Source organism: Flavobacterium helocola, from assembly GCF_038289885.1.
Classification (GTDB): Bacteria; Bacteroidota; Bacteroidia; order Flavobacteriales; family Flavobacteriaceae; genus Flavobacterium; species Flavobacterium cheniae.
Window position 1 is genome coordinate 1 of sequence record NZ_JBBYHT010000003.1, and the last position, 57,671, is coordinate 57,671.

The window sequence follows — 57,671 nt, forward strand, 5'->3', positions numbered from 1 at the left end:
TCTTCCCATTCCGAACAGAGAAGTTAAGCCCGATTGCGCAGATGGTACTGCAGTTATGTGGGAGAGTATGTCGCCGCCTTTCTTTTGAAAAGCCCTATCAGTAATGATAGGGCTTTTTTGTTACCAATATAGCGTCTCTACGAGACTAAAAAACCACCTCATAAGGGTGGTTTTTTTATTGGTTTAATTTTACCTCTGTTGGATAAGTTAGTTAGTAGAAATGCTATTTTTAATGAATAGAATTGTTGTTTTTTAGAATTTCAATGAAATTATTTAAAAGTGAATGAATTTGGTTGAGTTGGTCTATAGTTTGTAATTTTTCTTGTTTAGCAAAATATAGCATGTATTTGCCTTTATCTGGAATTTCATCAAATAATCCATTTTTATTTGTAATTTCTAATCTATCAGGATTTAATGCAACAATTAAATTTAAGAGGTTTTTACTTTTTAATATTGATGTAGCTTTATATTCATAATTACTTTTTAAAAAATATTTTTTATCGAAATCTGTATTTTTAATGTTAATGTCTTTTCTGTTAAAGATTTTGCCAATTTTTGTTAGTATATCTTCTTTTGTTACACACAATTCAAGTTTAGTTGGATTATTAAATTGAACTATTCCTATCATATATTTTTTTTCGTATGTTCTTCCTCCAGAAGTTATATAATGAGTATGATTTGTAATTTTAAAACAGAAATCAGAATGAGAATATTCAACAAATAAATCCCCAGAAGTAGATTTTAGTGTACCATTTTTTTCTACTGTAAATTGTTCCCAAATGTATTTTAGGTCTTTCCCTTTAATTAATTCATTTATTTTCTTTAGAATAGACATTTAGCTTTGGTTTAAAGATTTGATAATTATGAATAAATATATTAAAAATGTTATTAGTAATTAAGATTGATGCCATAAAAAAATCCGACTCTTTTGAAGTCGGATTTCTATATTAATTTAGGTGTGATTATTTCACTAAACCTCTTGAAATAACAATTCTTTGAATTTCTGAAGTTCCTTCGTAAATTTGAGTGATTTTTGAATCACGCATCATTCTTTCTACGTGGTATTCGCTTACGTAACCATTTCCACCGTGAATTTGAACAGCTTCATTAGCTACTTCTAAAGCAATTTCAGAAGCATATAACTTAGCCATAGCACCAGAATGTGCAATATCTTCACCATTATCTTTTTCAGTTGCTGCTTTATGAATTAACAATCTAGCACACGTAATTTTTACATGCATATCAGCTAATTTGAAAGCAATTGCTTGGTGATTGAAAATTGGTTTTCCAAAAGCTACACGTTCTTGCGAATATTTTAATGCTAATTCGTAAGCTCCTTGTGCAATTCCTAACGCTTGAGATGCAATTCCGATACGTCCTCCGTTTAATGTTGACATCGCGAAAGCAAAACCAAATCCGTCTGCACCAATTCTGTTTTCTTTAGGGACTTTTACATCATTAAATAATAAGGTATGTGTATCAGAACCACGGATTCCCATTTTCTTTTCTTTTGGACCTACTTCAAAACCTGGCATTCCTTTTTCCACGATAAGAACGTTAATTCCTTTATGTCCTTTTGAAGCGTCAGTTTGAGCAATTACTAAATAAGTAGAAGCTGTTCCACCATTTGTAATCCAGTTTTTAGTTCCGTTTACTAAATAATGATCGCCCATATCAATAGCAGTTGTTCTTTGTGATGTAGCATCTGAACCTGCTTCTGGCTCTGATAAACAGAAAGCTCCAATTACTTCACCTTTGGCTAACGGCGTTAAGTATTTTACTTTTTGTTCTTCTGAACCATATTTTTCTAAACCAGCACAAACTAATGAGTTATTTACTGACATGATAACCGCTGCAGAAGCATCAACTTTAGCAATTTCTTCCATTGCTAAAACATATGATAAACTATCTAATCCAGCACCACCGTATTTTGGATCAACCATCATTCCTAAGAACCCAAGTTCCCCCATCATTTTTACTTGTTCTGTTGGGAATTTTGAATGTTCGTCTCTTTCAATAACTCCAGGTAATAATTCTGTTTGAGCAAAATCTCTAGCAGCTTGCTGAATCATTAAATGCTCTTCGGTTAATTTAAAATCCATATTATTTAGATGTAATGTTTGATTATTTTGTAATTTCAGGAACCAAATGTAAAGATTAATTACCAAATTTTCAATAACAATTTGTAATTTTAACCCATGTTTAAAGAAAACTATAACGTTATCGGAGTTATGTCGGGCACATCGTTAGATGGTGTCGATTTAGCTTACATAAAATTCAATCATTCAGAGAATTGGACGTTTGAAATTTTTCAATCCGAAACTGTTTCTTATTCTGAAGAATGGCTTAACAAATTGAAAAATGCGATTCATTTCAGTCATTCAGAATTAGAAGAATTGAATAGTGGTTATACAAAACTTTTAGCTTCGATAATTTCCGATTTTATTTCCAAACATAATCTTACCGAAATTGATGCCGTTTGTACTCACGGTCATACTATTTTACACCAACCCCAAAAAGGATTTACACTTCAAATTGGTAATCTTCCGATGATTCGAGATTTAGTTAATCAACCGATTGTTTGTGATTTTAGAGTACAAGATGTGCAATTAGGTGGTCAAGGTGCGCCATTAGTTCCGATTGGTGATGAATTGCTTTTTTCTCAATATGATTATTGTTTGAATTTAGGCGGATTTTCGAATGTGTCATTTAATAAAAATGGTAATCGTATTGCTTTTGATATTTCTCCCGTAAATACCGTTTTGAATTTTTATGCGAATGAATTAGGTTTTCCATATGATGATGCTGGGAATTTAGCAAAATCTGGAAATGTGAATCAGGATTTATTACAAAAATTGAATGATTTGGATTTTTACAAAGCATCTTATCCAAAATCACTCGGAATGGAATTCGTAAATGCTGAAATTTTCCCACTTATGCATTCTTTTTCAATTGACGTAAAAGATAAACTTCGAACTTTTGTAGAACATATCGCTATTCAAATTGCGAATATTTGTGATAAACCTCTTGCGAAATTATTCATTACGGGAGGTGGAGCTTATAATCGATTTTTAATTGAGAGATTACGTAATTATTTACCTACAACTGAAGTTGTAATTCCTGATGATAAAACCATTCAGTTTAAGGAAGCGTTGATTTTTGCATTTCTAGGTGTATTGCGATTACGAAATGAAATTAATGTATTGTCCACAGTAACAGGAGCTATTAAAAATCACTCTTCTGGAGTAGTTTTTATGTAAATGTTATAAAAAACTAAAAAGTGTAGTTTAGGCTTCGGGGCTTAAACAGAATATGTATATTTGTAAAACCAAAAAAATTAACCAACACAATGAAAGATTTATTAAAGAAATTTGAAAACAAAGAACCAGAAATAGTATTTAATTGGAAAGACCCTGAAACAGATGCAGAAGGATGGACGGTAATTAACTCGTTAAGAGGTGGTGCTGCTGGTGGAGGAACTCGTATGCGTAAGGGATTAGATATGAATGAAGTACTTTCGTTAGCCAAAACTATGGAAGTTAAGTTTTCAGTTTCAGGACCAGCAATTGGTGGTGCTAAATCAGGAATCAATTTTGACCCAAACGATCCAAGAAAAAAAGGTGTTTTAGAAAGATGGTATAAAGCAGTTTCTCCATTATTAAAAAATTACTACGGAACTGGTGGCGATTTAAATGTAGATGAAATTCACGAAGTAATCCCAATGACAGAAGATTGTGGTGTTTGGCATCCACAAGAAGGTGTTTTTAACGGTCACTTTAAGCCTACAGAAGCTGATAAAATCAATAGAATTGGTCAATTACGTCAAGGCGTTATTAAAGTAATTGAAAATTCAAATTTCTCTCCAGATGTAAATAGAAAATACACAGTTGCCGACATGATTACTGGTTATGGTGTTGCCGAAGCGGCACGTCATTATTATGATATTTATGGAGGAACAATTGTTGGTAAAAAAGCTATCGTTCAAGGTTTTGGAAATGTAGGTTCTGCAGCTGCTTTTTATTTAGCACAAATGGGCGCAAAAGTGGTTGGAATCATCGATAGAGATGGTGGTGTTATCAATGAAAACGGATTCTCTTTCGAAGAAATTACAACATTATTCTTAAACAAAGATGGAAATAAATTAGTTGCTGCTAACATGATTCCATTTGCTGAAATCAACGAGAAGATTTGGTCAATGGGTGCTCAAGTATTTGCTCCATGTGCGGCTTCAAGATTGGTTACTAAAGACCAGGTTGATAGTATGATTGCTTCTGGATTGGAAGTGATTTCAAGTGGTGCGAATGTGCCTTTTGCTGATAAAGAAATTTTCTTTGGTCCAATTATGGAAGAAACTGATAAAAAAGTGAGTTTAATTCCTGACTTCATCGCAAATTGTGGTATGGCAAGAGTTTTTGCTTATTTCATGGAGAAAAAAGTACAAATGACAGACGAAGCTATTTTCTCTGACACTTCTAACAGAATTAAAAACGCAATTCAAAATGCACATGCTATAAATTCTGATAAAAAGAACATTAGTGCAACTGCTTTTGAAATCGCTTTGAAACAACTTGTATAAAAAATAAATCATGGAAGCAATATTAATACTTCTATTTGTTATTGGATATTTGTCTATTACTTTAGAACATCCATTAAAGTTAGATAAAACTGTGCCAGCACTTATGATGGCTGCTTTGATGTGGGCTTTGCTTGCGATAGGTTTTCAAAACGGATGGTTTTCTGTCGTTGATGGACATGGAGCTATTTTTAATATTAATTCTGGAGATATTCATCAGCAAGAGCATGGGTTCGAAGGGTTGCTTTTGCATCACGTAGGAAAAGTAGCTGAAATTTTGATTTTCCTTATAGGAGCAATGACAATTGTAGAGCTAATTGATTTGCACAGAGGCTTTGATGTTCTAAAAGACATGGTTAAAACCAAAAGTAAAATTAGACTTTTGTGGATAACAGGGATTGTAGGATTTATATTGTCTGCCGTTATTGATAACCTTACAGCAACTATTGTATTGATTTCATTATTGAGAAAATTAATTCATAATAGAGAAGAACGTATTTGGTATGCTTCTTTAATTATTATTGCTACAAATGCAGGAGGTGCTTGGTCTCCAATTGGAGATGTTACAACTACAATGTTATGGATAGCTAAGAAAGTTACAGCCGGAGGATTGTCTGAATATATCATTATTCCTGCAATATTATGTTTTGTTGTTCCTTATGCTTTAGCTTCTAGAATGAAAATTTTTAGAGGTAATATTGAGGTTAATGAGAAAACTCATGAAGAGCGTGAAAGATTGTTGAGTAGTAAAACTATGCTTTGGTTAGGATTAGGAGCAATTGTTTTCGTTCCTATATTTAAAACATTAACACATTTGCCTCCTTATGTAGGTATGATGTTAAGCTTAGCTGTGGTTTGGATGGTTTCTGAATACATTCATCCTGAAGTAAATTTTGATAAAAGTAAAAAGCACTTATACTCGGCCAATAATGCGCTGTCTAAAATTGAGATTTCAAGTATTTTGTTTTTCTTAGGAATTTTAATGGCAGTAGCGTCATTAGAGAGTTTGGTTTTTGGTTCTATCAATGGGGTAGAAGTGGGTACTTTGCGTTATGCGGCTGAAAGTATTTCTAATGCCATTCCTAATATGGATTTTGTAATTATTCTGTTAGGGGTTTTATCAGCAGTTATTGACAACGTGCCTTTAGTTGCAGCCTCAATGGGAATGTACACTTATGAAATTGATCATCCAGCATGGCATTTTATTGCTTATTCTGCAGGTACTGGAGGTAGTATGCTTATTATCGGTTCTGCTGCAGGTGTAGCTGCCATGGGAATGGAAAAAATCGATTTTATTTGGTACTTAAAAAAAATCACTTGGTTAGCTTTTGCAGGTTTTATTGCAGGAGCAATGGCTTTCTTATTTATTGAACATTATATTAGATAACAATATTTAGAATTTATACACGTTTTAATTATAAATTAAGTATACATTATGAGTTTATTTCTTCAAGCCGATAGTTTAGCGGTTGCTAGTCAAGTAGTAACAGAAGCACAACCTACAGAACAAACCTTATCCATGTGGAGTTTATTAACTAGTGGTGGAATTGGAGGTCAATTAATTATGTTGGTTCTTTTTATTCAGTTGTTTTTTGCTCTATTTTTATATTTTGAGCGATTAATGGCCATTAACAAAGCTTCTAAAATTGATGCTAGTTTTATGAACAACATCAAAATGAATATTATGTCAGGCAAAATTGATGCTGCCAAAATGTTATGTGCGCAAACTAATTCACCTGTTGCAAGATTAATCGAAAAAGGAATTTCTCGTATAGGAAAACCATTAGAAGATATCAATACAGCAATTGAAAACGCAGGTAATTTAGAGTTATACAAGTTGGAGAAAAACACCAGTATGTTAGCTACTATTTCAGGAGCCGGACCAATGGTTGGTTTCCTTGGAACTGTTGTTGGTATGATTCTTGCCTTCCATAAAATGGCTAGTGGTGGTGGTCAAATCGAAGTGGGTGCTTTGGCTGAAGGTATTTATACAGCTATGACAACTACGGTAGTTGGACTAATTGTTGGAATTATTGCTTATGTTGGCTATAATCACTTAGTAGTGAAAACTAATAAAGTGGTAAACCAAATGGAAGCAAATGCAGTAGATTTCTTAGATTTATTAAACGAACCAGTATAATGAAGTTAGGTAAAACTAGAAATAAAGTTTCAACAGAATTCAACATGTCGTCAATGACCGACATTGTTTTCTTGTTGCTTATCTTTTTCATGATAACCTCTACCATGGTAACTACGAATGCATTAGATTTAGTGTTGCCAAAAGCAAAAGGGAAAACGGATAGTAATAAAAGTACTTCAGTAAGTATTGATAAAGATTTGAATTTCTTCATCGATAAAGATAAAATCAATGAAGCTGATTTAGAAACCCAATTGATGGCTCTAATGGCAAATTCAGAAAATAAAGCTATCGTTTTAAGAGCTGAGAAATCAGTTCCTCATGAAAAAGTAGTTAAGGTTATGGAAATAGCCTACAGAAATCAAATAAAAATGGTTATTGCGGTAAATCCAAAATAGAAAAAAATGAAATTTTTAGAAACATCAGAAGAAAAAAAATCATTCACAATAACGTCGGTTATTTTTGTGATACTTTTTCTGTTGTTTACTATTTTCGGATTGACGTATATGGATCCACCACCAGAAAACGGAATCGCTGTTAACTTTGGTACTAGCGATACAGGTAGTGGAGAAATTCAACCAACAGAACCAGTACAAATGTCGCCCGATCAAGCGCAGTCAGAACCTGTTCCAGCAGAAGAAGATGATGTCTTAACGCAAGACGAAGAGGCGCCAGTTACGTTGCCTAAAAAAGACATAAAAAAACCAGTTGTTAAGCCTGCGGAAACAAAACCTGTTGTTAAACCAACAGAAACCAAACCAATAAAACCTAGTAATAGCGCCTTAAATAGTATTATTAAAGGCCCAAAACAAGACGGAACATCACAATCTGGTCATGGAGATGATGCTGATGGTGGCGATAAAGGGAATCCAAACGGAAGTTTGTATGCCAATAGTTTTTACGGAAATGGTTCTGGTGATGGAATTGGAACAGGAAAAGGAACCGGTTGGGGATTAGCTGGAAGAAAATTATCAGGTAACAGTAAAAGAATTCAGGATTGTAATGAATCTGGAAAAGTGGTGGTTAAAATTTGGGTAAATCGTCAAGGAAATGTAATTAAAGCCGAACGTTCTCAAGGAACAACTAATACTAATCCTTGTTTAGTTAATCCCGCATTGGAAACTGCAAAAACCTTCAAATGGCAACCTGATGCTAACGCACCTGAAACCCAAATTGGTTTTGTGGTAGTGAATTTCCAAGTAGGAGAATAATAATTCTTTGTTATCCCATTTAAAATGACGTATCAAGAAACAACAACATGGTTATTTAACCAGTTACCTATGTTTCAAATGCAAGGCGCTTCAGCCTATAAAAAAGATTTGACCAATACTTTGTTGTTGGTAGAACATTTGCAACATCCAGAAACTAAATTCAAATCGATTCACGTAGCAGGAACTAATGGAAAAGGTTCTACTTCGTCGATGCTTGCTTCAATATTACAAGAAGCTGGTTATAAAGTGGGATTATATACTTCACCTCATTTAAAAGACTTTCGCGAACGCATCCGTATTAATAGCGAAATGATTTCAGAAGATTTTGTGGTTGATTTTGTAGCTCAAAACAAATCGTTTTTCGAAGCTAATCAATTAAGTTTCTTCGAAATGACCGTTGGTTTAGCCTTTGATTATTTTGCAAAAGAACAAGTTGATATAGCTGTTGTTGAAGTTGGAATGGGAGGTAGATTAGATTCTACGAATGTTATTACATCTTTAGTTTCTGTAATTACCAATATTGGTTTTGATCATACTCAGTTTTTAGGAGATACCTTGCCAAAAATAGCCAATGAAAAAGCTGGAATTATTAAATCAAATGTTCCTGTTGTAATTGGAGAATATTCAGAAGAAACAAAACCTGTTTTTATAGATAAAGCGAAATTAGAAAATACTCCAATTTATTTTGCTCAAGATAATCCAGAAGTTACTTACGAATGTGCCTTGTTAGGAGATTATCAAATGCATAATAAGAAAACGGTTCTTCAAACCATCGAATTATTGCAATCACAATTTAATATAGAGGAAAAGCATATTAAATTAGGATTAAAAAATGTAATTCAAAATGCTGGATTGCTTGGTAGATGGCAAATTTTAAAACAAAAACCCTTTACGGTTTGCGATACAGCTCATAACAGTCACGGATTAAAAATAGTATTAAACCAAATTCAAAAACACCAATTTGAAACCCTTCATGTAGTTTTAGGTGTAGTAAATGATAAAGATTTAGTTTCAATTTTACCCTTATTTCCAAAAAATGCCAATTATTATTTCTGTAAACCAAATGTCCCAAGAGGATTAGAACCACAAATTTTACAGAAAAAAGCAACTGAATTTGGATTGTCTGGAGAAGTATTTAATTCGGTATCAGAAGCTTATGCTGAAGCATTAAATTTGGCTCATGATTCCGATTTTATTTACATAGGTGGTAGTACTTTTGTAGTGGCAGAAATTGTGTAATTTTTTTTCAAAAACACTTGCACATACAAATATTCCTTGTATATTTGCACTCGCAATACGGTAATACTAATGCATCTTATTGGGGCGATTAGCTCAGCTGGTTCAGAGCACCTCGTTTACACCGAGGGGGTCGGGGGTTCGAACCCCTCATCGCCCACAAAAATTTAAATCCTACTTTAAAGTAGGATTTTTTGTTTTATATCAGTTCTAAAGTTTTTTCTAGTGCCATTCCTCTAGACCCTTTGATTAAAATTAAACTATCTTTTGGTTGGTTTGCTTTGAAAAATGTTGCGAAGTTTTCAAAATTCTCAAAGAAATTAATGTGTGAATTTTGAACCTGATTAGCATAAAAATATTTACCAATAAAGTAGGTAGTTATATTGCTTTCGGAAATTAATAATGCTATTATTTTTTTATGCTCAGAAAGACTTTCTTCGCCTAATTCAAACATGTCGCCTAAAACTGCAATTTTATGATTGTGCTCTAATTGAATAAAATTTGTTATAGCTGCCGACATACTACTCGGATTCGCATTATAAGCATCTAATATTATTTCGTTCCCGTTTTTTTGTATCAATTGTGAGCGATTATTTTCAGGAATATAATTTTCAATTGCCTCTTTAATTTGTTCGTCGGAAACTTTAAAATAATTTCCTATTGTGATAGCGGCATTGATATTATTAGCGTTGTAAATTCCAATAAGGTGCGAATTAATGGTTAAGTCATTGAAGGATATTTTTACCATTGGATTAGCTTCAACCTTATCGATTTTTATATCAACATTTGATTCGTTTAAGCCGAAACTAAATTGTTTAATTCCTATTGCTTTTTCCTTTTGAATGGCATCATCTAAATTAATAAAAACAATTTTTTCATTGTTTCTTAGATAATTATACATTTCACTTTTTCCTTTGATTACGCCTTCAACTCCGCCAAATCCTTCTAAATGAGCTTTCCCGAAATTAGTGATATAACCATAGTCAGGTTGTGCAATTTTACATAAGAAGTCAATTTCCTTTTGATGATTAGCACCCATTTCAACAATGCCAATTTCTGTTTCTTTTGTAAAACGCAATAGTGTAAGTGGAACTCCAATGTGATTATTCAAATTGCCAATAGTTGCCAGTGTATTGTATTTTTTTGAAAGTACAGCGTGTATTAATTCCTTGGTAGTAGTTTTTCCATTGCTTCCTGTTAAGGCTATTATTGGCAAACCCAAATAGTTTCTGTGGAACTTAGCTAACTCTTGTAACGCAATAAGTGAGTCTTCTACTAATAAAGTTCGTTCGTCAATTTTATAGCTAGGGTTGTCAATTATCACATATTTGGCTCCTTTTTCTAAAGCTTCTTTTGCAAAGGTATTAGCATCAAAGTTTTCGCCTTTAAGGGCAACAAATAAGCTGTCTTTTTCTATTTTTCTTGTATCGGTAGAAACGCTTGAGCAATTTAAAAATAAGGAATGTAAAGTAGCTATTGTGGTCATCTGAGTTGTTTTAAATCGAAACGAAGATAAAAAAAAGCCCTTTCAAACGAAAGGGCTTTTTTAAGTATTTTGTATGAAAATTATTTTTTTGGATTTCCTCTAGGAGTCTTTTTGTTTGATTTAGGACCTACTTTAGACATCGCACATCTGAATCCGATGTAATCAGTTGCCATATCTTGAGGGAAGAATCTTCTAGAAGCTGGGTCTAACCAGTATGCTCTATCTCTCCATGAACCACCTTTGTAAACTCTAACGTTGTCATCTACTAAAGTAGTTCTCTTGTCAGATTTATCAAATTTTTTGTCCATTTTACCTAAACTATCAGCAGTGATAGAGTGTTTAGGAGCTTCGTACATTCTGTGTTTTTCTTCACCTGCACCTTCTTCAGAGTCAGTAAATTTGTAGAAACGTGTAGATTGTCTATCACCATCTCTGTAATTTCTGTTATCAGAAGTTGAGAACTGAGTTCTTAAGTAAGTTTCGTTTTCATCAACAGGAACTTGAGCAATTTGACCAGGGAAATTTCTAGCCATAATTCTACCGTTACTTAAAGTATCATAAGTGATGTTGTCAGAAGTTACTAATTCAACAACTCCATCTTCACCAATTTTGTTTTTTGTATAAACGTTACCTCTAAAGTAGTTGAAGTCATTTGCTTCGTCATCTACCATAGGTCTGTAAACGTCTTGTACCCACTCAGCTACGTTTCCAGCCATATCATATAAACCAAAATCATTTGGAGCATACGCTTTAACTTTATTTGTAATGTCAGCTCCGTCATCAGACCAACCTGCAATTCCTCCGTAATCCCCTTTACCTTGTTTAAAGTTGGCTAATTGGTCACCTCTGTATTGTCTTTTAGACGAACGAGTATATTGACCACTCCAAGGGTATTTCTTTTGTCCTTTGTAAATGTTGTATTCTCTGTTTCCAACTAAAGCTACTGCAGCATATTCCCACTCAGCTTCTGTTGGTAATCTATATTCTGGTAAAATTAACCCAGAACTTCTTTGAGCGTATACGTTTTTAGCAGTATCTGCAGCTGGTCTTCTACCACCACCCATTTCTTTTTTCAATACTACTTCTTCGTTACCACCAAATGCTTTAGATGGTGTATTGATATAAGTTTCAGTACTGAAAGAGTTTTCAGCAGTTACGTCAGAACCTAGTTTGATTTTGTTATCTTTCTTAAGGTAACCTTCACGCTCTAAAATGTTTTCATTTACACGGTCAGTTCTCCACTTGCTAAATTCAGTTGCTTGAATCCAGTTAACACCAACTACTGGGTAGTCAGCATAAGCAGGGTGTCTTAAGTAGTTATTAGTCATCGTTTCGTTGTAACCTAAACGATTTCTCCACACTAAAGTATCTGGAATTGCTCCATTGTAAATGTGTTTGTAGTTTTCTTCAGTTGGAGGAAATACAGTTTTTACCCAAAACAAGTATTCAGAATACATTTTGTTGGTTACTTCTGTTTCATCCATAAAGAAAGATTGTACGTGTTGTTGATTTGGAGAGTTATTCCAATCATGCATAACATCGTCTTGTACTTTTCCCATTGTAAAAGTACCTCCTTCAATAGAAATCATCCCTGGAGGCGTTTCTTGTTGTTTAAACTTGTCGTTAAACTGGAATCCACCTTTTTTATCATTGATTTTCCATCCTGTAGCTGTAGAACCACCTTTTGTGCTTCCTTTTTTGCTACAACCTGTAAAGCCTAATGCCAGTGCTAATACTACTAACACTTTTAAAGCCATAATTTTCTTAATTTTCATACTTTAGTAGGTAATAAATTTCGTGTCGCAAGATAATAATAATGAATTAAAATGCAACATGTTTTTAAATTTTTGTAAAAAAAAATTAATGTTGTGTTAAAATCCTTTCTCTTACAACGATTTATATTAAGTTTTATTGTAAAAAATTAGATTAAAATAAATATTTTTTTTCTCTTTGTAATATATAGGTGTTTAACACGTTTTATAGCTAATGAAAAAGACTATCTTATTTATACTGTTATTTTCTGTTGTGTTTGTTTTTGGGCAACAAACAGATAATATTTCTATTAATTGGAATTCTAATGTGGATTACAGTTTGGGGGAAACTTCAATTAAAGTGCCTCAGTTTGATACAGAATTTTACAATATTGATATTCCGTCAAGAAAAATTCAATATAGGAAATTAGTGACAGTTACTGCATCAACTAATGTGTCAAGTTTGGTTATATCAAATGTAAAATATCAAACTATAAACGAATCGGAACTTTATGATTTGAATAAATCATTACTACCTAATAAGATTCAAGCTTCATTGGAAGTTGTTCGTGCTCGAGATGATTATAAAGGTATTTTAATTTTTAGTCCCATTATAAAAGAAGGTGGCGTTTTTAAAAAAGTTATTTCGTTAACGTATTCTTTTCAAAACAATCTGTCAAATAGAAGTCAAAATCAGAATGTTGTTCAAGCGGTTTCAAATTCGATTTTATCAACGGGTAATTGGCATCGTTTTTACATTGAAAAATCAGGTGTTTATAGAATTTCTAAAACTTTTCTTCAAAGTTTGGGTTTTAATGTTAATGTAGATCCTAGAAATATAAAGATTTATGGAAATGGTGGACGCATGTTGCCGTTAAACAATTCAATCCCTTATCCGGATGATTTAGAACAGAATGCGATTCAATTTATCGGTGAAGATGATGGCGTTTTTGATAATAGCGATTATATTTTATTTTATGCAGAAGGAGTTGATACTTGGAGTACCGAAAGTTTAACCAGTGTGAACTTGTTTGCAGATAAATCATATTATTACATAACTTCATTAGGTTCAGCTGGAAAAAGAATAGAACAAGCATTGCAGCCAATAAATCCTCCAACTTTAACTTTTAATCAGTTTGATGATGTTATTTACTACGAGAAAGATTTAATTAATGCTGGAAAAGTTGGTAGAAGATGGTTTGGTGAACAATTTAATATAGATGAATTTCAAACATTTGATTTTTCAATTCCTAATTTAGATACTTCAGTTCCTGTTCAAATAAAAGTAAATACAGCTTCTAGATCATTTGGTAACTCTTCTTTTAATGTAAAAGCCAATTCTGTTGATTTGGGAACTTTGAATTTTCCACAGTTAACTTCAGGTAGTGGAGTTGAAGGCTATGAATCTGCTTTAAATACAGTTTTTAATGCGACTTCTTCAAATATTTCAATTGCACTAACATATAACAATGGAGGTGTTCCGAGTTCAAATGGTTTTTTAGATTTTATACGATTAAAAGTAAAGCGGAATTTAACAGGTTTCTCTAAACAATTCCTATTTTTTAATGATCAAGAGCAAGCTAATATTGGTGTTGGAGAATACAGAATTGCAAATGCATCAGGAATTTCTCAAGTTTGGGATGTTACCGATTTATATAATGTTACGGCTTACGAAAATACCACTGGAGCCAATTTTAATTTTAAAGTAAATTTAGGTACAGCTAGAAAATACGTGGCAGTTGACATGTCTGACACCTTTACGCCATTGCGTGAATCAAATTCTGTTGTGGTGAATCAGAATTTAAAAGGCACAATTTTTAAAGATGCTCAAGGAAATTTTCAAGACATCGATTATTTGATTATAACACCAGAGCTTTTAACAACACAAGCAGAACGTTTAGCTGATTTTCATAGAAATAATTCTGGTTTAGTAGTGCGTGTGGTTACTTTAGAAAAAATTTATCAAGAATTTGCTTCTGGAAAACAAGATATTGCTGCAATTAGAAATTTAATTAAATATGTGTATTGGAATGCTTCCACTCCAGATAAAAGAGTTAAGTATGTAAATCTTTTTGGAGACGCATCTTATGATTACAAAGACCGATTATTTAGTAATACCAATATTGTTCCTGTTTTTCATGGATTCAATCCTTTTGCTTCGGAAACAAATAATATTTCTAATTTCTCATTATTCTCGTCATTTATGTCTGACGATTTCTATGGTTTGATGGATGATACCGAAGGTCAAATGTTAGGCGGTTTTGACGGAATTGATATTGCAGTTGGAAGAATGTTAGTTTCCTCTACTGGTCAAGCTAAAGAAATGGTTGATAAAGTAATTGAATATCATGACGAGAAATCCTACGGAAGATGGCGCAATAATTATGTCATCTATTCCGATGACGCCGATAATACAACAGATGCAACGCTTCAGTTTGGATTAGATAATTTAGCGAATACTTTAACTGCACAAAAGCCATTTGTAAATGTTAAAAAAATACATACCGATGCTTATTTGCAACAAGTAGCGGCGGGTGGTGAGCGTTATCCAGAAGCAAAAAAAGACTTTTTAGACGCTTTAGCGCTTGGGGCTTTAGTTTTTAATTACTTCGGACACGGAAATGAAGAATCGCTTGCAAGAGAAAGATTGTTTGAAAAATTAGATGCTCAAAATTTAACCAATCGTTACAGATATCCACTTTTTATAACAATAACTTGCGAGTTTACACGTTTTGATGATCCAGGGCGTTTTACAGGAGGCGAATACATGTATTGGAATAAAAGCGGTGGGGCAATTGGTTTGATTGCTACTACACGTCAAATTGGTGTTACGACAGGTTTTGTAATGAATAATTTATTGAATGAAGACTTGTATGCATTTGGTTCAAATGATTATCCTTCAATCGCAGAAGCGCTGAGGTTAACAAAATTAGATACAGGTTCAGATAACAGAAGAGTTGTTTTTTATATTGGTGATCCTGCATTAAAATTAGCAATTCCGAGACCTAAAGTAGTACTAACAAAAGTAAATGATATTCCGGTAAATCAACCATTGCCTGTCCTTCAAGCTTTGAGTTTAACAAAGATATCTGGTGAGGTAAGAGATGAAAATGATGTATTGTTATCGGGATATAACGGTGATTTAGCAGTTCAAATTTTTGATAAAGATATTAATAGAGCTACTCTCGGAAATAATGGTGTTACCAATGGTAGCGGACTTATAGTGATGAATTTTACTACTTTAGGAGAAACTGTTTTTAGAGGAAATGCATCGGTAGTAAACGGACAATTTGAATTTAGTTTCGTGGTGCCGCAAGATATTAGAATTCCAGTTGGAAATGGTAAAATAAGCTTTTATGCAAAACGTGATATGCCTAGTTTGGATAACCAAACAGGTTATGATAGAACAATCCAAATTGGAGGTGTTAACGTAAATGCTGTAAGTGATACGAATCCGCCAACGGTTAGATTGCATATGAATGATGAAGGTTTTGTTTCGGGCGGAATTACAAATTGTTCACCCATTTTGCTGGCTTTTTTAGAAGATGAAAACGGAATCAATACGGCAAGTGGAATCGGGCATGATATCGTAGCAATTTTGGATGGCGATGAATCTAATCCGTATGTTTTGAATGAATATTATGAAACAAATAACGACGATTATACCAGCGGTTTTGTGAGATTTCCTTTCAGGGATTTAACACCTGGATTGCATACTATTTTGTTTAAAGCTTGGGATGTGTATAATAATTTAGTAACGGCAGAAATTCAGTTTAATGCAATTTGTTCTGATGATGGACTACGAGTAGAAAGAGTATTGAATTATCCCAATCCGTTTGTGAGTTATACTGAGTTTTGGTTCAATCATAACATGCCATTTGAACCACTTGATGTTCAAGTTCAGATTCTGACTGTTGCAGGAAAGTTGGTTAAAACAATAAATCAGCAAGTTACGACTGAAGGTTTTCTTTGTAGAGAAATTATCTGGGATGGTCGTGATGATTTTGGAGATAAGATTGGAAAAGGGGTTTATGTTTATAAATTAAAAGTACGATCTACAACTACTGGAAAGTCAGTTGAAAAATATGAGAAACTTGTAATACTATAATAAAATACTATATTTGTCAAATTAATTTCTATGAATACAATGAAAAAAATTGCTGTAATATTTACCTTATTAGTTGTAGGTCAATATGTTAAAGCGCAAGAAGATAATAGCCGAGTAATAACCACAGGTGTTCCTTTCTTATTAATTGCTGCTGATGCGCGTTCTGCGGGTATGGCTGACATGGGAGTAGCAACTTCTGCAGATGCTTTCTCGCAACAATTCAATCCTGCTAAATATGCTTTTTCTCTTCAAAAACAAGGGTTTTCTGTGAGTTATACGCCTTATTTGTCTAGTATTGCAAACGATATTTCTTTGGGACAATTGACATACTACAATAGAATAAATGAGCGTAGTGCATTTGCAGGGTCTTTACGTTTTTTTGGTTTGGGTGATATCGAATTGAGAGAAACTCCAGATCCAAACGAGCCGGTAAGAACAGTTAATCCAAATGAACTAGCTCTAGATGGTTCTTATTCTCTTAAATTAAGTGACCGTTTTTCTATGGCTGTTGGTGGACGATTTATTCGTTCGGCTTTAAGAATTGGTGATGCAAATAATGATGCTACAGCAGCAACAACATTTGCAGTTGATATTGCAGGTTATTATCAATCAGAAGAAATGGCTTATGATGATTTTAATGGTAGATGGAGAGCTGGATTTAACTTTCAGAATTTAGGTCCTAAAATTAGTTATGATAATGATGATTTAAATGATAACTTTTTACCAGCCAATATGCGTTTAGGTGGAGGTTTTGATTTTATTTTTGATGAGTATAGTAAAATTGGTGTTACGGCTGAAGTTACAAAACTTTTAGTTCCAACACCACCAGCAAAAGTTGCTGCAGTAGATGCTGATGATAGTGGTTCAATTGAGCCTGCAGAGCAAGATTTGGCTGATGATGCATACACACAAGCATTGTCAGATTACAGAAAAACAAGTTGGACAAGCGGAATTTTCAATTCGTTTAATGATGCTCCTGATGGTATTTCAGAAGAATTAAAAGAGTTTACTTGGGCTTTAGGTGCAGAGTATTGGTATCAAGACTCATTCGCACTACGCTTAGGTTACTTTAATGAAAATGAATTAAAAGGGGCAAGAAAGTTTTTTACTTTAGGAGCCGGTTTTAAGTATAATGTAGTGAAAATTGATGTGTCGTATTTGTTCTCAGCATCTAAAGTGAGAAATCCATTAGAAAATACATTGAGATTCTCTCTGACATTTAACTTTGGCGATAATTACGATGAACTTTAAACAAAAAATAAATTAATAAACAATCCAAATTCTTATTTTAGAATTTGGATTTTTTTTCCTTACATATGAAGCAAATTTCAATAAACACGACCATTTCGGTACTTTCAAAAGAAGAATTATCTCAAGAGGAGACAACATTAATGATGCAAGCGGTAGAAGCTAGAAGTAAAGCTTACGCACCTTATTCAAAGTTTACGGTGGGTGCAGCTATTCTTTTGGATAACGGAATTGTAGTTCAAGGTTCAAATCAAGAAAATGCAGCTTACCCTTCAGGCTTGTGTGCTGAGCGTGTAGCAATTTTTTATGCAGGGGCAACCTATCCAGATGCAAAAATTGTAAAAATGTTTATTACGGCATCTCCGCAAGATAGAGATTTAGAAGAGCCAATTCCACCATGCGGAAGTTGTAGGCAAGCAATCGCAGAATACGAATTCAAACAAGATATTCCAATTGCTATTTTCTTTATGGGAGCAAAAGGCGATATTTATAAGTCAGATTCATTAAAAAATCTACTGCCTTTGGTTTTCGATAAAAATCATCTATAACGATTTCGTAACTTTTTTTATCGATTTTGTTATAAAAAATACAAAAATCGTAGAATTTAATTTTTTCAATCAGGTTCTATGTAGTATTTTTGCTGTTCGTAAAATTGTGATTGATAAATAATGCCTTTCACAATTCAATTGTATTAAAAAAACAAACTAAAATGAAACCAATTACAAGAGAAGTTTACCTAAAGTGGTATGAAGACATGCTATTTTGGAGAAAGTTTGAGGATAAACTTGCAGCTGTTTATATCCAACAAAAAGTTAGAGGATTTTTGCACCTATACAATGGTCAAGAAGCAGTTTTAGCTGGAGCTTTGCACGCAATGGACTTGTCTAAAGATAAAATGATTACCGCTTATCGTAACCACGTTCAGCCAATTGGAATGGGTGTAGACCCAAGAAAAGTTATGGCAGAATTATACGGAAAAGCTACAGGTACTTCAAAAGGTATGGGTGGATCTATGCATATTTTCTCTAAAGAACATGGTTTTTATGGAGGTCACGGAATTGTAGGGGCACAAATTCCAGTAGGAGCAGGTATTGCTTTTGCTGATAAATATTTTGAAACTGGCGGAGTTACCTTAACTTATTTTGGTGATGGCGCTGCTCGTCAAGGTTCTTTGCACGAAGCTTTCAATATGGCAATGTTATGGAAATTACCAGTAGTATTCATCGTTGAAAACAATGGATATGCAATGGGAACATCTGTAGAAAGAACTGCTAACCATACTGATATTTGGAAACTTGGTCTAGGTTACGAAATGCCTTGCGGACCAGTTGATGGAATGAATCCAGTAAAAGTAGCAGAAGCTATGCATGAAGCTATGGAAAGAGCACGTCGTGGAGATGGACCAACTTTCTTAGAAATGAAAACATACCGTTACAGAGGACACTCAATGTCTGATGCACAATTATATAGAACAAAAGAGGAAGTGGAAGAGTACAAAAAAATCGATCCAATTACTCAAGTTTTAGATATCATTAAAGAAAATAACTACGCTACAGAAGCTGAAATCGAAACTATCGATCAAAGAGTAGCTGATTTAGTGGCTGAATGTGAAAAATTCGCAGAGGATTCTCCATTCCCAGAAGTAAATCAGTTGTATGATGTAGTATACGAACAAGAAAATTATCCTTTCATCCCACATAAATTATAAGAACTATGGCACAAATTATAACAATGCCCCGTTTGAGTGATACGATGACTGAAGGAGTTGTAGCAACTTGGCTAAAAAAAGTGGGTGATACAATCAAAACAGGTGATATTTTAGCCGAAATTGAAACGGATAAAGCTACGATGGAATTCGAATCTTTCCATGATGGTGTTTTATTACACATCGGAATTCAAGAAGGACAATCGGCTCCAGTGGATTCTTTATTAGCTATCATTGGAAAAGAAGGCGAAGATATTTCAGCTTTATTAAGTGGAGGAAATGCTACTGAAACTAAAGAAGAAAAAGTAGAAGAAACTAAAATTGTCACATCGAGCGCAGTCGAGATGCCAGCTGGTGTAAAAGTAGTAACAATGCCTCGTTTGTCTGATACCATGACAACAGGAACAGTTGCGACTTGGTTAAAGAAGGTAGGAGATACTGTAAAAGAAGGTGACATTTTGGCTGAAATCGAAACGGATAAAGCTACTATGGAATTCGAATCTTTTAATGCAGGAACATTATTATATATCGGAGTGCAAGAAGGTGATTCTGCTCCAGTTGATACCATCTTAGCAATTTTAGGACCAGCAGGAACTGATGTTTCAGGAATTGCGGCTAATTATAAAGTTGGTGCTGTTGTTGAAGCTCCAAAAGCAGAAGAAGTAAAAGCAGTTGCTCAAGAAGTTGTAGTAACAGAACAAGCTACTTCAGGTAGAGTTTTTGCTTCTCCATTAGCTAAAAAAATTGCTCAAGATAAAGGAATCAACTTGTCTCAAGTAAAAGGTTCAGGTGAAAATGGAAGAATTGTAAAATCGGATGTAGAGAATTTCTCTCCATCTGCCGTTGCAACTCCAACTCAAGCCGTTGCAGAAGCTACAAGTGCAGTTGCAGCTGTGAAACCATTTGTTCCAGTAGGAGAAGTTTTCCAAGAAGAAATCAAAAATTCGCAAATGCGTAAAACCATTGCGAGAAGATTATCAGAATCTAAATTTACAGCACCGCATTATTATTTAACTATCGAGTTGGATATGGACAATGCTATTGCTTCAAGAAATATGATTAACGGATTGCCAGAAACGAAAGTTTCCTTCAATGATATGGTAATCAAAGCAAGTGCTATGGCATTGAAAAAACATCCACAAGTAAATTCACAGTGGAGAGAAGATGCAATGGTAATCAATCACCACGTGAATATTGGTGTTGCAGTAGCAGTTGAAGACGGATTAATGGTTCCAGTATTGAAATTTACAGATCAAATGAGTTTAACTCAAATTGGTGCTAACGTCAAAGATTTAGCTGGAAAAGCAAAATCTAAAAAAATTCAACCAGCTGAAATGGAAGGAAGTACGTTTACAATTTCTAACTTAGGAATGTTCGGAATTCAATCGTTTACTTCTATTATCAATCAACCAAATTCTGCTATTTTATCTGTTGGTGCTATTATTGAAAAACCAGTAGTTAAAAACGGACAAATCGTAGTTGGAAACACAATGACAGTTACTTTAGCTTGCGACCACAGAACAGTGGACGGAGCAACAGGAGCTCAATTCTTACAAACGTTCAAAGCGTTTATGGAAAATCCAGTAACGATGTTAGCATAATAAGTGTTAAATTTATCATACAAAATCCCGATTTATTCGGGATTTTTTTATTTTTACTTAAAACTACATGCTATGAAAAAATTCTTGTTACTAATTTCTTTTATTGGATTGTCATTGAATGCACAAACCAATGTTACTTCGAAGAATATTTCAAAGGTAAACTATCAAGTTGCTGAAGAAAATGTAATTAAAACCTTGTCTTATTTAACTTCTGATGAATTAGAAGGAAGAGATTCTGGTAGCGAAGGAATTGAGAAAGCTGCGGTTTATTTAGAAAATCTATTAAAAGAAAATGGAGTAAAGCCTTATTTTAAAACGTATCGCGATACCTTATCGAATTTTGACAAACCTGCTTTTAATATTGTAGGTTATATAGAAGGAACCGATAAAAAATTGAAAAATGAGTTTGTGGTAATCGGAGCGCATTATGATCATATCGGAATGTTGCAAAATGGTGTTAATGGCGATGTAATTGTAAATGGTGCAAACGACAACGCAACTGGAACCACAGCGGTAACAGAAGTTGCAAAGTATTTCGCCAAGTTTAAAAACAACAAACGAAGTATTCTTTTTGTGTTCTTTTCAGCAGAAGAGAAAGGCCTTTTAGGTTCGAAACATTTGGCAGCCAAATTAAAAGAACAAAAAATGGATTTGTATTTTATGTTCAATTTTGAAATGATTGGTGTTCCTATGAAAGACAAAGGAATGGATTTCTATCTTACAGGTTTTGGAAAATCAAACATGGCAACGACAATGAATGATTATGCTGGAGAAAAATTAGTTGGATATTTACCAATAGAAACAAAATATATGTTATTCAGAGCTTCAGATAATTATCCTTTTTTCACCGAATTTAATGTCCCGGCACAAACGGTTTCGACTTTCGATTTTGAAAATTTCCAATTCTATCACCAGCCTGATGATGAGTTTGAATTGATGGATACGAAACACATGACCAATGTAATTTCGAAAACAATTCCGGTTTTAGAACAAATGATTAATGCGCCTAAAAAAGAAATCAAATTAAATGAAAAGTAAAAATATTATCATAACAGGAACTTCTCGTGGAATAGGTTACGAATTAGCTATGCAATTTGCAAACGCTGGACATCAAGTATTAGCGATTTCCCGTAAAACACCAAAAGAGTTAATTGAAAATCCAAATATTACGTGTTTGTCAATTGATATTTCAAATCCAGAAGAATTGCTTCAAGTGGAAAATTTTATCAATAGAACTTGGAAAAAAGTAGATGTTTTAATTCACAACGCAGGAAGTTTGTTGCATAAACAATTCACACAAATTACTTCAGAGGAATTTCAAAACATTTACAAAGTCAATGTTTTTGCTGTTGCAGAATTGACAAAAATCTGTATTCCTTTCATGGAAAAAGGTAGTCATGTGGTAACAATTAGTTCTATGGGTGGCATACAAGGAAGCATGAAATTTGCAGGATTAGCGGCTTATTCTTCAAGTAAAGGCGCGGTAATTACCTTGTCAGAATTATTAGCAGAAGAATACAAAGAACAAGGGATTTCATTTAATGTTTTAGCGCTTGGAGCTGTAAATACCGAAATGCTACAAGAAGCGTTTCCGGGTTACGAAGCACCACTTTCAGCGAAAGAAATGGCAGATTACATCTTCAATTTCGCCTTAACAGGAAACAAATATTACAACGGAAAAGTATTACAAGTTTCATCGTCAACACCTTAAAATTGAGCGAAGTTTTACAAAAATACCTTCCTGAACACGCAGTTCATCATTGTTTTGAGTTAATCAAAGCGAATCATGTGCATCTTAAAATCGTCAACGAACGTCAAACGCGTCATGGTGATTATCGAAAAGATGCGCAAGGTTATCATTTGATTACAGTGAATGCAAGTTTGAATAAATACCGATTCTTAATCACCTTAATTCACGAAATAGCCCATTTGGTAGCCTTTGAAAAATATGGTCGAAACATAAAACCGCATGGTGACGAATGGAAACTCACTTTTCAACGCATGATGGTGCCGTTTATTCGTCCAGAAATATTTCCAAATCAATTGTTGCCCTTGCTTGCGAAACATTTTAGAAATCCAAAAGCAAGTAGCGATACTGATGCAAAATTAGCAATCGCATTAAAGCAATTTGACCAAAAAGAAACCGATAAAAATTATATCTTTGAAATTCCGATGGGAAGTCATTTTAGAATTCACAATGGAAAAATTTTTAAGAAAATAGCATTACGAGTTAAGCGATACGAATGTTTAGAAATAAGTTCTGGGCGATTATATCTTTTTCAACCCAATGCAGAAGTAGAATTGTTGCCGAATTAGAAAAGCAATAAAAAAATCTTTCAAAAAATGAACAAAAATTATTACGCGATATTGATGGCTGGAGGAGTTGGTTCTCGTTTTTGGCCCGTGAGTACAACCGAATTTCCTAAGCAATTTCACGATATGTTAGGAACTGGAGAAACGTTGATTCAAAAAACGTTTACTCGTTTGTCTCAAATTATTCCAAAAGAAAATATTTTAATTCTTACGAATGAAGATTACAATAACATAGTTTTAGAACAATTGCCAATGGTAAAACAAGAGCAAATTATTTTAGAACCTGTAATGCGAAACACAGCGCCTTGTATTTTGTATGCTTCTTTGAAGATTAAAAAACAAAATCCAGATGCAGTTATGGTAGTAGCGCCATCAGATCATTGGATTGAAGATGAAGTGCAGTTTTGTTCTAATTTGCAACACGCTTTTGATTTCTGTGAGCGCGATGAAAACTTAATGACTTTGGGAATTTTACCAACATTTGCCAACACGGGTTATGGTTATATCGAATTTGATAAGTTAGATTCGAGACCTGTTAAAAAAGTAAAACAATTTCGCGAAAAACCAGATTATGCTACGGCAAGAAAGTTTATTCAAAGCCGAAATTTCCTTTGGAATGCTGGGATTTTTGTGTGGAGTGCCAAAACCGTTTTAAAAGCTTATGAAGAGTTTCAACCGGTAATGTTTGCTCATTTTATGAATGGTTATGAAGCTTTAAACACACCAAAAGAAGCGGCTTTTATTAAAGATAATTATCCGTTAGCACAAAATATTTCGGTCGATTATGCAATCTTGGAAAAAGCGCAGAATGTTTACGTTTTACCTGCTACTTTCGATTGGAATGATTTAGGAACTTGGGGTTCATTATATGATAAATTACCAAAAGACGAACAAGAAAATGCAGTTGTAAATGCAACCGTTTACTTAGAAAATGCAACTAATAATATCATCAGAACTGAAGGGAAAAAGTTAGTAGTGATTGATGGTTTAACTGATTACATTATAGTTGACAAAGACGATGTATTGTTGATTTATCCAAAAAATAAAGAGCAAGATATTAAGCAAATAGTTTCTAAATTAAAATAGTACTATTTCACATCATCTTCCAAGTACATTTTTCTTACACGCTTGAATAACTCAGAAGAATATACAAAATCGGTAACGGCTTCGTTATCGGTTTTGAAAATTTCTTTATTGCTTCCTTCCCATTCCAATAATCCGTTTTTTAAGAAAACGATTTTCTGACCAATTTCCATTACCGAGTTCATGTCGTGAGTGTTAATCACAGTAGTAATGTTGTATTCTTCTGTAATTTCCTGAATCAAATTGTCAATTACAATAGCAGTTTTTGGGTCTAAACCTGAGTTAGGTTCGTCGCAAAACAAATATTTCGGATTGTTTACAATAGCCCTAGCAATTGCAACACGTTTTTGCATTCCACCAGAAATTTCAGACGGACGTTTGTGGTGTGCGTTTACCAAATGAACTCTATCTATAACAAAATCAACACGCTCTTTAATTTCTTTTGGGGTTTTATTAGAGAACATTTTTAAAGGAAACCCAATGTTTTCTTCCACAGTCATTCCATCAAATAAAGCACTTCCTTGGAATACCATTCCTATTTCGGTCCTTAAAGTTCTTTTTTCGTCGTTTGAAAGCTCTGAATAAATTCTGCCATCAAATGAAATTGTTCCACTATCAGGAGTGTGTAAACCTAATAACGATTTTAAGAAAACGGTTTTTCCCGAACCACTTTGTCCAATAATAAGATTGGTCATTCCAGCTTCAAAACGAGTAGAAACGCCTTTTAAAACGGTTTGTTCGCCAAACTTTTTTACGATGTTTTTTACTTCAATCATTAGCTCAATAGGAGTTGGGTTAATATAAAGTTCATTAAAATAATTACTACCGATGTCCATACGAAGGATACCGTACTTGCTTTACCTACTTCTAAAGCACCACCTTTCATGTAATAACCGTGAAAGGAAGGAATAGTCGCAAGCAATAAAGCAAAAACAATAGTTTTTATAAAGGCATACGCAATATGAAACGGAATAAATTCGGTTTGAAGTCCGGTAGTGAATTCAAAACTAGTGGTAAAGCCGCCATAAACAGCCGCCATCCAACCTCCAAAAACACCCAAAAACATACTCAATCCAATTACGAACGGATATAAAAGTAAGGCGATAATTTTTGGAAAAATCAAATAGTTCAATGAGTTAACTCCCATAACTTCTAGTGCATCAATTTGCTCTGTAACACGCATAGTTCCAATACTTGAAGTAATGAAAGATCCCATTTTTCCAGCCATAATGATAGAAATGAATGTTGGAGCAAACTCTAAAACCACCGATTGACGTGTTGCAAAACCTATCAAATATTTAGGGATTAAAGGATTGGTCAAATTTAATGCTGTTTGAATTGCCACAACTCCTCCAACAAAAAAGGAAATAAAAGAAACTATCCCTAGCGAACCAATGATTAAATCATCAACTTCTTTAAGTATTAATTGTTTCATTACCGACCATTTAGTAGGCTTGTTGAAGATTTCTTTCAACATGATAAAGTATTTTCCTATTTGCGATAAGTAGCGAACTAGCATCATATTATTTAATGTTCAGTGATCAGTTTCTAGTATTCAGTAAAAATACTATATTTTTTTGGAATAGGTTAAAACAACTTTTCTTTCATTTTTTTCCAGCGGTAGTTTCTGAAAAATTTGGCTTGCTCAGGAGTTACAAATAAAGGTTTTCCAGATGATTTTGCTTTCCAAAACCCCATTAAATAGTCTATAAATAAAAGAGGTTTGCCTTTTCGAATTGCCAATTTCAATGATGAAATAGCGGTGATGATAAATCCGTAGCCCAAGCTGTAAAAAGCTTCTCCTTGTTTGTAACGAGCGGCTTTGTTGTAACTGGCGCCTGTAGGTTTTAAGTGTTTTACATGTAAACTTGAATCAGTAACTACTTTCCAATTGTAAAATTTACAAAGTAATTCGTCAACTGTGTCCCAACCCATTGCAGGTTTTAATCCACCAATTTGTTTGTAAGTAGCTTTTCGGTAGGCTTTTAAGGCTCCACGGATATGATCTTTATCGGTTAGATTTTCTAAAACCCAATCCCCATTTTTTTCTACATAACAAAACCCGCCAGCCATTCCAATTTTCTCATCTGATTGAAAGTGCTTTATAATCGTTTCGAAATAGTTGTTTGGAAAAATCAAATCGGCATCTACTTTTACGATTATGTCGTAATTGTCATCAATGTGTTTTTCTCCTTCATGGAATGCCTGAATTACTTTACTTCCTGGAAGATGAATTGCGTCAGATTTTTTATTAACTAAAGTAATAAAAGGATATTTGGAAGCAAATTCAGAAACAATTTCCGGAGTTTTATCGGTAGAATTATCATTCACCACTACAACTTTTGCTGGCAAAATCGTTTGTTCTACTAACGATTGAAGTGTTAATGAAATGAATTTTTCCTCGTTGTATGTTGGTATGATTATGTAGTATCGCATAGACTAATTACTATTCACTAATTACTAATCACTTTCTTTCTGCGTAAACCAAATAATATCTCGGCGTAAACCATCTCAACAAAGGTCTAAAACCAAGTTTTTTTACCGGATGTGTGAATTTCACTCGGTCAACAATTTTAAAGCCTGCTTTTTCAAGTAACCAATCCAATTGCCAATCTTCAAATTCGTGATAATGTCTGTCCCACATATCGGTTTTGCTTCGATAAGCTGGAGAAAACCACAAACGTAATGGAATCGAAATTAAAATTTTATCTGCTTTTACATTTTGTAAAACAGTATAAGGATTTAGTAAATGTTCGAAAATTTCAAAACCTGTAAATACATCGTAATTTTCGTTTTGAAGAGCCGATTGATTGTTGTCAATGTCTTCGCCTTTTGTGTTGATAACAGTATAGCCATTATCTACCATGATTTTTGAAAAAGGATTTGGAACGCCTAAATCAAAAATGGTTTCAGAAGTCTTGATATGTTTTTTTAGAAAATCTAAAGTGATATTGAATCGTTTGCTCGGATATGTTTTTTCGTACATTGAAAATCCTTTTAATAAATTGTTTTGACAAAATTAACTATTATGTAGGAACTTCAAAGAAAAGCACAAAAAAACATAAGCATTTTTATTTATCTCTTAATTAAAGTAATTTTTTCCATTATCAAATCTACTTTGTCGAGCGAAATTGGGATGCAAGTTTTATTATTAAATTCTAAATTTCCTCCATCGGATTTATTGTAAACAGAAACATAGTTTAGATTGGCAATATATGATTTTTGCACCCGTAAAAAATTACTGTAATTTGAAAGAATGTCTTCGAAATTTTTTAAATAGCGACTGCATATTATCTTTTCGCCATTTAACAAAACAATTTCGCAATAAGAACCTTCGCCTTTAACGTATAAAATTTGGTCGGTTTCTAAGAATAAAATGCTATTACCTGTTGGAACAGCAATTTTGTTTAATTTATTTTGATCTAAATTTTCTTTTAAGATTTTGATGTTTTGCGATTTTGTTTTTTCAAAACGTTTAACGGCTTCTACAAGTTCTTCTGGATGAATGGGTTTTAGCAAATAATCAATTGCGGAAAATTTAAACGCCTTTATTGCGTATTGACTATAAGCTGTAGTAAATATTACCGAAAAGTCAATCTCTTCTTCGTTGAAAAAGTCAAATAATTCTAAGCCACTATGGGCTGGCATTTCAATATCTAAAAACACGATATTTGGTTTAAATTTATTGATTGCTTTGATTCCTTCGGCAAGAGTTTCACATTGTTCCAATATTTTAATATTTGGACAATATTCTTCTAAAAGTAATTGTAATGAAACGCGTGCTCTAACTTCATCATCAATAATAATTGCATTTATTTCCATGTTGTAGGTATGTTTATAATTACGGTTGTTCCTATTGGTTCATCAAATTTATATTTGTCAATATATGAAACGGTAATTTTATTGGTTTTGTTCAAATTTAAAATCTCTAATCTTTTCTCAATTGCATTTGTTGCAAAAGAAATGTGGTCTTTTCTGTTGTTGAGGTTGAGTTCTTCGCTTCTTTTTCTTCCTATTCCATTATCATCAATGCTAATTTCTAAAGAATGATTGGTTTTTTTAAACACAATGTTTATTGTTTTTTCACCTTTTAAATGTAAAAGTCCATGTTTTATAGCGTTTTCTATAAAAGGTTGTAATAACATGGTTGGTATTTTAATGGATTCGGTATCAATTTCTTTGTCAATTGAAATGGTGTAATTAAAATCGTTAAAAAAACGGGCTTTTTCTAAATCGAGATATAACGTAATTGTTTTGATTTCTTCATTTATAGAAAGGTAATTTTTTTCGGTTAATTCTAAAATGGTTCTGGTTAAGGAAGAAAATTTATTTAAGTAAATAATGGCTTCTTTTTTATCGTTTGACAAAATATAGGATTGAATCGTGTTTAAAGCATTGTAAAAAAAATGCGGATTCATTTGCGATTTAATAGCGGTTAATTTTGACTCATTTAAATTGTTTTCTAAGGTAATTCGATTGAGTTCAATTTGGTTTTTTTGCTGAATTTTTTTAAGTTTCGATTGGTAAAGAAAATAGAATAGAATTGCCAAAAGTAAAATAGAAAATAAGATAAAAATTGTACTTTCCCAAAATGGTTTTTGAATAGAGAAATTATAATTGATGATGTTTTTATCTGTTTTTTCTATGTTTTCAATTTTAAATTGGATGGAATAATCTCCTGCGGCTAAAGAAGAAAGATTCAAACTTCGTTGATTGTCTTCTAAAGTTACCCAATTTCCGTTATTGATTTTGTATGAAATAGGAAATTTAGTATTTGGTAAATAAGCTAAAACCGAAAAGTCAAAACTTAAATTGTTTTCATTAAATTCAAAATTAGTTGCTGTTTTTTGTTTGTAGTTGATAAGAACTTTATTTAAAATAAATTTTGGTAACGACTCATCGTTTAAGTTCGTATTTGGTTTTATTATAAGTCCACTAGATGTAGCAAGTATGGTTTGGTTTGATAAAGTAGCAATATCACTAACTGAAATATTAGGAGTAATATTCTGAATTTTTGTTGCTTTTTTTGTAGATAAGTTAAATTGAAAAATAGCATTGTTTGTAAAAATATAAAGAATATTATCAATTAGTTTTATGTTTTTAATATCGTCAGTAATTAAATTTTTAGAAATTTTTTCAGTAGTAATAGTATTGTTTTGATCAATTTTTAATAACTCATATTCGTTTGATAATAAGTAGATGCAATTGTTGTGATAGTATATTTTTTGACAAAAAATGGGCTTATTTTTATACTGTATTTCTTTTTGTGTATTTAAGGTTTGAGCGTAAAGCCCCACATTTGTTGCAAAAAAGATAGTCTTGCTGTTTGGATTATAAGCAACCGATTTTCCTCGAACGCCAACTAAAATTTTAGACTCATTTAAATTAGACGGTGTTTCAGTAAAATATTTGGTGTATAAATTATCCCATTCAGATGTTTTTTTATAATCTAAGCTAAATAAACCACAGAGTCCACTAGCGGCAAAAGCATAATATTTGTCGTCGATTTTTACAACATCTTTTACAGCAATATTTACATCTTTTACATTTTTATTTAGAATTTTAAAGTTATTTGATGTGATAAAATAGTTGGTTTCATCTTTAAAAACTTTATAAATTTCATGATTAGAATTGCCTTTGAAAATTATTTTTTCTTCGTAATTATTTGGGTTGAATTCACTTAAAATATCATTTTCATATCCAATGGCAATTGTGTTGTTGTCAGAATTTAAGGTAACAGGTTTGTAATTGCATTTCCATAAAATGGAAGAAAAATTTGGAATATAGAGTAATCCATTTGTTAAGGTAGTAATCCAAAATTTATTTTCTTGGTCTTTAAAAATGGTTGAAATATTGATTTCTTTATAGTAATTAATAAAATTCTTGTTTTTATATTCAAACAATCCGCTGGTGGTGGCGAGCCATAATTTATTGTCAACAAAACTTAGATTTTGAATGATGCTTCCTTTTAAAACAGCTTCTTTTTCAAAAGTTTGATTAGAGTATTTGTAGAGTTGTCCATTTGCTTTAGATACAATATATAAATCATCTAAGTTGCTTTCAATAACAATAGATTTTGTGATAACAAGTTCGTTTGGCAAACTGGTTATAGTTGTGTTTAAGTTGGAATCAATTTTTAATAGTTTATTGGTAAAAACATAGAAATATTTTTTTGATAAATGTGTGGCTTTGAAATAGGTGTTATCAAATTTTATCTTTTTGATGCGTTTTAATTTTTTCAAATCGTAAACTTCAATTGAATTTTTTTGAATTGTAAAAAGTTTGTTGCCAATAATTCCAAATTCATAATAACCAATGCTGTTTTTTTGTTTAAAAGCGTGCAATTGATTGTTTTGAACATAGTATAAATAACCATCAAAATTTATGTACCAAACTCTGCCAAAATTATCTTCAATAATATTCGAGCCGCTTTTGCTGGTTTGATTTTTTGTGGTGAATGTATGAAATTTTGTACCATCGTATTTGCTCAAGCCTTCACCAGTTGCGAACCACATAAAGCCTTTTTTGTCTTGAAAAACATCATAAACTGCATTGGAAGGTAAACCAACAGATTTGTCGATTACATAAGAATATGGGTTTTGAGCAACTAATTCAAAACAGTTGAATGACAGCGATATGAATAGTAGAAAAAAGGTTTTCAATTGTATTAATTATTAATATTACAAATATAGAAGTTAAGTTGATTGAGGGCAATTTAATGATGATTTATAAACTGAATTTGATGAACTCGAAACCTAGTTTAATGAATTTGACTTCAAATTATAGAAGCCACATCTCTAGTTTTGAATCAAATTTTAAAAATATCATTATGAAAAGATTATTACAATTATCAATTTTTCTTTGGTCAATACTAAGTTTAGGGCAAGCTCCAGTTGTCTCAAACCCCACCTTAGTAACTGCAGCAGACAATAGTTTGGCAATTAGTTCATTAATAACCCCAAATGGTTCCACACAATGGTCTATAATTTATTCGGAAGATGCATTTTTTACACCAAATGTTACCTACGAAATAAATAATATTGCTACATTAACAGGAAGTTCACCTGTAACGGTTTCCTATACCATTCAATGTTTAAATTCTGGCGATAATTATTATGTAAAAGTTAAAGCAGTCAATATTAGCGGAACAACAACTTCTGGATACACCACTATGTCAACTACCGGTTCTGTCTTTAATAATTATCCTAAAGTTGATACTTTTTCTGTGTCTAATTTAACTACTACTTCAGCTCGAATTAATTTAGGAATTGATAACAATGCTAATATAGCAGTAACTGGAGCTTTGTATTATGGTCTTTCTGAAACTACAATGACCAACATTTTAGCTGTGCCAACTACAAGTACTGATAATGCTACTACTTTTGTAGATTTATCAAGTTTGTCGCCAAATACCACTTATTATGTAAGGATAAATTTGAATAATGGAACAAATTGTACTAATTCGGTAATTCGTCAATTTACAACGCCAATGGTAACAACTTTACTTTATCATTTTCCTTTCAATGGGAATATGAATAGTATAGTAAATTCAGGAACTTTTAATTCAGGTATTGGTTTTGGTACTTTTGTTAGTGACGGCTTAGGAAATTCAACAGGTGCTTTAGAAGTTGCCGTTAATTCAGGTAATTATTCTACTCAAACGCAATCAGCTAATTTGCCGTTACTTCCTCAAGGTAATGCATCTAGGTCTGTAGTAATGCGTGTTCGATTTAACAATGCTTCTATGACACATTATGTAATGAGTTGGGGTAGTCCATCAAATAGCTTGTCTTATGGATTTGAAAAAACACAAGCGCAAGGATGTAGTAGTGTTTGGGGAAATAACGTGTGTTTTGCCGATGCTACCATTCAAGATACATGGGCAACTATCACAATAACTTACGACGGAACTACAAATACAGCACAATACTATAAAAACGGTAGTTTGGTTAGCCAACAAAATCATTCAGTTGCAGTAAATACAACAGGAGCAGACATTCGACTAGGAACATCATTAGCTGCAAATTTTGGAAATTCTAATTTTTGGATAGATGATTTAAAAATTTACTCAGGAGTTTTAACTTCTACTCAAATTGCTACTTTATCAAGCTCTGATTTTAATACAAATAACTTGAATATTGCTATGTATCCAAATCCATCAAACGAATTAGTTAATATTGATTTAGAAAGCCAAATAAAATCAGTTGAAATCTATTCATTACAAGGACAAAAAGTATTGGCTTCAACAGAAAAACAAATCAATATTTCAAACTTAACTAATGGTATTTACATGGTAAGAGTAGAAGATGTTGATGGAGCTGTTGCTACTCAAAAAATTATTAAAAACTAAAAATCATTACATTAACTTAAAAAACAAACATCATGAAAAAATTAATTCTATTAACTTTTATTACATTTTTATCTTTATCATGTTCAAAAGATGATGACGGTCAGTCAGTGTCAATTGTTAATGATTGGGCTATTGAAAAAGTTGGTTACATGAACGCCTCAAATGAAGTTACTTCAGAAGAGGATTGGTCTCACGATTGTTCTTCTAAAAAAGACCACATGATTTTAACATCATCAGAAAACTTTACATTTAATTATTTTAGTTCGGCTTGTGAATCTACATTTTTTGCTCAAGAAAGTGGCATATATTCTTTTGATGAAGCGAATGATAGATTAACAATTTCTGGAGGAACAGATTGGGATGCAACTTATGATGTGATTTCGCTTTCTCAAACAGAATTAATTTTAAAAATATCAGCTGATGAATTGAAAAATGCTAGATTACCAAGTTATAATTATTATAAATTTTCAAGAAGAAATTAGAGTCTAAATTATGAAAAAACTTTTGGTGAGATTTAGATTAGAATTACTCTTATTTCTACTATACTTTCTCTTGTTTTCGATTGTTTATTTATTTTTAAAAAGATAAAGAGGGAATTTTTCCCTCTTTTTACATCTTGTACACAATTGCGTTAATATTCATTCCAGCTCCAACAGAAGCAAAAATAATAACATCGCCTTTGTTTAAATTTTGTCCTTCTAATTCTCCGTTTACAATTAAATCATATAAGGTTGGAACCGTTGCAACACTAGAATTTCCTAATTTATGAATACTCATAGGCATAATTCCAGCAGGTGTTTCCATCTTGAATAATTTGTAAAAGCGATTAATGATGGCTTCGTCCATTTTTTCATTTGCCTGATGAATTAAAATTTTCTTTACATCGGTAATAGCGATTCCGCTTTTCTCTAAGCAAGAAGCCATTGCTTTTGGAACATTAGAAAGGGCAAATTCGTAAATTTTTCTGCCATACATTTTGATGTAGCGAATATTTGGGTCTTCATTTTTATTAAACGAATTTCCAAAATATAAAAACTTAGCTTCGTCAAAAGAAAAAGTAGCGGATTCATGAGCTAAAATTCCGCCTTCATCATCAGTAGCTTCAATAATTGTTGCTCCAGCGCCATCCGAGTAAATCATGCTGTCGCGGTCGTGTTTGTCTACAACTCTTGATAAAGTTTCAGAACCAATTACCAAACATTTTTTAGCCATTCCGGCTTTAATATAGGCTTGTGCTTGAATAACAGCTTCTATCCAGCCTGGACAACCAAAAAGAATGTCATAAGCGACACATTTTGGATTTTTAATTTGTAATCCATATTTAACACGAGTGGCTAAACTTGGAACAGTATCTGATTGAATTGTATTTGTTTGAATGTCACCGTAGTTGTGAGCTAATATAATATAGTCTAGAGTCTCAGGATCAATACCTGATTTATCAATTGCTTTTTTGGCAGCAATTAATGCCATGTCAGAATTAACCATGTCGTCAGCGGCATAGCGTCGTTCTAGAATTCCAGTAATTTCAACAAATTTCTCTGCAATAATATCATTTGTCATATTAAAAGCAGTGCCATCTTCATTTAAAAAATCATGTTGAGCAAAATCAGAATTAGTTACCTTTTTTGTTGGAATATAACTTCCTGAACCCGTTATTTTAATATTCATAATAGTTATTGTTAATGTAACGAAATTATTAATTATTTCTTAACATAAGATAAAAATGCCTGTTTTTTTGTAGTAATTATTGAATCTTTAATTTAAGCTCAAAAAAATACGAAATTGACTTTTTTTAGGGGTGTTTACGAAAATTTTATCTGCATAATAGTCGCCATACTCAGCCCCTGTGTTTTCATTTGCTCGGCATATTTACCTTCAAAATATTCATCAATCGTTGAATTAAAATGATGCAACCAAGTTTCAAAATGTTCTTTTGCAAAAGCATGTTTGTCATGAACCTCTTTATGAATGGAAAACATATTGTTATAGTAACCACCTTTTAAAAATAAGGATTGCTCCCAAAACGTGGCCAAAATCTCAAAATGTTCTTCCAAATGTTGGTCAACCGATGTAACTTTGGTAAAGAAAAAATTGATTGATTCATCAACTAATAGCTTGTCATAGAACTTTCGCATGATGAATAGAATGTCTTCTCGAGTTTCAATGTCTTTCATTTCCAAATTTTATAATCGTACAAATTTACAACAATACTTCTTGAGGCAAGTGACTTTTGTCATGTTTAAAAAAAATCCCAAAAACCTGAATTGGAATTTGGGATTTTAAATGTTCGAAATTTACTTTTTACATATATGCTTCAATTGGAGCACAAGAACAAACTAAATTTCTATCTCCATACGCTTCATCAACACGACGAACCGTAGGCCAGAATTTATTTTCAGCAATATAATCTAATGCATAAGCTGCTTGTTCTCTTGTATATGGGAAAACCCAATCGTTAGCTGTAACCATTGCTAAAGTATGAGGTGCGTTTCTTAAAATATTATTGGCATCCTCTTTTGTTGAAGCTTCAATTTCTTTACGAATTGAAATCATCGCATCACAAAAACGATCTAATTCCGCTAAATCTTCTGATTCAGTTGGTTCAATCATTAATGTTCCAGCAACTGGGAAAGAAACCGTTGGCGCGTGGAAACCATAATCCATTAAACGTTTTGCAATATCTGTTACTTTGATTCCTTTTTCTTCGAAAGCTCTACAATCTAAAATCATTTCGTGAGCCGCTCTTCCCATTTCTCCAGAATATAAAACTGGATAATGTTCGTCTAAACGCGCTTTCATGTAATTTGCATTTAAGATAGCATATTTAGTAGCATTTGTTAATCCTTCAGCTCCTAACATGGTAATGTAGCCGTAAGAAATTAAACAAACTAAAGCCGAACCATAAGGTGCAGAAGAAATTGCGGTAATTGCTTGGCTTCCTCCTGTTGGAATAACTGGGTTAGTAGGTAAGAATGGAACTAATTTTTCGTTCACACAAATTGGTCCAACACCAGGTCCACCACCACCGTGAGGAATAGCGAATGTTTTGTGTAAGTTTAAGTGACAAACATCAGCACCAATAGTGGCTGGATTTGTTAATCCAACTTGTGCATTCATATTCGCACCATCCATATAAACTAAACCACCATTATCGTGAATGATTTTGGTAATTTCAATAATAGCACTTTCAAAAACTCCGTGAGTTGAAGGATAAGTAACCATCAAAGCAGATAAGTTATCTTTGTGTAAGATTGCTTTTGCTCTCAAATCTTCAACATCGATATTTCCATTATCCATGGTTTTTGTTACGATGATTTCCATTCCTGCCATAGCAGCAGAAGCTGGATTAGTTCCGTGAGCAGAAGCTGGAATTAAACACACATTTCTGTGGTTATCGCCTCTTGATAAATGGTAAGCACGAATAGCCATTAAACCAGCATATTCTCCTTGAGCACCTGAATTTGGTTGTAACGTTGTTCCTTGGAAACCTGTTACGACATTCAATTGTTGCTCTAATTTTTTCAACATGATTTGGTAACCTTCTGCTTGTTCAATTGGTGCAAAAGGGTGAATGCTGTTCCAATTTGCCATCGATAAAGGCAACATTTCTGCAGCAGCATTTAATTTCATCGTACAAGAACCTAACGAAATCATCGAGTGATTCAACGATAAATCTTTACGCTCTAATTTTTTGATATAACGCATTAATTGCGACTCTGAATGATGGTTGTTGAAAACATCATGTTGTAAGAAAGTTGATTTTCTTACTAAGTTTTCAGGAACCATTACTTCATTAGCTAATTGACTAATTGTAATTTTATCTTTTCCAGTAGCTTCAGCAAAAATAGCGATGATTTGGTTGATGTCGTTTACAGAAGTCGTTTCGTTAAATGAGATCGAAACCGTTTCTGCATCTGGATAGAAGAAGTTTACTTCGTGTTTCTCAGCAATTGCTTTTACTTTTTGAGCATCTGCTTTTACTAAGATTGTATCGAAGAAAGCAGTATTCGTTTGGTAAACACCTAATTTATTTAAAGCATCGGCAGTTGTAACCGCAGAAGCATGTACTTTATTAGCAATATATTGTAAACCTTTTGGTCCGTGAAAAACAGCATACATTCCAGCCATAACCGCTAATAAAACTTGAGCTGTACAAATGTTAGAAGTTGCTTTTTCGCGTTTGATATGTTGCTCACGAGTTCCTAAAGCCATACGTAATGCGCGGTTTCCGTTTACATCGATAGAAACACCAATGATTCTTCCTGGCATAGAACGTTTGTATTCTTCTTTAGTTGCGAAATAACCAGCGTGTGGTCCACCGTAACCCATTGGAATACCAAAACGTTGTGTAGTTCCAACTACAACTGCAGCGCCCATTTCACCTGGAGAAGTTAATTTAGCTAATGATAAAATATCAGCAGCAACTGCTACTTTAATTTCGTTTTCTGCTGCTTTTGCGATGAATCCTGCATAGTCATAAACTTGGCCATATTTTCCTGGATATTGTAAAATTGCACCGAAGAAATCCGTTGAGAAATCGAAAGTCTCATGATTTCCAACAACTAATTCAATATTTAACGGAGTAGAACGTGTTTGTAAAACCGATAAGGTTTGTGGTAAAATTTCTTCCGAAACGAAGAATTTCGACACATTATTTTTCTTTTGATCGCGTGTTCTTACATCAAAAAGTAACGCCATTGCTTCTGCAGCAGCTGTTCCTTCATCAAGTAACGATGCATTTGCGATTTCCATTCCGGTTAATTCGATAACCGTAGTTTGGAAATTCAAAATCGCTTCTAAACGACCTTGCGCAATTTCTGCTTGATAAGGTGTGTAAGCCGTGTACCATCCTGGGTTTTCAAAAATATTTCTTTGAATAACCGCCGGAACGATTGCTGGGTGATATCCTAAACCAATGTATGATTTGAATACTTTATTTTTCTTTCCTAATTCTTGAATGTGAGTTAAATACTCATACTCAGTCATGGGAGCATCTAAATTTAAGTCGTTTTTTAAACGAATATCATCTGGAATGGTTTCGAAAATTAATTGGTCTAAAGATTCTACACCAACCGTTTTAAACATGTGATTTAAGTCACTTTCACGTGGCCCTAAATGTCTCAAAGCGAATGCATCTGTTCTCATTTATTAAAAATGTGTATGTGTGTTATTATGTGTTGTTTTGGTCAACAAAAGTAATTATTAATCTTGTAATAATTTGTTTTTAAAATGTGAAATTTTGTGATTTTATCAACTAAAATAGAGTCTTATTAACAGATTGATTATTTTTGTTGAATGGTGGTTTTAAAGAAAATTCTCGATTTTTACATCAATAGTAGTTTGCATGTCGCATTATCCGCTTTTGCTTTAGTGTCGATGACGCAATATTTCTTCGGTGTTCAAGGCGATTTTTCGGTAGCTTTCTTCGCTTTTTTTGGAACGGTAGTTGGTTATAATTTTGTGAAGTATGATGCTATCGCAAGGTTAAACAAAACCGAAATCAAAAATGAACTCAAGGCTATCGTTTTTTTGAGTTTTATTTCGTTGTTGGCTTGTTTTTATTTTTTCTTGCAATTGAGTTGGGAATCAAAACTAAGTGCTGTTGCTTTTTTTGGGCTTACGCTTTTATATACATTACCTTTTTTTCCAAACAAACAAAATGCAAGAAACTGGAAAGGCGTAAAAATTTACATTGTTGGAATTACTTGGGTTGGAGTAACTGTGATTTTACCTTTGGTAGAAGCTGAAATTCCGTTTTCAATAGATGTTTTTTTAATGGCTTTTCAACGATTTTTATTGGTGTTCTCAATTGTTTTGGTTTTTGATATTGTGGATGTAAAACTCGATGATATTCACTTACAAACTGTTCCGCAGAAAATAGGAGTAAAGATGACGAAAAGGCTTGGTTATTTATTATTACTTTTATTATTGCTTTTAGAGTTTTTCTATACCAATAATCATCATTTTTTACCATTCTTTTTCAAACTTTTGGTCTGTGGAACTATTGCTTTTTTTCTTTTTTTTGCCAATGAGAACCGTTCGCGATATTACGCTTCGTTTTGGTTAGAAAGTGTTCCGGTTTTGTGGTGGTTGGTGTTAATCCTGACAGGTTTCAAAAACCTGTCAGGATTGTGAACTTACCCATTAATCACAATTCGTTGTTCTACTTGAGTTTGACTTGCTTTTCGTTTTCCTCTAAAGAAGAAATATAGGTTTAAGAACAGCATCAATCCCAAATAAATTGAAAATCCACCTATTTTATAACTCAGTTTTTCGATTAAAACTTGGTAAGTATCATCATACATATTCATTTCTAATATCATAAGCGCAAAACCTAAATTCAATAAGTAAAATCCTGTTTCGAATAATTTGTTGGTGGCGTTTGCAATTTCTTCTCTACCTTTAAAAATATCTAACATGTAAATTTTACTATTTTTAAAAAGTGTTTTTGAAACATAGTAGGTTAAAAATAAGGCAATTGGAAGATAAATTGCATAACCGATTAAAATTTTTGTAGTTTCCATAATACGTGTGTTTAAATTAATTTTTTGATGTAATTCGTTAATAAAATAATGTTGATGTAATGCATCACGGCAATCGCAATAATAATGAAAGCCGATTTTGAGGTAATCACTTCAATGAGTTGTGTGATACTTTCAATTTGCTCCCAAGAAATGATCGTCATCGCACAATAACCAATGTTCAACAGATAATATCCCACCAAAAGCACTTGATTTATTTTGTGACACAACTCTTCATGATTGGGAATCAATTGCGAAACGAAAATGTTTCCATTGTTGTAACAAATTCTTCCAACTTTCACAATGATAATGCCTGTGATACCAAAATAGATTAGGTAGGCGATGATGTTGAGGTTCATTTGTTTGGAGTTTTATAGATTAATGTTGATAAGTAGATCGCTAATATTGGTGGAATATAAATCAGAGTATATGTAAAATAGTCTACTTTATTTATTGTTGGATTCCAAATCCAAAGAGCAAAGAATAAAATTACACTTATGAAGTATATTTTGTAATGAATGTTTTCTTTGAATTTAAATAGAAGAATTATTCCCAATATTAATTGAATAAATCCTGTAAGTATTGTTGAAATAGCCGATAACATCAATGCCCCTTCATTTATTATTCCGAACATTAATATGAATATTGGTATCCCAATAGCAATTGTGTTTAAATATTTTATTATTTTCATATTATCTATTATTTTAAACTTTCAGAAATAATTGAAAGTTTTGGTTAAATTTTTTTACTTCATAATTTTAACAACCAATTTCGCCAACCAATTGTCTTTGTATTCGGTGATTTTATCCAAAACGTTATCGGCTTTTAGTACGAAATCATACAATTTTGTGGTTTGATCTACAAAATGTTTTTCTGCTTCTGTGTTGTCTGATTTTATAGAAGAAACTTCTTTCAAAACTTTCAAGGCTGGTTTTATTTCACGTTTACTTCTCTCTCTTGAAATTTTTACGGCTAATTCGTCTAAATCTTTTTCGGCTGTGAAAAATTCACGTCTTTCGCCGGCTTTGTATTCTTTGTAAACGATGCCCCAATCCATCAACGCTCTTAAATTCATAGAAGCATTTCCGCGCGAAATTTGTAATTCTTCCATAATGTCTTCCATAGAAACGGGTTCGTGCGAAACCATCAACAACGCATGAATCTGCGCCATGGTTTTGTTAATGCCCCATTGAGAACCTAATGCTCCCCAAGTTTGTACGAATTTATTTTTTGCTTCTTTGAATTCCATGAGACAAAGATATATAAAAGTTTTTAAACTTTCAAAAAAAAATGAAAGTTTGTTTTAAAAAGAAACCGAAGTGTTTAATTTCGGCTTCTAAATATCTAAAATTCCAATAATCTAAATCAACCCAGCTCTCTTCAACAAAGCCTCTACTTTCGGCTCCTGACCTCTGAATTTTTTATACAATTCCATTGGTAATTCGGTTCCGCCTTTTGAAAGCACGTTGTCTTTGAATTTAGTCGCTACTTCTTTATTGAAAATGCCTTTTTCTTGGAAATACGCAAATGCATCAGCATCTAAAACTTCTGCCCATTTGTAACTATAATATCCTGAAGAATAACCACCTTGAAAAATATGCGAAAACGAAGTACTCATACAATTTTCTGCTACATCTGGATATAAGCTTGTGCCTTCCATTACTTGTTTTTCAAAGGCTTTTACATCATCAATAGTTTGCGATTTTCCATGATACGTCATATCTAAAATTCCGAAACTCAATTGACGTAACGTTGCCATTCCTTCTAAGAAACTTGCGCTTTCTTTGATTTTTTCTACATAGTCTTGCGGAATAATTTCACCCGTTTCGTAATGTTTAGCAAACAAAGCCAACGCTTCAGGTTCGTAACACCAGTTTTCCATTACTTGACTTGGTAATTCCACAAAATCCCAATAAACCGAAGTTCCAGATAAACTTGGATAAGTTGTATTTGCTAACATACCGTGTAAAGCGTGCCCAAATTCGTGAAACAATGTCGTTACTTCGTTAAAAGTCAATAACGATGGTTTCGTTTCGGTTGGCGGTGTGAAATTACACACTATAGAAACATGTGGTCTTTCGTTGATTCCGTCCTTAATATATTGTGGTTTGTAGGAAGTCATCCAAGCGCCATTTCGTTTTCCTTTTCTTGGGAAGAAATCCGAATAAAAAACAGCTACTAATTGTCCTTCGAAATCTAAAACTTCAAAAGTTTGAACGTCTTCGTGGTATTTATCAATATCAAAAACTTCTTTGAAGGTAATTCCGAATAACTTTTCAGCGATTGTGAAAGCGCCGTTCAATACATTTTCCAATTTGAAATACGGTTTCAACAACTCATCATCCAAACTGAATAATTTTTGTTTCAATTTTTCGGAATAATAAGCGCCATCCCATTTTTCTAGTTGGTCAATTCCGTCTAATCCTTTTGCGAAAGCAGTTAATTCTGCAAATTCTTTATGAGCTGCTGGTTTTGCTTTTTCTAATAAATCATTCAAAAAGGATTGTACTTTTTCTGGATTTTGTGCCATTCGTTCTTCTAAAACAAAATGCGAATGCGATTGATAACCCAATAAATTAGCACGTTTATGACGTAATTCGACAATTCGTTTTACATTTTCTTTGTTATCTAATTCATTATCCTGAAACGATTTTTTTCCAGCAGCGATGGCGATTTCTTTTCCCAATTCACGATTTTCAATATACGTTACAAAAGGCAAATAGCTTGGGAAATCTAAAGTAAAAACCCAACCTTCTAAATTTTTTGATTTTGCCAAACTTGCCGCCATTTCTTTAGCGCCATCTGGCAAACCTTTTAAATCGGTTTCATTGGTAATATGTAGTTGATAATTATTGGTTTCCGCCAAAACATTCTCACCAAAAGTTAGTTTGATTTTGGCTAATTCGGTATCAATTTCGCGTAATTTTAATTTGTCTTCTTCATTCAGTAAAGCTCCATTTCTAGAAAAACCTTTGAATTTTTTGTCTAATAAAGTGGCTTGTTCGGTAGTTAATGTCAAAGTGTCTTTTTGATCATAAACGGCTTTAACTCGTTTGAACAAATCTTCATTCAAAGCAATATCGTTACTGAATGCAGTAATCAATGGAGAAACTTCTTGTGCGATTTTTTGCATTTCATCACAAGTTTCAGCCGAATTCAAATTGAAGAAAATATTGGACAATCTATCCAATTGTTCGCCTGAATAATCCAAAGCTTCAATTGTATCCGAAAAAGTAGGTGCTTCTGTGTTTTTTACGATGTTATCGATTTCAGCACGAGCAAGTTCAATAGTTTTTTCAAAAGCTTCCTTATAGTCTGAAAGATTAATCTTACTAAAAGGTGCTGTATTGTACTTTGTTGTAAATTTTTTTAAAAAAAGTGTCATAAAAATTTGTTTTTATCGATAAAGTGTATAATTTTGCCGATGAAATGATGTAGGAACATCCTTTTTGCCCCAAACAGAGAGAGAGTAGAATTTTTTTATAGTTGTCACTTAATTGTGAGTAGAAATCCCGAATTAGCAATAACTCGGGATTTTCTATTTTTATTTCAATCCTTCAGAAGCTTTTAAAACAGCTTGTTTCAATCCTTCTTTGTAAGCGATGATTTTATCCAAAACACATTTATCAGCACTTCCGATAATTTGTGCGGCTAATATTCCGGCATTTTTTGCTCCGTTTAATGCTACAGTTGCTACAGGAACTCCACCTGGCATTTGCAAAATCGATAAAACCGAATCCCACCCATCAATAGAATTGCTCGATTTTACAGGAACACCAATTACAGGAAGTGGCGACATAGAAGCAACCATTCCAGGTAAATGAGCCGCACCACCAGCACCAGCAATAATTACTGAAATACCTCTTTCGTGTGCGTTTTTACTGAAATCAAATAATTTTTCTGGTGTACGATGTGCCGAAACAATATCTACTTCGGTTTCAATATCAAATCCTTTTAATATGTCAATGGCTTCTTGCATTACTGGCATATCCGAAATGCTTCCCATTATTATTGCTATTTTACTCATAAGTTTTATTCAATTGTTGAACTAATTACTCTAATACTATTCTTTACTTCTTCAGCAATTCTTCTTGCTTCCGTCATGTTTTCATTTACAATCGTAACGTGTCCCATTTTTCGGAAAGGTCTTGTTTCTCTTTTTCCGTAAATATGTGGTGTTACTCCGTCGATTGCCATGATTTTTTCTATGTTTTCGTAAACTACTTGTCCAGAAAAACCTTCTTCACCTACCAAATTTACCATAATTCCGGCAACTTTACTATCGGTATTTCCTAAAGGTAAGTTTAAAATCGCACGTAAATGGTTTTCGAATTGCGAAGTATAACTCGCTTCAATTGAATAATGTCCAGAATTATGTGGGCGAGGAGCAACTTCGTTTACCAAAATTTCATCGTCTTCAGTTTGAAACATTTCTACTGCTAATAGACCAACATGATTAAATGCTTCCGAAACTTTTAATGCAACTTCTGTAGCTTTTTGTGCTACTTTTTCATCGATACGTGCAGGACAAATTACATATTCAACTTGATTAGCTTCAGGATGAAATTCCATTTCTACTACAGGATAGGTTTTCACTTCTCCAGAAACCGAACGCGCTACAATTACCGCTAATTCATTTTTGAACGGAACCATTTCTTCAGCAATGCATTCCACATCGGGTAATTTTACCAAGTCTAATGCTGAGCGACAAATTTTAACGCCATTTCCATCGTAACCAAATTGCGCACATTTCCATACAAACGGAAATTCTAATTCGTCTTTTGCTAATGCAGTTCTCAAATCGTTCAAATCAACAAAGCGTTGGTGTGGCGAAGTAGGAATATCGTTTGAAACGTAATAATCTTTTTGTTTTCCTTTGTTTTGAATCAAACGTAAGGTTTTTGGCGATGGGTAAATCGGCAATCCTTCTTCTTCCAATTTATCTAAAGCATCTAGATTTACATTCTCAATTTCGATAGTTAACAAATCGACCATTTTACCAAATTGGTAAACCGTATCAAAATCCATTAAACTGCCTTTGTAAAATCCGTTGCAACTGTATCGTGCTGGAGCTTCTTCGCTTGGTTCTAAAACTAAAGTTTGAATATCAAATTTTCGAGTTTCGGTCAAAAGCATTTTTCCTAATTGACCTCCTCCTAAAATTCCTAATTTAAAATCAGAAGAAAAATAATTCATTTCGTAGTGTTGTTGTTTGTGTCGCAAAGATACTCAGACAATTGATAATTAACAATTGATAATTAACAATTTGTTACTTGTTGAGTTTTTTCAAAAGATTTCGAGTTGCCGCTTGGTAAGCTGCGGTATGATTCGAATAATCTTGAGAAATAATCGTTTTTAATTCTTCGTGAACCCAATCGTATTTCTTTCCCAAGACAAAAAGGGCTTTCATAGCATACACTTTTGCAGCTACTTTTTCGTCTTGAATCAATCGGTCAATTAAGGCTTCTATTAAATTGTGTTCTTGTTGTTGTGTGAGAGAAATTCCGTTTTTTCTGTGATTGCTTTTCACTAAAAAGAAAGCGATTTTAGTCGCTGGTCGTAATGCAGAATCATCTTTTATTTTTGGAAGAACGCTACAAAAATCTTCAATATAAGGAACAAATTGTTTCAGTTTCTTTTCGCAAACCAAATCCAAACTCCAAAAGGCTTTTACATGTAATTCATCTTTTGTGTCAAAAGCAAGTTGTATCATTTCTTTTAGATGATTTTCATCTTTCATAGCAAAATTACTAACCATTTTTCGGCTGGCAACATGGCAAGTGCTTTCTTCGATTTTCTGATACATTTGACTTTTCATTCGGTAAATATATCAAATTTGCAAAAAAGTTGAAATACTTTGTAGCTATTCATTTGACTTTCTTAAATTTGTTGTTTATTTCTAAATCTAACCAAAGTGATACAACTACACGATAAGAAATTTGAAGTTTTTATTTCGGGAGAGGAAATTAACTTCGCCATTGAAAACATGGCAAAACAAATTGAAGACGATTTTTGCGATGACGTCCCTGTTTTTATTGGAGTTTTGAATGGCTCTTTTATGGTTGTGGCCGATTTGTTAAAAAAATACAGTCATAATTGCGAAGTTTCATTTGTAAAAATGACATCATACGAAGGAACACAAACCACAAACGAAGTAAAAGAACTAATTGGTTTGAACCAAAGTTTAGAAGGTCGTTCTGTAATTATCGTGGAAGATATTGTAGATACTGGAAATACGATTGAGGAATTAAAAGCTATTATGAAGCAACACAATGTGAAACATTTCAAAATTGCTACTTTATTCTTAAAACCAGAAGCCTATACAAAAGACATTAAATTAGATTATGTAGGTATTCGAATTCCAAATAAATTTATAGTAGGATATGGTTTAGACTACGATGGTTTAGGAAGAAATTTAAAAGACATTTATCAATTATCAGAATAACTAACTATTACAACTTAACATAACAAAACAATGATCAATATCGTATTATTTGGTAAACCAGGAGCAGGAAAAGGAACACAAGCCGATTTTTTAAAGCACAAATACAATTTAGTTCATTTATCTACAGGAGATATTTTTAGATTTAACATTAAAAATGATACTGAATTAGGAAGATTAGCTAAAACTTTTATGGATAAAGGTGATTTGGTTCCAGATGAAGTAACTATTAAAATGTTGCAAAGTGAAGTAGACAAAAATCCACAAGCAGCAGGTTTTTTATTTGATGGTTTTCCAAGAACAATTGCTCAAGCTGAAGCTTTAGATAAGTTTTTAGAAGGTAAAAATCAAGAAATTACAGCTACAGTTGCTTTGGAAGCGAATGATGAAATCTTAGTGCAACGTTTGTTAGAAAGAGGAAAAACTTCAGGTAGACCAGACGATCAAGATGAAGAAAAAATCAGAAATCGTTACCAAGAGTATAACGAAAAAACCGCGCCATTAATGGATTATTACAAAGCGCAACACAAATTTTACGCAGTTGACGGTATTGGATCTATTCAAGAAGTTACTGAAAGATTGAGTTTAGTTTTAGACACATTTTAATAGAAAAATAAGCCTTTGAGATAAATTTCGGGCTTTCGATTTTTTTTTCGATATTTGCACACAGAAAAGGAGCTATTTCCGTAATTTGGGATTTTAGCTCTTTTTTTATAATTTTAACTATGGAAATTTTAATCATTCTCTTTCTGATTCTTTTAAACGGTGTTTTTTCAATGTCCGAAATCGCATTGATTTCAGCACGTAAAAACCGTTTAGAAACAGCAGCAAAAAAAGGGAACAAAAATGCTAAAGCAGCCTTAGATTTAGCTAATTCACCAAATGAATTCTTATCAACAGTTCAAATCGGAATTACCTTAATCGGAATTTTAACGGGTATTTATTCGGGAGATAAAATCACTACTGATGTTCAAAATTTTGTAGCCACTTTTGAAGCGCTAAAACCTTATGCAAATTCTGTTGCAGTTGGAATTGTGGTTGTGGTATTAACCTTTTTCTCTTTGGTTTTAGGAGAATTATTGCCTAAAAGAATTGGCTTGAATTATCCTGAAGGAATTGCTAAAGCAGTTGCCGTTCCAATGAAATTGGTTTCAACGATAACAATGCCTTTTATATGGTTATTGACTACGTCGACCGAGTTTTTATTGAAAATGCTTCAAATAAAACCAACCGCTGATGGCAAAGTTACCGAAGAAGAAATCAAAGCTATTATTAAGGAAGGAACAGAAGTAGGAGAAGTTCAAGAAATTGAACAAGATATTGTGGAACGTGTTTTTCATATTGGAGATAGAAAAGTAAATTCGTTAATGACACACCGAAATTCAATTGTGTATTTGTCTTATGAAGACACAATTGAAGAAATTAAAGCGAAAGTTTTAGATGAATTGCATTCGGTTTATCCCGTTTGTGCGGATAATTTAGATGATGTGGAAGGAATCGTTTTATTAAAAGATTTGTTTTCTAATTTCGAGAAAGGAAATTTCGATTTAAAAGCGATTACCAGAGAACCGGTTTATTTTATTGAACATACCTCGGCATACAAAGCATTGGAAAATTTTAAACTTTCAAAAGTACATTATGCTTTGGTTACCGATGAGCACGGTGTTTTCCAGGGAATTATTACATTAAACGATATTTTAGAGGCGTTAGTAGGAGATGCGGCTGATTTCTATGAAGACGAATTTAAAATTGTGGCAAGAGAAGATGGTTCGTGGTTAGTTGACGGACATTATTCGTTACACGATTTCTTAACTTATTTCGATATGGATGAGTTAACAGGTGATTACGAAGTAACAACAGTTAGTGGATTAATCATAACAGAATTAGGGATAATCCCAAAACAAGGACAAAAGTTAATTTGGAACAAATTAGAGTTCGAAGTTATTGATATGGACGGTGTTAAAATTGATAAAGTTTTAATTACCAATTTAAAAGAATAAAAGAAAAAATGACAGAGGGAAATTTTGTAGACTACGTAAAAATATATGTTTCTTCCGGAAAGGGAGGAAAAGGTTCGTCGCATTTACACAGAGAAAAATTTATTGAAAAGGGTGGGCCTGATGGTGGAGATGGTGGTCGTGGAGGTCACGTATATATCAAAGGAAATAAAAATCTTTGGACTTTATTTCACTTGAAGTTCTTGAAACACATGCGCGCAGGTCACGGAGGTGATGGAGGAAGTTCAAGAAGTACAGGACATGATGGAGAAGATAAATACATAGAAGTACCATTAGGAACTGTTGTAAAAGATCAAGAAACAGGAGATGTTTTGTTCGAAATTACTGAGCACGATGAGGTTAAAATTATTGCAGAAGGTGGTAAAGGTGGTTTAGGAAACTGGAATTTTAGAAGTTCAACCAACCAAACACCTCGTTATGCGCAACCAGGAATGCCTGTAAAAGAAGTAGATGTTACTTTAGAATTAAAAGTATTAGCAGATGTAGGTTTGGTAGGTTTTCCCAATGCAGGAAAATCAACGTTACTTTCAGTTTTAACTTCGGCTAAGCCAAAAATTGCTGATTATCCGTTTACGACTTTAAAACCTAATTTAGGAATTGTAGCTTACAGAGATTTTCAATCGTTTGTAATGGCTGATATTCCGGGAATTATTGAAGGTGCGGCGGAAGGAAAAGGATTAGGTCATTATTTCTTGCGTCATATTGAGCGTAATTCAACTTTGTTATTTTTAGTGCCAGCTGATGCAGATGATATTAAGAAAGAATACGAAATTCTGTTAGATGAATTACGTCGTTACAACCCAGAAATGTTGGACAAAGATCGTTTGATTGTGATTTCAAAATGCGATATGTTAGACGATGAATTAAAGGCAGAATTGAAAAAACAATTGGACAAAGAATTTAAAGGAACACCTTATATGTTTATTTCTTCTGTTGCGCAACAAGGTTTACAAGAGTTGAAAGATAAATTGTGGCAAATGTTAAATGTAGAAGAAAAATAAAAGAGTATAAAAAGTAAGAAAAAGCATCTTCAATTTGGAGATGCTTTTTTGTTTTTAATCTAGTTTTTATAATAAAAAGTTAAAATTGCTTCAATCTAATCTGATTTTGAAGTGATAATTTTATCAAAATCGTATTTTTAAGTATATTCGCCACACAAATCAAAAGAACACATATTTATTATGAAAAAATTATTATTATTTGTCGTTTCTGCAATAATGCTTGTGCCAGCTTCGGTAAAAGCAGATGAGGGAATGTGGTTTTTAATGTTCATTGAGCGTTTAAATCACCGCGACATGCAAAAAATGGGCTTGCAATTAACAGCCGAAGAAATTTACAGTATCAACAACCACAGTTTAAAAGATGCAATTGTGCAATTTAACGGTGGATGTACTGCTGAAATGATTTCAAAAGACGGATTAGTTTTAACCAATCACCACTGTGGATATGATGCTATTGCAGAATTATCATCAGCAGAAAAAAATTATTTAAAAAATGGGTATTGGGCAAAAAACAGAGCAGATGAATTAAAACCATCAAGTTTATATGTACGTTTCTTTGTTCGTATGGACGATTGTACAAAAAGAATTTTATCTGTTGTAAATCCTACAATGAGCGAAGCTGATAGAGAAAAAGCTATCAATGCTGAAATCGCTAAAATTGAAAAAGAAAATAATGAAGGTGGAAAATATACGGTTTCTGTTCGTCCATTTTTTCAAGGAAATGAATATTACTATTTCGTTTACCAAGATTTCAAAGATGTTCGTTTAGTAGGAACTCCACCTGAAAGTTTAGGAAAATTTGGTGGTGATACTGATAACTGGGAATGGCCTCGTCATACTGCAGATTTCTCTATGTTTAGAGTGTATGCTGATGCAAACGGTAATCCAGCTGAATATTCTACAAACAATGTTCCTTTAAAACCAAAACATTATTTACCAGTAAATATTGGTGGTGTTAAAGAAAATGACTTCGCTATGATTTTAGGTTATCCAGGTAGAACTAACCGTTGGATGCCAGCAGGTGGAATTGAGCAAAACGTAAAATTTGCTTATCCAGCTTGGGTTGAAGGTTCAAAAACAGGAATGGACAATATGAAAAAATATATGGTTCAGTCGGATGCTTTAAACCTTATTTATGCTTCAAAATTTGCAGGAGTAGCTAACTACTGGAAAAACCGTCAAGGAATGATTGATGCGTTATCAAAATTTGGTACAGCTAAAACAAAAGCAGCTCAAGAAGCTAAATTCCACAAATGGGCTAACCAACCAGCTAATAAAGCTAAGTATGGTAATGTAGTTCCTACAATTAATAAGTTTTATGCAATGACGAATGAAAAATCGCGTCATGATAACTACATGATGCAATTATTCAGAACATCAGCTTTTGGAACAGTTAGCAGAGGTTTAGGAAGACAATTAGAAAACTATGCTAAAGCAGATGCTACAAAAAGAGCACAAATGGCGCCAGCTATTTTAGAAATGGCTCAAGGAATGCATAGTGAATTACATATTCCAGCAGAAAAAGATATTTTAGCTGCTCAATTAAATTTATATGCTAAAAAAGCTGGTTATACTTTAGCTCCAATGGTTGAAAAACTAGCTAAAGAAAACAATGGCGATTTTACTAAATATGTAAATGCAGCATTTGATTTAAGTATTTTTACTTCAGTTGATAGAGTAAAAGCATTCTTAGATTTACCATCAGAAGAATTACTTAAAAATGATCCACTTTTCGTTTTAACGAATGATATGTTAAATCACTACAGCTTTAGAAGTGAAGAATTAATCAAATCTCAAAATGATTTTGGTGCATCTTTCCGTTTATTAGTTGAAGGTTTAAGAGAATCTAAAATTGGAGAAATCAAATATCCAGATGCAAATTCAACTTTACGTTTAACTTATGGAAAAGTTCGTTCTTTACCAGCTGACAAACGTAATGATGCTTCAATCAACAACTACACTACATTAGCAGGTCAAGTTAAAAAATACAAAAAAGGTGATTTAGAATTTGATTTACCTACAAGAGTATTAGAAATGAATGCTGCTAAAGATTTTGGTCGTTATGCAGATAAAGATGGTTCTTTACACGTAAATTTCTTAACTGATAACGATATTACAGGAGGAAACTCAGGTTCACCAGTATTAAATGGAAAAGGTGAGTTAATTGGTTTAGCATTCGACGGAAACATCGAAGCTATGGCAGGTGACGTAATCTTTGATAAAAAATTACAAAGAACAATCAACGTTGATATTCGTTACGTGTTATGGGTAATTGAGAATTTCTCAGGAGCTAAACACATTGTTGACGAAATGACAATTGTGAAGTAATTTTTAAATACAAACAAATAAAAACGACTTGAGTAATCAAGTCGTTTTTTTTTTCGGAATATACAAAATAATTTCACAATTTTTAATAAATTTTAAAAAACAAAAAAAAAAAAACGACTTGAGTAATCAAGTCGTTTTTTTATGCGGAATATCCAAAATCATTTCACTATTTTTGAAAAATGAAATCGCCACTAAAAAAGTTTGCGCAAGCAAATTCCAATAATAAAAAGCGATACCATATGTTACCTATGAAAATGTTATTAAAACATATGAAAATCATCCAAATCTTTTTTCTAATTATTTCGTTTTCAGTCTTTTCACAATCAACGTTTGAAAAGGCCGAGAAATTGTATGCGCAAAAAAAATACAACGAAGCCGAGAAACTATTTTCCGAACATTTAAAATCGCAACCGAATCATATAAAAACCATTGAATATCTTGGTGATATTGCCGGACATCAAAAAGATTGGGATGCTGCGATTACAAACTATAAAAAACTAAAAGTTAGTTATCCTAAAAACGCTAATTATTGGTACAAATATGGTGGCGCATTGGGAATGAAAGCTAAAGAATCCAATAAATTCAAAGCTTTAGGAATGATTGACGAAGTAGAAGAATCGTTTTTAACTGCAGCTAAATTAGATAGTAAACATATCGAAACACGTTGGGCATTAGTAATGTTGTATATCGAACTACCAGGAATCATTGGCGGAAGTGAGAAAAAAGCACAAAAGTATGCCGATGAATTAATAATGCTTTCAAAAGTGGATGGCTATTTGGCAAAAGGATATATTGATGTCTATTTTAGTCGCTTTACTAAAGCTGAAAGTCATTATAAAAAAGCGCACGAAATTGGTAATTCAAAAACTACCTTCGAAAAATTATATGACTTATATTTGAACAAACTGAAAGATAAAGCGAAAGCAAATAAGTTAAAAGAACAATTTGAAAAATAAGCCTCCCCAACCCTCCAAAGGAGGGACTTAAAAATGAGGATAAAAATAAACGATAAATGACTAATAAAAATAACACACAAAGTATTCCCCCTTCGGGGGTTAGGGGGCTACATTTCATAGCCATTGGCGGAGCGGCCATGCACAATTTAGCATTAGCATTACACAACAAAGGATATCACGTAACGGGTAGCGATGACGCTATTTTTGAGCCTTCAAAATCGCGTTTGGAGAAAAAAGGATTGTTGCCAGCCGAAGAAGGTTGGTTTCCAGAAAAAATTACAACCGATATTGAAGCAATTATTTTAGGAATGCACGCTAAAGCTGATAATCCTGAATTATTAAAAGCGCAAGAATTAGGCTTGAAAATATATTCATATCCCGAATTTTTATACGAACAATCGAAAAATAAAACTCGAGTAGTTATTGGTGGTTCGCACGGAAAAACTACGATTACTTCGATGATTTTACACGTGATGCATTATCACAATATCGAAGTGGATTATATGGTGGGAGCACAGTTGGAAGGTTTCGATACGATGGTACATTTAACTGAAGACAACGATTTTATCGTATTAGAAGGCGATGAATATTTGACTTCTCCAATTGATTTGCGACCAAAATTCCATTTGTACCAACCGAATATTGCCTTGTTGTCAGGAATTGCTTGGGATCATATTAATGTGTTTCCTACTTTTGATAATTATGTAGAACAATTCAGAATTTTCGCTAACCAAATCACTCGTGGCGGAATTTTAGTATACAACGAAGAAGACGAAGCCGTAAAATCAGTAGCCGAAGAAACCGAAAATCAAATCCGAAAAATTGCTTATCAAACCCCAAGTTATACTGTTGAAAACGGAACAACTTTATTAGATACACCAGAAGGTCCAATGCCAATTGAAGTGTTTGGAGCACACAATTTAAGCAATTTAGCTGGTGCCAAATGGATTTGCCAATGCATGGGCGTTGACGAAGCCGAATTTTACGAAGCCATTGCTAGTTTCAAAGGCGCTTCAAAACGATTAGAAAAAATTGCCGAAAGTGCTAATAAAGTCGCGTATAAAGATTTTGCGCATTCGCCAAGTAAAGTTTCTGCTACTACAAAAGCCGTAAAAGCACAATATCCAGATAGAAAATTAATCGCTTGTTTAGAATTGCATACCTATAGCAGTTTATATGCAGAATTTTTAAAAGAATACCAAGGAGCATTAGACGCAGCGGATGTTGCAGTAGTTTTCTATTCGCCCGATGCCGTAAAAATCAAACGTTTGGAAGAGGTAACGTACGACCAAATTGCACAATCGTTCCAAAGAGAAGATTTGATTATTTACACCAACCCAACCGAATTCAAAGACTTTTTATTCAGCCAAAATTTAGATAATTCCGCTTTACTATTAATGAGTTCAGGAAATTACGGCGGATTGAATTTTGATGAGGTGAAAGGGTTGATTGAATAAATGGAGAAGGAAATTTTGTATAATTCGAAAATTGCTTGGTATTCGTATTTGAATATCTTGTTATTGATTCTTCCAGTTTCAGTTTTTACTTATGTTGATTATTTGAGTTCAGAAAAAGTAAATTTCTATTTAATTGCAATATTGATTATTACTTTTTTGTATTGTATTCATTATTTGAAATACTTTACGGTTTCGAAGAACGAAGTATCAATTGTAAGACCTTTTTGGTTTATTAGAAAAAAAGTTTTTCAGAAAGATGAAATTGAACAGATTAGATTTTACAGTAATAAGTCGGGTAATTTAGGAGGTAAATTTATGAATATAAAATTAAAGAATAATCATGATATTGTAGATTTTAGGATTGAGTTCACAAAAAAACGAAGAGATTTATTTATGAATTCATTAAAGGAAAATAATTACAACGTTATGAATGAATTACTTTAAATTTTTTGAAAAATAAAATCATATTATAAACATTCCATTTTGAAAAAAAAGTTCTATCCAAAAATCCTTTTTCCAACAATAAAATTTGCTTTTATTATTGGGTTTGTTTTATTGTTTTTTCAAACTTTAAAAGTTTTTTTTACCAAGATATGTTTGAACTTTGACTTTGGACTTTTTCTAGCGGCATTGTTTTTTATATTGTTTACGGGTTATATTGTTTTTCATTTATCATATTTCTTTGGATTTTATTTCAAATATTTAGAAATTGAGGATAATTGTATATCCATTTTTGATTTAAATAAATTTAAATTTAAGAAAAACACTTTAGATGAAATTTTAGGATATTCAAAATCTGAAGCTTATTTTGGGAAAAATGGATGGAAATCAAAATCAATAGTAATTTATTTCAAAAATGGCGAAACATCCGAGTTAGTTAAAGTTTTTTTGTCAAATTTCGATTCATTAGAAGAAGAGTTGAAAAGCAAAAAAAATAAATATTTGGGTTTTGAAGGTTATCAAACGGGATGGTTTTATAGACGATATAAATTCAATAAAAACAAAAAATAGATTGGTTGTGTTATTTCCCATACCTAAAATGTCCCACAATTTTCCAACTCAGTAAACAATCTTCTAAAACTTGTCCGCTTCCCACGTTGTGCACAATCATTGGGTTTCCGTTGCTTGATTTTATGTGCGTTACAATACCAATATGAGGTAATTTATCATTAATCATCCAAGTAACTAAATCGCCCGTTTTGTAGTCTTTTGGATTTTGCGTAATAGGTAAAGTTTTTCCTTTCCGAGCAAAGAAAACCTCTAAATTAGAAACTCTTCTGTGGTCGATATTTTTATCTGTGGTTTTTAAACCCCATTTTTTTAAATTGGGATACAATGAAAAGTTGGCTTTCAAGTCTTCATGCACTTCTTTTTGCAAATCAATTCCTAATTTTCGATACGCACGAATGACTACATCTGTACAAACTCCTGTTTTTGCAGGAACATCACCATTTGGATATTTTATCCCAACATAAGCCGGCGTGTAAACCACTTCAGGATCAATTATCGAAATCGCGGCATTGGATAGTTTTTCATAGAAATCAGTTGGATTTTCTATAAGTTGAGTCGTGTGTTTTGATTCCGATATGTTTTCAGCAATAGTTTCAGATTTCTTACATCCAAAAGAAAAGTAGATTAAAAGTATAGAAATAAATAGTTTCATGTTTTTTATTTTATTATTTAAAACGCAATTTTTGAGCCATTTATTTTGCAGGTTTTTTAAAACCACATAGAAACATAGAAAAATAAGAATTTCATAGTCAACAAATTGATTCATGTAGCTTCTCTGTAACCTATCTAAAATAAAATGCCTTACTAAATGAAAATCAAACCTATGTTTCTATGTGGTAAAAGTTTAGATTTTTTTCATTTTTTAGATTTTTTAATTAGCTTTGTTTTTATAAACGCCAAAATAAATTTTTATGTACACGCCAATCAATCAATGGGCTGAAGACGATCGCCCACGTGAAAAGTTTCTTCTAAAAGGTAAATCTACCTTATCTGATTCCGAATTACTTGCTATTTTAATTGGTTCCGGTTCTCGAAATGAGAGCGCCGTGCAATTGTGTCAACGCATTTTAGCTTCCTCAGAAAACAATCTAAATACGCTAGGAAAAATGTCGGTTTCCCAACTTATGCAATTCAAAGGAATAGGAGAAGCCAAAGCCATTTCTATTGCCGCAGCTTTAGAATTAGGAAGAAGACGCAGGGCCGAAGACGCTATTGAACTCAAAAAAATCACTTCCAGTAAAGCAGTTTTTGATATCATGCAACCCATTATTGGCGAATTGCCTCACGAAGAATTTTGGGTATTATATCTCAATAATTCCAATAAAGTCATCTACAAAGCCCAACTCTCAAAAGGAGGAATCACAGGTACAGTCGTGGATATTCGCATAATTTTCAAAATAGCATTCGAACAAAACGCAACGGGTTTAATTCTTTCTCATAATCATCCATCAGGAAAATTAATGGCAAGTGATGCCGATTTAAAAATCACGAAACGGATCAAAGAAGCAGGGCAAACCTTAGAAATTCAGGTTTTAGATCATCTCATCATTACCGAAAACGGTTATTTGAGTTTTCAAGATGAAGGGATTTTTTGATTTTTTTTGAAACACATAGTCACATAGTTTTTCATTGAATAGAGTTTACACAGAGATTCATTGAGTTTTTTTGAATAACTTTATTTTGAGAGAGATCCACAGAGACGCTTTGCTTTTTTGGAACACAGATTGAAGAAATTCAAAAATTAATTTCATAGCGAACTTTGCGAAAAATCTCAGCGTTCTTTGCGTTTAAACCCAACAATTATGGAAATTTTAAGATTTGGTAGTTTTTTATCTAATCGATAAGCCGTATTTTTATCAAAAATTAATACAACATGAAAAACATAAAACTTTTAGTTTCCACACTTTTAGTAACATTAACAGCATCGGCTCAGTTTACACAAAAAGCATTGCCGTATGCGTATAATGCATTGGAGCCATTTGTAGATGCGCAAACTATGGAAATTCATTACAGTAAGCACCATGCGGCTTATGTTAAAAATCTAAATACGGCTTTAGCAGGAACTGCTGATGAAAAATTAAGCTTGAACGAAATTTTTGCAAAAGTTTCTACTATGCCTGCAGCGGTTCGTAATAACGGTGGTGGACATTATAATCACGATTTATTTTGGTCGGTTTTAACACCAGAGAAAAACACTAAAATGTCTGCTGAATTAGAAAAAGCAGTAAATGAAACTTTCGGAAGTTTTGATGTGTTGAAAGAAAAATTAAATGCAGCTGGAGCAAGTCGTTTTGGTTCAGGTTGGGCTTGGTTGGTTGTTACTAAAGAAGGAAAATTAGTTGTTAGTTCAACACCAAATCAAGATAATCCATTAATGGATATTGCAGAAGTAAAAGGAACGCCAATCTTCGGAATCGATGTTTGGGAACATGCTTATTACTTAAAGTATCAAAATAAAAGAGCCGATTATCTATCTGCTTTATGGAGTGTTGTAAATTGGACAGAAGTAAGCAAAAGATACAAAGCAGCAATGCCAAAACCGGATACTTTTGCAGCTTGGCCAGAAATCAAAACGTTTCACAAAGTAATGTCACAAACGTTTCATCCAAGTGAAGAAGGAAACTTGCAACCTATCAAAGAAAGAAGCGCTGAAATGGCTGAAAAAGCAAATGCTTTAAAAATGGCAAAAATTCCAGCTCAATTCAATAAAAAAGAAATTGTAGCTTCGGTTAATAAATTAGCAAAAGACAGTAAAGCATTGGATAAATTAGTGAAATCTAAAGCATCTGATGCAAAAATCACTAAAGCTTTAAATGGTTTACATGACACTTTTCATACAATTGTAGGTTTGTGTACACATGATGAAGAATAGTTAATTAAATCAAATAAGAATTGTTAAGCTGAACTCGTTTCAGCTTCTTTTTTGACATCTGATTATTACAATTTATTTAAGAAATTTTTTAAACGAATTTGTTATCTTGCAACACTAAATTAATGCTGAAACAATAATGATAAGCACTAAAAACATACGATTTTCCTATAGTAAAGAGCAAGAATTTATCTTTCCTGATTTGTATTGCGAAGCTGGAAATACGCTTTTAATTACTGGAGATTCAGGTAAAGGAAAAACTACCT

The 57,671-nt window shown here is 32.8% G+C and carries 52 protein-coding genes, 1 tRNA gene, 1 rRNA gene and 1 pseudogene (1 of these 55 running past the window's edge); 33 read left to right on the forward strand and 22 right to left on the reverse strand.

Going from position 1 to position 57,671, the window contains the following annotated elements; translation table 11 throughout:
• Positions 1 to 82 (forward strand): 5S ribosomal RNA (rrf, locus tag AAEO58_RS07135); the annotation flags it as partial.
• 147 nt (positions 83 to 229) lie between these two features.
• On the opposite strand, the gene AAEO58_RS07140 is transcribed toward rrf, so the two are convergent.
• Positions 230 to 835 carry a hypothetical protein gene (locus AAEO58_RS07140; RefSeq protein ID WP_341682827.1) on the reverse strand — a complete coding sequence of 202 codons (606 nt, stop codon included), beginning with the start codon at positions 833 to 835 and terminating at the stop codon, positions 230 to 232.
• A gap of 127 nt (positions 836 to 962) precedes the next feature.
• Positions 963 to 2,102, reverse strand: coding sequence for an acyl-CoA dehydrogenase (locus tag AAEO58_RS07145; RefSeq protein WP_133610962.1), 1,140 nt, complete (start codon positions 2,100 to 2,102; stop codon positions 963 to 965).
• A gap of 96 nt (positions 2,103 to 2,198) precedes the next feature.
• Here AAEO58_RS07145 and AAEO58_RS07150 point away from each other — a divergent pair, with 96 nt between their 5' ends.
• From AAEO58_RS07150 to AAEO58_RS07185, 8 genes are all read left to right on the forward strand, one after another.
• The gene (locus AAEO58_RS07150; protein WP_341682828.1) at positions 2,199 to 3,260 is read left to right on the forward strand and encodes an anhydro-N-acetylmuramic acid kinase; all 1,062 of its coding nucleotides are present in this window, start codon (positions 2,199 to 2,201) and stop codon (positions 3,258 to 3,260) included.
• Positions 3,261 to 3,349: 89 nt separating this feature from the next.
• Positions 3,350 to 4,576, forward strand: a complete 1,227-nt coding sequence (locus AAEO58_RS07155) for a Glu/Leu/Phe/Val dehydrogenase dimerization domain-containing protein (protein WP_341682829.1) — start codon at positions 3,350 to 3,352, stop codon at positions 4,574 to 4,576.
• A 10-nt stretch (positions 4,577 to 4,586) separates the two neighbouring features.
• Entirely contained in the window at positions 4,587 to 5,960 is a 1,374-nt protein-coding gene (nhaD, locus tag AAEO58_RS07160) for a sodium:proton antiporter NhaD (RefSeq protein ID WP_341682830.1), read from the forward strand.
• A 48-nt stretch (positions 5,961 to 6,008) separates the two neighbouring features.
• Positions 6,009 to 6,713 (forward strand): MotA/TolQ/ExbB proton channel family protein, encoded by a 705-nt coding sequence (locus AAEO58_RS07165; protein ID WP_133610970.1) that lies wholly within the window; start codon positions 6,009 to 6,011, stop codon positions 6,711 to 6,713.
• On the forward strand, positions 6,713 to 7,108 hold the full coding sequence (locus AAEO58_RS07170) for an ExbD/TolR family protein (RefSeq protein WP_290819908.1): 396 nt from the start codon (positions 6,713 to 6,715) through the stop codon (positions 7,106 to 7,108). Before AAEO58_RS07165 ends, AAEO58_RS07170 begins: the two co-directional genes overlap by 1 nt.
• A gap of 6 nt (positions 7,109 to 7,114) precedes the next feature.
• Entirely contained in the window at positions 7,115 to 7,921 is an 807-nt protein-coding gene (locus AAEO58_RS07175; RefSeq protein WP_341682831.1) for an energy transducer TonB, read from the forward strand.
• Positions 7,922 to 7,945: 24 nt separating this feature from the next.
• Positions 7,946 to 9,160, forward strand: a complete 1,215-nt coding sequence (locus AAEO58_RS07180; protein WP_341682832.1) for a bifunctional folylpolyglutamate synthase/dihydrofolate synthase — start codon at positions 7,946 to 7,948, stop codon at positions 9,158 to 9,160.
• An 82-nt stretch (positions 9,161 to 9,242) separates the two neighbouring features.
• Positions 9,243 to 9,317: transfer RNA gene (locus AAEO58_RS07185), tRNA-Val, on the forward strand.
• 39 nt (positions 9,318 to 9,356) lie between these two features.
• Here the strand turns inward: AAEO58_RS07185 and AAEO58_RS07190 are convergent.
• Positions 9,357 to 10,643 carry a UDP-N-acetylmuramoyl-tripeptide--D-alanyl-D-alanine ligase gene (locus tag AAEO58_RS07190; protein ID WP_341682833.1) on the reverse strand — a complete coding sequence of 429 codons (1,287 nt, stop codon included), beginning with the start codon at positions 10,641 to 10,643 and terminating at the stop codon, positions 9,357 to 9,359.
• Positions 10,644 to 10,723: 80 nt separating this feature from the next.
• Entirely contained in the window at positions 10,724 to 12,418 is a 1,695-nt protein-coding gene (gene gldJ / locus AAEO58_RS07195; protein WP_133609488.1) for a gliding motility lipoprotein GldJ, read from the reverse strand.
• A 211-nt stretch (positions 12,419 to 12,629) separates the two neighbouring features.
• Here gldJ and porU point away from each other — a divergent pair, with 211 nt between their 5' ends.
• The 9 genes from porU (at position 12,630) to AAEO58_RS07240 (ending at position 24,455) form a co-directional block, all read left to right on the forward strand.
• Positions 12,630 to 16,502 carry a type IX secretion system sortase PorU gene (gene porU, locus AAEO58_RS07200; RefSeq protein WP_341682834.1) on the forward strand — a complete coding sequence of 1,291 codons (3,873 nt, stop codon included), beginning with the start codon at positions 12,630 to 12,632 and terminating at the stop codon, positions 16,500 to 16,502.
• A gap of 39 nt (positions 16,503 to 16,541) precedes the next feature.
• Positions 16,542 to 17,753, forward strand: a complete 1,212-nt coding sequence (gene porV, locus AAEO58_RS07205; RefSeq protein WP_162845067.1) for a type IX secretion system outer membrane channel protein PorV — start codon at positions 16,542 to 16,544, stop codon at positions 17,751 to 17,753.
• 65 nt (positions 17,754 to 17,818) lie between these two features.
• On the forward strand, positions 17,819 to 18,298 hold the full coding sequence (gene cdd, locus AAEO58_RS07210; RefSeq protein WP_133609494.1) for a cytidine deaminase: 480 nt from the start codon (positions 17,819 to 17,821) through the stop codon (positions 18,296 to 18,298).
• Between the two features lie 161 nt (positions 18,299 to 18,459).
• A complete protein-coding gene (pdhA, locus tag AAEO58_RS07215) occupies positions 18,460 to 19,458 on the forward strand; it encodes a pyruvate dehydrogenase (acetyl-transferring) E1 component subunit alpha (RefSeq protein ID WP_290819481.1) in 999 nt (332 codons plus the stop codon).
• Positions 19,459 to 19,463: 5 nt separating this feature from the next.
• Positions 19,464 to 21,056 (forward strand): 2-oxo acid dehydrogenase subunit E2, encoded by a 1,593-nt coding sequence (locus AAEO58_RS07220; RefSeq protein ID WP_341682835.1) that lies wholly within the window; start codon positions 19,464 to 19,466, stop codon positions 21,054 to 21,056.
• 72 nt (positions 21,057 to 21,128) lie between these two features.
• On the forward strand, positions 21,129 to 22,094 hold the full coding sequence (locus tag AAEO58_RS07225; protein ID WP_341682836.1) for a M20/M25/M40 family metallo-hydrolase: 966 nt from the start codon (positions 21,129 to 21,131) through the stop codon (positions 22,092 to 22,094).
• Positions 22,084 to 22,767: an SDR family NAD(P)-dependent oxidoreductase gene (locus tag AAEO58_RS07230; protein WP_341682837.1), complete on the forward strand. Its 684-nt coding sequence runs from the start codon at positions 22,084 to 22,086 to the stop codon at positions 22,765 to 22,767. Before AAEO58_RS07225 ends, AAEO58_RS07230 begins: the two co-directional genes overlap by 11 nt.
• A 2-nt stretch (positions 22,768 to 22,769) precedes the next feature.
• On the forward strand, positions 22,770 to 23,372 hold the full coding sequence (locus tag AAEO58_RS07235) for a SprT-like domain-containing protein (protein WP_111567004.1): 603 nt from the start codon (positions 22,770 to 22,772) through the stop codon (positions 23,370 to 23,372).
• Between the two features lie 27 nt (positions 23,373 to 23,399).
• Entirely contained in the window at positions 23,400 to 24,455 is a 1,056-nt protein-coding gene (locus AAEO58_RS07240; RefSeq protein ID WP_290819462.1) for a mannose-1-phosphate guanylyltransferase, read from the forward strand.
• Between the two features lie 2 nt (positions 24,456 to 24,457).
• Here the strand turns inward: AAEO58_RS07240 and AAEO58_RS07245 are convergent, their stop codons facing one another.
• From AAEO58_RS07245 to AAEO58_RS07270, 6 genes are all read right to left on the reverse strand, one after another.
• Entirely contained in the window at positions 24,458 to 25,228 is a 771-nt protein-coding gene (locus tag AAEO58_RS07245) for an ABC transporter ATP-binding protein (protein WP_133609514.1), read from the reverse strand.
• Positions 25,228 to 25,974: an MlaE family ABC transporter permease gene (locus tag AAEO58_RS07250; protein ID WP_133609516.1), complete on the reverse strand. Its 747-nt coding sequence runs from the start codon at positions 25,972 to 25,974 to the stop codon at positions 25,228 to 25,230. The genes AAEO58_RS07245 and AAEO58_RS07250 overlap by 1 nt, the downstream gene beginning before the upstream one ends.
• 65 nt (positions 25,975 to 26,039) lie before the next feature.
• Complete coding sequence (locus tag AAEO58_RS07255; protein WP_341682838.1) at positions 26,040 to 26,888, reverse strand: glycosyltransferase family 2 protein; 849 nt, start codon at positions 26,886 to 26,888, stop codon at positions 26,040 to 26,042.
• Positions 26,889 to 26,916: 28 nt separating this feature from the next.
• Positions 26,917 to 27,438, reverse strand: coding sequence for a class I SAM-dependent methyltransferase (locus AAEO58_RS07260; protein WP_341682839.1), 522 nt, complete (start codon positions 27,436 to 27,438; stop codon positions 26,917 to 26,919).
• An 89-nt stretch (positions 27,439 to 27,527) separates the two neighbouring features.
• Complete coding sequence (locus tag AAEO58_RS07265; RefSeq protein WP_341682840.1) at positions 27,528 to 28,274, reverse strand: LytR/AlgR family response regulator transcription factor; 747 nt, start codon at positions 28,272 to 28,274, stop codon at positions 27,528 to 27,530.
• Positions 28,265 to 31,114, reverse strand: coding sequence for a sensor histidine kinase (locus AAEO58_RS07270; protein WP_341682841.1), 2,850 nt, complete (start codon positions 31,112 to 31,114; stop codon positions 28,265 to 28,267). Before AAEO58_RS07270 ends, AAEO58_RS07265 begins: the two co-directional genes overlap by 10 nt.
• 167 nt (positions 31,115 to 31,281) lie before the next feature.
• Here AAEO58_RS07270 and AAEO58_RS07275 point away from each other — a divergent pair, with 167 nt between their 5' ends.
• The gene (locus AAEO58_RS07275; protein ID WP_341682842.1) at positions 31,282 to 32,802 is read left to right on the forward strand and encodes a T9SS type A sorting domain-containing protein; all 1,521 of its coding nucleotides are present in this window, start codon (positions 31,282 to 31,284) and stop codon (positions 32,800 to 32,802) included.
• 32 nt (positions 32,803 to 32,834) lie between these two features.
• Entirely contained in the window at positions 32,835 to 33,284 is a 450-nt protein-coding gene (locus AAEO58_RS07280; protein ID WP_341682843.1) for a lipocalin family protein, read from the forward strand.
• A 127-nt stretch (positions 33,285 to 33,411) separates the two neighbouring features.
• Here the strand turns inward: AAEO58_RS07280 and AAEO58_RS07285 are convergent, their stop codons facing one another.
• The 3 genes from AAEO58_RS07285 to gcvP all read right to left on the reverse strand — a co-directional run bounded on the left by AAEO58_RS07285 (position 33,412) and on the right by gcvP (position 37,947).
• Positions 33,412 to 34,470: a 3-oxoacyl-ACP synthase III family protein gene (locus AAEO58_RS07285; protein ID WP_341682844.1), complete on the reverse strand. Its 1,059-nt coding sequence runs from the start codon at positions 34,468 to 34,470 to the stop codon at positions 33,412 to 33,414.
• A 134-nt stretch (positions 34,471 to 34,604) separates the two neighbouring features.
• Positions 34,605 to 34,976: a group III truncated hemoglobin gene (locus AAEO58_RS07290; protein WP_341682845.1), complete on the reverse strand. Its 372-nt coding sequence runs from the start codon at positions 34,974 to 34,976 to the stop codon at positions 34,605 to 34,607.
• A 127-nt stretch (positions 34,977 to 35,103) separates the two neighbouring features.
• Positions 35,104 to 37,947, reverse strand: coding sequence for an aminomethyl-transferring glycine dehydrogenase (gcvP, locus tag AAEO58_RS07295; protein WP_341682846.1), 2,844 nt, complete (start codon positions 37,945 to 37,947; stop codon positions 35,104 to 35,106).
• Between the two features lie 150 nt (positions 37,948 to 38,097).
• Here gcvP and AAEO58_RS07300 point away from each other — a divergent pair, with 150 nt between their 5' ends.
• Positions 38,098 to 38,937, forward strand: coding sequence for a UbiA prenyltransferase family protein (locus AAEO58_RS07300; RefSeq protein ID WP_341682847.1), 840 nt, complete (start codon positions 38,098 to 38,100; stop codon positions 38,935 to 38,937).
• A 2-nt stretch (positions 38,938 to 38,939) separates the two neighbouring features.
• On the opposite strand, the gene AAEO58_RS07305 is transcribed toward AAEO58_RS07300, so the two are convergent.
• From AAEO58_RS07305 to AAEO58_RS07340, 8 genes are all read right to left on the reverse strand, one after another.
• Complete coding sequence (locus AAEO58_RS07305; RefSeq protein ID WP_341682848.1) at positions 38,940 to 39,326, reverse strand: hypothetical protein; 387 nt, start codon at positions 39,324 to 39,326, stop codon at positions 38,940 to 38,942.
• An 11-nt stretch (positions 39,327 to 39,337) separates the two neighbouring features.
• Positions 39,338 to 39,682 (reverse strand): hypothetical protein, encoded by a 345-nt coding sequence (locus tag AAEO58_RS07310; RefSeq protein WP_341682849.1) that lies wholly within the window; start codon positions 39,680 to 39,682, stop codon positions 39,338 to 39,340.
• Complete coding sequence (locus AAEO58_RS07315) at positions 39,679 to 40,014, reverse strand: hypothetical protein (RefSeq protein WP_341682850.1); 336 nt, start codon at positions 40,012 to 40,014, stop codon at positions 39,679 to 39,681. The genes AAEO58_RS07310 and AAEO58_RS07315 overlap by 4 nt, the downstream gene beginning before the upstream one ends.
• A gap of 54 nt (positions 40,015 to 40,068) precedes the next feature.
• Positions 40,069 to 40,572, reverse strand: coding sequence for a GbsR/MarR family transcriptional regulator (locus AAEO58_RS07320; protein ID WP_153207769.1), 504 nt, complete (start codon positions 40,570 to 40,572; stop codon positions 40,069 to 40,071).
• 111 nt (positions 40,573 to 40,683) lie between these two features.
• Entirely contained in the window at positions 40,684 to 42,708 is a 2,025-nt protein-coding gene (locus AAEO58_RS07325; protein ID WP_341682851.1) for a M3 family metallopeptidase, read from the reverse strand.
• 159 nt (positions 42,709 to 42,867) lie between these two features.
• Positions 42,868 to 43,350, reverse strand: a complete 483-nt coding sequence (purE, locus tag AAEO58_RS07330) for a 5-(carboxyamino)imidazole ribonucleotide mutase (RefSeq protein ID WP_341682852.1) — start codon at positions 43,348 to 43,350, stop codon at positions 42,868 to 42,870.
• A gap of 5 nt (positions 43,351 to 43,355) precedes the next feature.
• Positions 43,356 to 44,519 (reverse strand): 5-(carboxyamino)imidazole ribonucleotide synthase, encoded by a 1,164-nt coding sequence (locus AAEO58_RS07335; protein ID WP_341682853.1) that lies wholly within the window; start codon positions 44,517 to 44,519, stop codon positions 43,356 to 43,358.
• 73 nt (positions 44,520 to 44,592) lie between these two features.
• A complete protein-coding gene (locus AAEO58_RS07340; protein ID WP_341682854.1) occupies positions 44,593 to 45,129 on the reverse strand; it encodes a hypothetical protein in 537 nt (178 codons plus the stop codon).
• A gap of 108 nt (positions 45,130 to 45,237) precedes the next feature.
• Between AAEO58_RS07340 and hpt the strand changes: the two genes are divergently transcribed.
• The 9 genes from hpt to AAEO58_RS07385 all read left to right on the forward strand — a co-directional run bounded on the left by hpt (position 45,238) and on the right by AAEO58_RS07385 (position 54,536).
• The gene (gene hpt, locus AAEO58_RS07345) at positions 45,238 to 45,768 is read left to right on the forward strand and encodes a hypoxanthine phosphoribosyltransferase (RefSeq protein ID WP_341682855.1); all 531 of its coding nucleotides are present in this window, start codon (positions 45,238 to 45,240) and stop codon (positions 45,766 to 45,768) included.
• Between the two features lie 30 nt (positions 45,769 to 45,798).
• Positions 45,799 to 46,371, forward strand: a complete 573-nt coding sequence (locus AAEO58_RS07350; RefSeq protein WP_341682856.1) for an adenylate kinase — start codon at positions 45,799 to 45,801, stop codon at positions 46,369 to 46,371.
• Positions 46,372 to 46,541: 170 nt separating this feature from the next.
• Positions 46,542 to 47,765: a hemolysin family protein gene (locus tag AAEO58_RS07355; protein ID WP_242004808.1), complete on the forward strand. Its 1,224-nt coding sequence runs from the start codon at positions 46,542 to 46,544 to the stop codon at positions 47,763 to 47,765.
• Between the two features lie 8 nt (positions 47,766 to 47,773).
• Positions 47,774 to 48,784 carry a GTPase ObgE gene (gene obgE / locus AAEO58_RS07360; RefSeq protein WP_341682857.1) on the forward strand — a complete coding sequence of 337 codons (1,011 nt, stop codon included), beginning with the start codon at positions 47,774 to 47,776 and terminating at the stop codon, positions 48,782 to 48,784.
• 180 nt (positions 48,785 to 48,964) lie between these two features.
• The gene (locus tag AAEO58_RS07365) at positions 48,965 to 51,112 is read left to right on the forward strand and encodes a S46 family peptidase (protein WP_341682858.1); all 2,148 of its coding nucleotides are present in this window, start codon (positions 48,965 to 48,967) and stop codon (positions 51,110 to 51,112) included.
• Between the two features lie 179 nt (positions 51,113 to 51,291).
• Complete coding sequence (locus AAEO58_RS07370; protein WP_423972057.1) at positions 51,292 to 52,068, forward strand: tetratricopeptide repeat protein; 777 nt, start codon at positions 51,292 to 51,294, stop codon at positions 52,066 to 52,068.
• A gap of 56 nt (positions 52,069 to 52,124) precedes the next feature.
• Positions 52,125 to 53,525 (forward strand): UDP-N-acetylmuramate--L-alanine ligase, encoded by a 1,401-nt coding sequence (locus tag AAEO58_RS07375; protein WP_341682859.1) that lies wholly within the window; start codon positions 52,125 to 52,127, stop codon positions 53,523 to 53,525.
• Positions 53,526 to 53,969, forward strand: a complete 444-nt coding sequence (locus AAEO58_RS07380) for a hypothetical protein (RefSeq protein ID WP_341682860.1) — start codon at positions 53,526 to 53,528, stop codon at positions 53,967 to 53,969.
• Positions 53,970 to 54,122: 153 nt separating this feature from the next.
• Entirely contained in the window at positions 54,123 to 54,536 is a 414-nt protein-coding gene (locus AAEO58_RS07385; protein WP_341682861.1) for a hypothetical protein, read from the forward strand.
• A gap of 10 nt (positions 54,537 to 54,546) precedes the next feature.
• Here AAEO58_RS07385 and AAEO58_RS07390 read toward each other — a convergent pair whose 3' ends face one another.
• On the reverse strand, positions 54,547 to 55,188 hold the full coding sequence (locus tag AAEO58_RS07390) for a DUF1287 domain-containing protein (protein ID WP_341682862.1): 642 nt from the start codon (positions 55,186 to 55,188) through the stop codon (positions 54,547 to 54,549).
• A 259-nt stretch (positions 55,189 to 55,447) separates the two neighbouring features.
• Between AAEO58_RS07390 and radC the strand changes: the two genes are divergently transcribed.
• The 3 genes and pseudogenes from radC to AAEO58_RS07405 all read left to right on the forward strand — a co-directional run.
• A complete protein-coding gene (gene radC / locus AAEO58_RS07395) occupies positions 55,448 to 56,131 on the forward strand; it encodes a RadC family protein (RefSeq protein WP_341682863.1) in 684 nt (227 codons plus the stop codon).
• Positions 56,132 to 56,409: 278 nt separating this feature from the next.
• Positions 56,410 to 57,069, forward strand: a pseudogene (locus AAEO58_RS07400) (superoxide dismutase); the annotation flags it as partial.
• Between the two features lie 475 nt (positions 57,070 to 57,544).
• Positions 57,545 to 57,671, forward strand: the 5' end (the start) of a protein-coding gene (locus AAEO58_RS07405) for an ABC transporter ATP-binding protein (protein ID WP_341682864.1). Its footprint extends 503 nt past the window's final position; only the first 127 of its 630 coding nucleotides appear in the window; its start codon is at positions 57,545 to 57,547; its stop codon lies off the right edge, out of view.

Coding starts and splice junctions, on each gene's coding strand:
- AAEO58_RS07140 (WP_341682827.1), bottom strand. CDS start 835: ATGTCTATTCTAAAGAAAATAAATGAATTAATTAAAGGGAAAGACCTA.
- AAEO58_RS07145 (WP_133610962.1), bottom strand. CDS start 2,102: ATGGATTTTAAATTAACCGAAGAGCATTTAATGATTCAGCAAGCTGCT.
- AAEO58_RS07150 (WP_341682828.1), top strand. CDS start 2,199: ATGTTTAAAGAAAACTATAACGTTATCGGAGTTATGTCGGGCACATCG.
- AAEO58_RS07155 (WP_341682829.1), top strand. CDS start 3,350: ATGAAAGATTTATTAAAGAAATTTGAAAACAAAGAACCAGAAATAGTA.
- nhaD (WP_341682830.1), top strand. CDS start 4,587: ATGGAAGCAATATTAATACTTCTATTTGTTATTGGATATTTGTCTATT.
- AAEO58_RS07165 (WP_133610970.1), top strand. CDS start 6,009: ATGAGTTTATTTCTTCAAGCCGATAGTTTAGCGGTTGCTAGTCAAGTA.
- AAEO58_RS07170 (WP_290819908.1), top strand. CDS start 6,713: ATGAAGTTAGGTAAAACTAGAAATAAAGTTTCAACAGAATTCAACATG.
- AAEO58_RS07175 (WP_341682831.1), top strand. CDS start 7,115: ATGAAATTTTTAGAAACATCAGAAGAAAAAAAATCATTCACAATAACG.
- AAEO58_RS07180 (WP_341682832.1), top strand. CDS start 7,946: ATGACGTATCAAGAAACAACAACATGGTTATTTAACCAGTTACCTATG.
- AAEO58_RS07190 (WP_341682833.1), bottom strand. CDS start 10,643: ATGACCACAATAGCTACTTTACATTCCTTATTTTTAAATTGCTCAAGC.
- gldJ (WP_133609488.1), bottom strand. CDS start 12,418: ATGAAAATTAAGAAAATTATGGCTTTAAAAGTGTTAGTAGTATTAGCA.
- porU (WP_341682834.1), top strand. CDS start 12,630: ATGAAAAAGACTATCTTATTTATACTGTTATTTTCTGTTGTGTTTGTT.
- porV (WP_162845067.1), top strand. CDS start 16,542: ATGAAAAAAATTGCTGTAATATTTACCTTATTAGTTGTAGGTCAATAT.
- cdd (WP_133609494.1), top strand. CDS start 17,819: ATGAAGCAAATTTCAATAAACACGACCATTTCGGTACTTTCAAAAGAA.
- pdhA (WP_290819481.1), top strand. CDS start 18,460: ATGAAACCAATTACAAGAGAAGTTTACCTAAAGTGGTATGAAGACATG.
- AAEO58_RS07220 (WP_341682835.1), top strand. CDS start 19,464: ATGGCACAAATTATAACAATGCCCCGTTTGAGTGATACGATGACTGAA.
- AAEO58_RS07225 (WP_341682836.1), top strand. CDS start 21,129: ATGAAAAAATTCTTGTTACTAATTTCTTTTATTGGATTGTCATTGAAT.
- AAEO58_RS07230 (WP_341682837.1), top strand. CDS start 22,084: ATGAAAAGTAAAAATATTATCATAACAGGAACTTCTCGTGGAATAGGT.
- AAEO58_RS07240 (WP_290819462.1), top strand. CDS start 23,400: ATGAACAAAAATTATTACGCGATATTGATGGCTGGAGGAGTTGGTTCT.
- AAEO58_RS07245 (WP_133609514.1), bottom strand. CDS start 25,228: ATGATTGAAGTAAAAAACATCGTAAAAAAGTTTGGCGAACAAACCGTT.
- AAEO58_RS07250 (WP_133609516.1), bottom strand. CDS start 25,974: ATGATGCTAGTTCGCTACTTATCGCAAATAGGAAAATACTTTATCATG.
- AAEO58_RS07255 (WP_341682838.1), bottom strand. CDS start 26,888: ATGCGATACTACATAATCATACCAACATACAACGAGGAAAAATTCATT.
- AAEO58_RS07260 (WP_341682839.1), bottom strand. CDS start 27,438: ATGTACGAAAAAACATATCCGAGCAAACGATTCAATATCACTTTAGAT.
- AAEO58_RS07265 (WP_341682840.1), bottom strand. CDS start 28,274: ATGGAAATAAATGCAATTATTATTGATGATGAAGTTAGAGCACGCGTT.
- AAEO58_RS07275 (WP_341682842.1), top strand. CDS start 31,282: ATGAAAAGATTATTACAATTATCAATTTTTCTTTGGTCAATACTAAGT.
- AAEO58_RS07280 (WP_341682843.1), top strand. CDS start 32,835: ATGAAAAAATTAATTCTATTAACTTTTATTACATTTTTATCTTTATCA.
- AAEO58_RS07285 (WP_341682844.1), bottom strand. CDS start 34,470: ATGAATATTAAAATAACGGGTTCAGGAAGTTATATTCCAACAAAAAAG.
- AAEO58_RS07290 (WP_341682845.1), bottom strand. CDS start 34,976: ATGAAAGACATTGAAACTCGAGAAGACATTCTATTCATCATGCGAAAG.
- gcvP (WP_341682846.1), bottom strand. CDS start 37,947: ATGAGAACAGATGCATTCGCTTTGAGACATTTAGGGCCACGTGAAAGT.
- AAEO58_RS07300 (WP_341682847.1), top strand. CDS start 38,098: ATGGTGGTTTTAAAGAAAATTCTCGATTTTTACATCAATAGTAGTTTG.
- AAEO58_RS07305 (WP_341682848.1), bottom strand. CDS start 39,326: ATGGAAACTACAAAAATTTTAATCGGTTATGCAATTTATCTTCCAATT.
- AAEO58_RS07310 (WP_341682849.1), bottom strand. CDS start 39,682: ATGAACCTCAACATCATCGCCTACCTAATCTATTTTGGTATCACAGGC.
- AAEO58_RS07315 (WP_341682850.1), bottom strand. CDS start 40,014: ATGAAAATAATAAAATATTTAAACACAATTGCTATTGGGATACCAATA.
- AAEO58_RS07320 (WP_153207769.1), bottom strand. CDS start 40,572: ATGGAATTCAAAGAAGCAAAAAATAAATTCGTACAAACTTGGGGAGCA.
- AAEO58_RS07325 (WP_341682851.1), bottom strand. CDS start 42,708: ATGACACTTTTTTTAAAAAAATTTACAACAAAGTACAATACAGCACCT.
- purE (WP_341682852.1), bottom strand. CDS start 43,350: ATGAGTAAAATAGCAATAATAATGGGAAGCATTTCGGATATGCCAGTA.
- AAEO58_RS07335 (WP_341682853.1), bottom strand. CDS start 44,519: ATGAATTATTTTTCTTCTGATTTTAAATTAGGAATTTTAGGAGGAGGT.
- AAEO58_RS07340 (WP_341682854.1), bottom strand. CDS start 45,129: ATGTATCAGAAAATCGAAGAAAGCACTTGCCATGTTGCCAGCCGAAAA.
- AAEO58_RS07350 (WP_341682856.1), top strand. CDS start 45,799: ATGATCAATATCGTATTATTTGGTAAACCAGGAGCAGGAAAAGGAACA.
- AAEO58_RS07355 (WP_242004808.1), top strand. CDS start 46,542: ATGTCCGAAATCGCATTGATTTCAGCACGTAAAAACCGTTTAGAAACA.
- obgE (WP_341682857.1), top strand. CDS start 47,774: ATGACAGAGGGAAATTTTGTAGACTACGTAAAAATATATGTTTCTTCC.
- AAEO58_RS07365 (WP_341682858.1), top strand. CDS start 48,965: ATGAAAAAATTATTATTATTTGTCGTTTCTGCAATAATGCTTGTGCCA.
- AAEO58_RS07370 (WP_423972057.1), top strand. CDS start 51,292: ATGAAATCGCCACTAAAAAAGTTTGCGCAAGCAAATTCCAATAATAAA.
- AAEO58_RS07375 (WP_341682859.1), top strand. CDS start 52,125: ATGACTAATAAAAATAACACACAAAGTATTCCCCCTTCGGGGGTTAGG.
- AAEO58_RS07380 (WP_341682860.1), top strand. CDS start 53,526: ATGGAGAAGGAAATTTTGTATAATTCGAAAATTGCTTGGTATTCGTAT.
- AAEO58_RS07390 (WP_341682862.1), bottom strand. CDS start 55,188: ATGAAACTATTTATTTCTATACTTTTAATCTACTTTTCTTTTGGATGT.
- radC (WP_341682863.1), top strand. CDS start 55,448: ATGTACACGCCAATCAATCAATGGGCTGAAGACGATCGCCCACGTGAA.